At 55.8% G+C, this 57,671-nt stretch carries 40 protein-coding genes (2 of these 40 cut by a window edge); 19 read left to right on the forward strand and 21 right to left on the reverse strand.

Annotated elements, in window-relative coordinates; genetic code table 11:
* The 7 genes from CGZ80_RS14975 to CGZ80_RS15010 all read right to left on the reverse strand — a co-directional run.
* Positions 1-1,486, reverse strand: the 5' end (the start) of a protein-coding gene (locus tag CGZ80_RS14975) for a hypothetical protein (protein ID WP_094415807.1). Its footprint begins 1,748 nt before the window's first position; 1,486 of the gene's 3,234 nt are visible here — the first part of the coding sequence; it begins with the start codon at positions 1,484-1,486; the stop codon falls past the left edge of the window.
* Complete coding sequence (locus CGZ80_RS14980) at positions 1,479-3,593, reverse strand: BatA domain-containing protein (protein WP_094415809.1); 2,115 nt, start codon at positions 3,591-3,593, stop codon at positions 1,479-1,481. The genes CGZ80_RS14975 and CGZ80_RS14980 overlap by 8 nt, the downstream gene beginning before the upstream one ends.
* Positions 3,590-4,558 carry a DUF58 domain-containing protein gene (locus tag CGZ80_RS14985; RefSeq protein WP_094415811.1) on the reverse strand — a complete coding sequence of 323 codons (969 nt, stop codon included), beginning with the start codon at positions 4,556-4,558 and terminating at the stop codon, positions 3,590-3,592. The genes CGZ80_RS14980 and CGZ80_RS14985 overlap by 4 nt, the downstream gene beginning before the upstream one ends.
* Positions 4,555-5,544: an AAA family ATPase gene (locus CGZ80_RS14990; protein WP_094415813.1), complete on the reverse strand. Its 990-nt coding sequence runs from the start codon at positions 5,542-5,544 to the stop codon at positions 4,555-4,557. Before CGZ80_RS14990 ends, CGZ80_RS14985 begins: the two co-directional genes overlap by 4 nt.
* A 57-nt stretch (positions 5,545-5,601) precedes the next feature.
* Positions 5,602-6,435 (reverse strand): DUF4159 domain-containing protein, encoded by an 834-nt coding sequence (locus CGZ80_RS14995; RefSeq protein ID WP_094415815.1) that lies wholly within the window; start codon positions 6,433-6,435, stop codon positions 5,602-5,604.
* Positions 6,432-9,167: a peptidase MA family metallohydrolase gene (locus CGZ80_RS15000; protein WP_233148432.1), complete on the reverse strand. Its 2,736-nt coding sequence runs from the start codon at positions 9,165-9,167 to the stop codon at positions 6,432-6,434. Before CGZ80_RS15000 ends, CGZ80_RS14995 begins: the two co-directional genes overlap by 4 nt.
* Before the next feature lie 359 nt (positions 9,168-9,526).
* Positions 9,527-11,176, reverse strand: coding sequence for a S41 family peptidase (locus tag CGZ80_RS15010; protein WP_233148433.1), 1,650 nt, complete (start codon positions 11,174-11,176; stop codon positions 9,527-9,529).
* Positions 11,177-12,226: 1,050 nt separating this feature from the next.
* On the opposite strand from CGZ80_RS15010, the gene CGZ80_RS15025 reads away from it, so the two are divergent.
* Positions 12,227-14,023: a hypothetical protein gene (locus CGZ80_RS15025; RefSeq protein ID WP_094415824.1), complete on the forward strand. Its 1,797-nt coding sequence runs from the start codon at positions 12,227-12,229 to the stop codon at positions 14,021-14,023.
* A gap of 378 nt (positions 14,024-14,401) precedes the next feature.
* Here the strand turns inward: CGZ80_RS15025 and CGZ80_RS15035 are convergent, their stop codons facing one another.
* On the reverse strand, positions 14,402-14,764 hold the full coding sequence (locus tag CGZ80_RS15035) for a hypothetical protein (RefSeq protein ID WP_094415828.1): 363 nt from the start codon (positions 14,762-14,764) through the stop codon (positions 14,402-14,404).
* 260 nt (positions 14,765-15,024) lie between these two features.
* Here CGZ80_RS15035 and CGZ80_RS15040 point away from each other — a divergent pair, with 260 nt between their 5' ends.
* Entirely contained in the window at positions 15,025-16,416 is a 1,392-nt protein-coding gene (locus CGZ80_RS15040) for a PQQ-binding-like beta-propeller repeat protein (RefSeq protein ID WP_315851420.1), read from the forward strand.
* Between the two features lie 93 nt (positions 16,417-16,509).
* Here CGZ80_RS15040 and CGZ80_RS15045 read toward each other — a convergent pair whose 3' ends face one another.
* Positions 16,510-17,967 carry a BBP7 family outer membrane beta-barrel protein gene (locus tag CGZ80_RS15045; RefSeq protein ID WP_094415830.1) on the reverse strand — a complete coding sequence of 486 codons (1,458 nt, stop codon included), beginning with the start codon at positions 17,965-17,967 and terminating at the stop codon, positions 16,510-16,512.
* Positions 17,968-18,508: 541 nt separating this feature from the next.
* On the opposite strand from CGZ80_RS15045, the gene CGZ80_RS15050 reads away from it, so the two are divergent.
* Entirely contained in the window at positions 18,509-20,728 is a 2,220-nt protein-coding gene (locus CGZ80_RS15050; protein ID WP_094415832.1) for a hypothetical protein, read from the forward strand.
* Positions 20,729-20,957: 229 nt separating this feature from the next.
* Positions 20,958-21,194 (forward strand): hypothetical protein, encoded by a 237-nt coding sequence (locus tag CGZ80_RS15055; protein ID WP_094415834.1) that lies wholly within the window; start codon positions 20,958-20,960, stop codon positions 21,192-21,194.
* Positions 21,195-21,388: 194 nt separating this feature from the next.
* On the opposite strand, the gene CGZ80_RS15060 is transcribed toward CGZ80_RS15055, so the two are convergent.
* A complete protein-coding gene (locus CGZ80_RS15060; protein ID WP_094415836.1) occupies positions 21,389-21,643 on the reverse strand; it encodes a hypothetical protein in 255 nt (84 codons plus the stop codon).
* A gap of 181 nt (positions 21,644-21,824) precedes the next feature.
* Here CGZ80_RS15060 and aroH point away from each other — a divergent pair, with 181 nt between their 5' ends.
* Positions 21,825-22,262, forward strand: coding sequence for a chorismate mutase (gene aroH, locus CGZ80_RS15065; RefSeq protein WP_094415838.1), 438 nt, complete (start codon positions 21,825-21,827; stop codon positions 22,260-22,262).
* A 15-nt stretch (positions 22,263-22,277) separates the two neighbouring features.
* Complete coding sequence (locus CGZ80_RS15070) at positions 22,278-23,252, forward strand: hypothetical protein (protein ID WP_094415841.1); 975 nt, start codon at positions 22,278-22,280, stop codon at positions 23,250-23,252.
* 45 nt (positions 23,253-23,297) lie between these two features.
* Here the strand turns inward: CGZ80_RS15070 and CGZ80_RS15075 are convergent, their stop codons facing one another.
* Positions 23,298-24,083 (reverse strand): hypothetical protein, encoded by a 786-nt coding sequence (locus CGZ80_RS15075; RefSeq protein WP_198953703.1) that lies wholly within the window; start codon positions 24,081-24,083, stop codon positions 23,298-23,300.
* A gap of 256 nt (positions 24,084-24,339) precedes the next feature.
* Here CGZ80_RS15075 and ndk point away from each other — a divergent pair, with 256 nt between their 5' ends.
* Positions 24,340-24,798 carry a nucleoside-diphosphate kinase gene (ndk, locus tag CGZ80_RS15080; RefSeq protein WP_094416022.1) on the forward strand — a complete coding sequence of 153 codons (459 nt, stop codon included), beginning with the start codon at positions 24,340-24,342 and terminating at the stop codon, positions 24,796-24,798.
* 161 nt (positions 24,799-24,959) lie between these two features.
* On the opposite strand, the gene lexA is transcribed toward ndk, so the two are convergent.
* Positions 24,960-25,559, reverse strand: coding sequence for a transcriptional repressor LexA (lexA, locus tag CGZ80_RS15085; RefSeq protein ID WP_094415843.1), 600 nt, complete (start codon positions 25,557-25,559; stop codon positions 24,960-24,962).
* A 619-nt stretch (positions 25,560-26,178) separates the two neighbouring features.
* Between lexA and CGZ80_RS15095 the strand changes: the two genes are divergently transcribed.
* Together CGZ80_RS15095 and dnaB are read left to right on the forward strand one after the other, a co-directional pair.
* A complete protein-coding gene (locus tag CGZ80_RS15095) occupies positions 26,179-28,068 on the forward strand; it encodes a DnaA ATPase domain-containing protein (RefSeq protein ID WP_158222706.1) in 1,890 nt (629 codons plus the stop codon).
* A gap of 236 nt (positions 28,069-28,304) precedes the next feature.
* Positions 28,305-29,645 (forward strand): replicative DNA helicase, encoded by a 1,341-nt coding sequence (dnaB, locus tag CGZ80_RS15100; protein ID WP_094415850.1) that lies wholly within the window; start codon positions 28,305-28,307, stop codon positions 29,643-29,645.
* Between the two features lie 82 nt (positions 29,646-29,727).
* Here dnaB and CGZ80_RS15105 read toward each other — a convergent pair whose 3' ends face one another.
* Complete coding sequence (locus CGZ80_RS15105; RefSeq protein WP_143543944.1) at positions 29,728-31,656, reverse strand: DUF3352 domain-containing protein; 1,929 nt, start codon at positions 31,654-31,656, stop codon at positions 29,728-29,730.
* A 405-nt stretch (positions 31,657-32,061) separates the two neighbouring features.
* Here CGZ80_RS15105 and CGZ80_RS15110 point away from each other — a divergent pair, with 405 nt between their 5' ends.
* Positions 32,062-32,544: a BON domain-containing protein gene (locus tag CGZ80_RS15110; RefSeq protein WP_143543945.1), complete on the forward strand. Its 483-nt coding sequence runs from the start codon at positions 32,062-32,064 to the stop codon at positions 32,542-32,544.
* A gap of 75 nt (positions 32,545-32,619) precedes the next feature.
* Here the strand turns inward: CGZ80_RS15110 and CGZ80_RS15115 are convergent, their stop codons facing one another.
* On the reverse strand, positions 32,620-33,927 hold the full coding sequence (locus CGZ80_RS15115) for a CCA tRNA nucleotidyltransferase (protein WP_233148434.1): 1,308 nt from the start codon (positions 33,925-33,927) through the stop codon (positions 32,620-32,622).
* 85 nt (positions 33,928-34,012) lie between these two features.
* Between CGZ80_RS15115 and CGZ80_RS15120 the strand changes: the two genes are divergently transcribed.
* Positions 34,013-34,456 carry an NUDIX hydrolase gene (locus CGZ80_RS15120; RefSeq protein WP_094415856.1) on the forward strand — a complete coding sequence of 148 codons (444 nt, stop codon included), beginning with the start codon at positions 34,013-34,015 and terminating at the stop codon, positions 34,454-34,456.
* Between the two features lie 6 nt (positions 34,457-34,462).
* Here the strand turns inward: CGZ80_RS15120 and CGZ80_RS15125 are convergent, their stop codons facing one another.
* The 3 genes from CGZ80_RS15125 to ubiE are packed head-to-tail and all read right to left on the reverse strand — an operon-like array spanning position 34,463 to position 36,860.
* Positions 34,463-35,404, reverse strand: coding sequence for a 4-hydroxybenzoate octaprenyltransferase (locus tag CGZ80_RS15125; RefSeq protein WP_094415858.1), 942 nt, complete (start codon positions 35,402-35,404; stop codon positions 34,463-34,465).
* A complete protein-coding gene (locus CGZ80_RS15130; protein ID WP_094415860.1) occupies positions 35,401-36,069 on the reverse strand; it encodes a UbiX family flavin prenyltransferase in 669 nt (222 codons plus the stop codon). The genes CGZ80_RS15125 and CGZ80_RS15130 overlap by 4 nt, the downstream gene beginning before the upstream one ends.
* Complete coding sequence (ubiE, locus tag CGZ80_RS15135) at positions 36,066-36,860, reverse strand: bifunctional demethylmenaquinone methyltransferase/2-methoxy-6-polyprenyl-1,4-benzoquinol methylase UbiE (protein WP_094416026.1); 795 nt, start codon at positions 36,858-36,860, stop codon at positions 36,066-36,068. Before ubiE ends, CGZ80_RS15130 begins: the two co-directional genes overlap by 4 nt.
* 414 nt (positions 36,861-37,274) lie before the next feature.
* On the opposite strand from ubiE, the gene CGZ80_RS15140 reads away from it, so the two are divergent.
* The 8 genes from CGZ80_RS15140 (at position 37,275) to CGZ80_RS15175 (ending at position 50,899) form a co-directional block, all read left to right on the forward strand.
* A complete protein-coding gene (locus CGZ80_RS15140; protein ID WP_094415862.1) occupies positions 37,275-38,603 on the forward strand; it encodes a hypothetical protein in 1,329 nt (442 codons plus the stop codon).
* Between the two features lie 68 nt (positions 38,604-38,671).
* Positions 38,672-40,768: a hypothetical protein gene (locus CGZ80_RS15145; protein WP_094415864.1), complete on the forward strand. Its 2,097-nt coding sequence runs from the start codon at positions 38,672-38,674 to the stop codon at positions 40,766-40,768.
* Positions 40,769-40,775: 7 nt separating this feature from the next.
* Entirely contained in the window at positions 40,776-43,649 is a 2,874-nt protein-coding gene (locus CGZ80_RS15150) for a hypothetical protein (RefSeq protein WP_094415866.1), read from the forward strand.
* A gap of 5 nt (positions 43,650-43,654) precedes the next feature.
* On the forward strand, positions 43,655-44,566 hold the full coding sequence (locus tag CGZ80_RS15155) for a DUF4339 domain-containing protein (RefSeq protein ID WP_094415868.1): 912 nt from the start codon (positions 43,655-43,657) through the stop codon (positions 44,564-44,566).
* A gap of 149 nt (positions 44,567-44,715) precedes the next feature.
* A complete protein-coding gene (locus tag CGZ80_RS15160; RefSeq protein ID WP_094415870.1) occupies positions 44,716-47,370 on the forward strand; it encodes a hypothetical protein in 2,655 nt (884 codons plus the stop codon).
* Positions 47,367-48,545, forward strand: a complete 1,179-nt coding sequence (locus tag CGZ80_RS15165) for a YbhN family protein (protein ID WP_158222707.1) — start codon at positions 47,367-47,369, stop codon at positions 48,543-48,545. The genes CGZ80_RS15160 and CGZ80_RS15165 overlap by 4 nt, the downstream gene beginning before the upstream one ends.
* A 172-nt stretch (positions 48,546-48,717) precedes the next feature.
* Positions 48,718-49,380, forward strand: a complete 663-nt coding sequence (locus CGZ80_RS15170) for an RNA polymerase sigma factor (RefSeq protein WP_409994550.1) — start codon at positions 48,718-48,720, stop codon at positions 49,378-49,380.
* Entirely contained in the window at positions 49,370-50,899 is a 1,530-nt protein-coding gene (locus CGZ80_RS15175) for an anti-sigma factor family protein (RefSeq protein WP_143543946.1), read from the forward strand. The genes CGZ80_RS15170 and CGZ80_RS15175 overlap by 11 nt, the downstream gene beginning before the upstream one ends.
* A gap of 30 nt (positions 50,900-50,929) precedes the next feature.
* Here CGZ80_RS15175 and CGZ80_RS15180 read toward each other — a convergent pair whose 3' ends face one another.
* From CGZ80_RS15180 to CGZ80_RS15195, 4 genes are all read right to left on the reverse strand, one after another.
* On the reverse strand, positions 50,930-51,937 hold the full coding sequence (locus tag CGZ80_RS15180; RefSeq protein WP_094415874.1) for a PIN/TRAM domain-containing protein: 1,008 nt from the start codon (positions 51,935-51,937) through the stop codon (positions 50,930-50,932).
* A 277-nt stretch (positions 51,938-52,214) separates the two neighbouring features.
* Positions 52,215-54,212, reverse strand: coding sequence for a c-type cytochrome domain-containing protein (locus tag CGZ80_RS15185; RefSeq protein WP_094416032.1), 1,998 nt, complete (start codon positions 54,210-54,212; stop codon positions 52,215-52,217).
* Positions 54,213-54,250: 38 nt separating this feature from the next.
* A complete protein-coding gene (locus tag CGZ80_RS15190) occupies positions 54,251-56,731 on the reverse strand; it encodes a DUF1549 and DUF1553 domain-containing protein (RefSeq protein WP_094416035.1) in 2,481 nt (826 codons plus the stop codon).
* A 43-nt stretch (positions 56,732-56,774) separates the two neighbouring features.
* Positions 56,775-57,671 carry the final stretch of a pre-peptidase C-terminal domain-containing protein gene (locus CGZ80_RS15195; RefSeq protein WP_094416037.1) on the reverse strand. It continues 1,551 nt past the right edge of the window, so only the last 897 of its 2,448 coding nucleotides appear in the window; its start codon lies off the right edge, out of view; its stop codon occupies positions 56,775-56,777.

A 57,671-nucleotide genomic window follows, 5' to 3' on the forward strand; every position in this document is an offset into this window, starting at 1 on the left:
GCATCGCTTCGAAGTCCAACAGATGCTGGACCTTTTGTTTCGTATTGCGTGCAACCTCGCTTGCGAGCACGACTTCAACTTCGTCATCGGATTCACGCAAGTAAGAAAGGCCGGTGCGTGTGACGCCGAAATCGTCACGCACACTTGCCGACAGTTCCAACTCCTGGAGCGCCGACACGGTGACGTCGCGAGCCTGGTCCAAATCCATCGATGGCGGTTTATTGGGTTGGACTTTGACAGAGATCTTCGGCGGGAATTTGTTTTGACGTCCTTCGCTGTCGGTCAGGTTCAAAACAAAGTCAGCAGATTCGGTTGCGTGCAGTTTTGCTTCATAGATCACATAGTCGCCCATCAGCGAGACCGACGATTCGGCAGGCTGGTCGGCAAGGTTGCATTCGATTGATGCTCCCGCCTTGGCCGCGTCTAACCTGCAGCTCGCGACAGGCTTATTCAGAATCAGTCGCCAAGTGACATTGGTGCCTTCGACCACGGTGACTTTCAAGGTGTCTTCCACGTCGCGGTCAGGCAATTCCGTATAGGCTGGATAGCGGAGGAGGGCATCGCTACGTCGAAGCTGGGGAAATTCGAACACGTCGATCGAATACGTCTCGCTTGTCCAGCCATCGCTCTCGATTCGGTAGAGCATCTTTTGTTCGACCGATGGCAGAAACGCCGCAACGATCGGGTCGCTCATCGTTTGCTTCATCGGAAGACGAGAGATCTGAGTATCCGGCGAGACTTCTTGGCCGGGCTCATACATCACCCAGTAGGTCTGTTCCGGCAGGTTCCTGCTGAATTCGGCACTGACGACCAAGCTGGTCCCCCGCTCGACTTCGGTATTGCCCGGAACAACGATGACTTGCTGTTTTGCGAGAGCTTCTTTTTCAGCAGATAAAATCATGGTCGCCCGATCGTCGACGCGATTTCGAAATGCCGAAAACGACAAGACACCAGCGAATGCGGCGAGTCCGATCAGCCTTGCGGTCCACAACGACCCTGAGGACACAACACTTTGCCAGTCGTGAGACCGGAAGTGGTCGTGTGTTTGATCGATCAACAACTGAGCAAGCGGTCGATCCACGGTGTTGTCTTCGAGTTCAGACGTCGTGATCAGACGCTCGCCGAGTGAAGGAAACTTAGATTCAATCTTTGAAGCAATCCCCGCGGTATCTTTGGTCATCCGGCTGGCATACGCCCAAGCGACCACAACCGACATGACGCTGCCGATCACCATGACGATCCACAGTGATTGTGAGGGAACTTGACCGGCGCGTTCGACCTGCACGGTCATCCATAGCAAGCACAAGCAGACGATCAGAAACACGGTCAAAAACGACCAAAAGCTTCGCGACCAAAGCCGCGTTGTGACGTGTCTGACCTCGCGCCGGATTCGGGCGAGTTGACGTTCCGCGATCCCGGCCCGATTGTCAAACCGCGTCGAGTCGTTGATCTCGAATCGCCCTTCGTTCATCGATCCTTCACTCATGGCTCGTCGTTCCCTTTGCGGAAAGGAGTGTTTCGATAGCGACCAGCCCCATCGTCGCCACAATCAACCACTGCCACCAACCCTGCCTTGCTTCCAGTTCGACGTCACGCAATGCACGCTCGGCTTGCCGATCCTGTTCCAGCAATTCGGGTGACGAAACGGTCACGCCCAGACTGCTGAACCGATTCAAATCGATCGGTGTCAGTTCGCTTTCTGCCGCGTCCAAATTCACTGCGAACGGAACGCCATCGGCGGAAGACACGAATCCAGGTTTGGTTGTGAGAACGGGGGCACCATCGGAATCGGTTTCGTCGCCAAGTTGGCTTCCAACCAACAAGGATTGTGGGACCAACGTTCGGTTGGGGGCGATCATGCCGAGGATCATCGGAACGAACTTGGTCGATAAAGCAAATTGACTTTGCGAAGGCTGCCAACCTGATGTCAGCAACCATAGTTGTCCGGACGCGGTGTCTTGAGAGACGAAATCACGGTGGATGAGCCAGGGTGATTGGTCATCCAAACGCAATGTGACATTCGTGCTGTCGCTCAGTCCGCCTATGACTTGGTGTTGCCAAACCTTGATCGATGAAAAATCGTTGACACCAGGATCAGCGAGCGGTCGGATCAGCGGGGCATCGAAATCAACCGACGCTATTAGTCGGAAGCCGTCTTTCTCGGATGATTCTAAGGTCATCTCGGGGCTTTCAAACAGTGCTGCGAGCGACTTCACGGCGACCTCGCTGACCGGGCGATCGAGGACCACGAGCAGATGCCCACCGGATTTCAGATAGCCCGAAACCGCCACGCTATCCAATTCGTCAAGACTCGCTGCAGGAACAACGGCAAAGGGGATCGCATCAGCATTCAGCCTGTCACGGAATTCCGCCGCATCAACGACATCAAACGTTATCTCACGCGAGGTATCGCTGAACGGCAATTGGCTGAGATAAAACGACAGACGTTCTCGTTGGTCCGGATTTGAATCCGTGCCCGCGAGGAAAAGCACACGCTGTGTCGCTTTTTGAGGACGAATAAAGTAATGGGTATTGTCAAAGGGATCGTTGTCGCCGACCAATTTCAAAACAGCGGTACCGTTAGCGTTGCCCTGTCCGGCATTGCTCTGTCCGGCAGGGGGAAGTGGAACGTTAAAGTAACGCGTTTGACCGGGACCGACTTGAACGACCGCGGCATCCGCGTCTTGACCTTCGTAACGAAGGCGGAAAGTCGATGATTGACTTGGCCCGTCATCATGCCGAACCTCGACACGGACGGTGTTGCCTGAGTCGTCATTGGATTCTGTGATTCCACGTTCCAGGCTCCGTGGAATCATCCGGAGTGATGCATTTCCCGAAGTGGACAGATTGATTGATTTCGATTCTAGCCAAACGTCCTCTGGCCAATCGTAGCCTTGCAATGAATCAATGTTCGCGCCGCTTTGCATGTCACTGATTAAAACGACGCGGGTACGAATCGCTGCGCGTCCACCCGATACGATGTTGTCGCTTTCGGAACCCGACGGAGCTGTTTTATCATCCATGTCCAACAGCGCTGCCGAATCGGCGCAGTAACGCAATGCTTGTCCGATATCGGTTGTTAACCAAGTCGGTTCGATTCGACGAACCGCATCCTTGGCTGCGTTTTTTCGCATCGCCGATTGTAGGCCCGCCGATTCCTGTAGCGACAAGATTGCATCGGTTTGCCGATCAAATGCGATGACGGCAATCAGCGTGTCATCGTCGCATTGATCGATGATTTCGTCTGCGGTTTGACGTACCGCGTCAGCGATACCTTCACGCCGCATACTGGCGCTGCGATCGACCAAAACGACCGTCGCCTCTTGAACGCCATCAAGCGTTTCCGATTCGGTCGACGGAAGGAACGGGCGCGCGAACGCGAACGCCAGCATTCCGATCGCCAGACAGCGGATCAGCAGCAGCGGCAGATTCTCCAGGCGACTTCGCCGTGTCAGTCGCGGCGGGCTGGACTCCAAAAACATCAAGGAGCTGAACTGGATCTCGCCTTTGGGTTGGCGGCGGATCAAGTGAAACAAGATCGGCCCGACAACCGCGAGGGCGCCAAGAAAATACAGAGGGGTCAGGAAGCTCATCGGCGCCGTCCCCCGTTCATCGCCCGGTTCCCACCACCGCCCAATCGATTTCTGGCATCGATCAAACTTGACAATGCTCGATCGAGTGGCTGGTCGGTCGACATTTCGTAATATCCGACACCGGTGTTGCTGCAGATCGTTTGCACCTGCTGACGGTGTTGCTCAAATTGTTCCTGGTACCGTTTTTTTGCCGACTCCGGATCGACGTAGATCTGTTTGCCCGTTTCGATATCCTGGACCATCGACGGCGATTGAAGTTGCAGGTCCAGTTCCGATGGGTCTAGTACACGCAGCAGCACCACCTCGTGTCCACGTGCACGCAGGGACGCCAGTTGTGTTTGCAGCGTATCAGGATGCGCCAATAAATCGCTGATCAGGATCACGAGTCCCCGGCGTGGGACCAAGGAAGCGACTTGACGCAGCGGCGCATCAATATCGGTCCCGCGTCCTTCCGCTGGCCGCGAAAGTTCGACAAGGATTTGATGGAAATGCTTTGCGCCAATCTTGGCCGGAACGAAGTCGCCGATTTCGACATCAAACGTCAACACACCGACGGCGTCATGTTGGGTCGTCAGGAAATAGGCCAGCGTCGCGGCAACGGTTCGCGCATAGTCAATTTTGCTGTACTCGAGCGAACCGAAGCTCATTGAGCGACTTTGATCGACGATCAGGTAACATCGCCGATTGGTTTCGTCTTCGAATTTCTTCACGAAGTAACGGTCACTGCGTGCATACAGTTTCCAATCCAAGCTCCGCAAATCGTCGCCTGGTACATACGCGCGGTATTCACTGAATTCGATCGAACTGCCATGTGTCGGACTGCGGTGTAGTCCCGAAAAGAACCCTTCGACGACGGTCTTCGCGCGCAGCTTCAGACTCTTGATTCGCATCAAGGTATCGGGGTCGACGCCCGCGCTCGGACGCCCTGGCGAAGTGTTACCAGAAGCGGCTGGATCAGATGTCATGGTTTAGAAACCGTCTCGAGCAGCTTGTCGATGATTTGTTCGATCGTGACACCTTCGGCTTCGGCCTTGTAGGTTGGCAGTACACGGTGCCGAAGGGTTGGGTGTGCGAGCGCGACGATGTCTTCGGTTTGAACGTGTGCTCGCCCAAGCAGCAGTGCGCGTGCTTTCGCGCCGAGCACCAACGTTTGGCTCGCTCGGGTACCCGCACCCCAGCCCACCCATTCGTTGACAAATTCAGGCGTTCCGGTTCGACCAGGGCGAGTTGCCTGGACCAGACGCACCGCGTATTCGGCGATCGCTGTTGCGATTGGTACATCGCGGACGATCGACTGAAATCGCAAAACGTCTTCGCCGCTAAAGAGCGGTTGAATCGGTTCGGGCTTTGTTGAGGTCGTTCGCATGACCACCGACAGTTCGTCTTCGGCGGGCAGGTAATCGATCCGGACGTTGAACAAGAATCGATCAAGCTGTGCTTCCGGCAGCGGGTAAGTGCCTTCCATTTCGATCGGGTTTTGTGTCGCCAGCACAAAGAACGGTTGCGGAAGCTCGTAGCGCGTGCCAGCCGCGGTGACCTGATGTTCCTGCATCGCCTCCAACATCGCGGCTTGCGTTTTCGGCGGTGTACGGTTGATTTCGTCGGCCAGAATGACGTTGGCAAAGACCGGCCCTTTGACAAACGACAAGGCCCGATGTCCATGGTCGGTTTCTTCCAAGATTTCAGTGCCGACGATGTCGACAGGCATCAGGTCCGGTGTGAACTGAATCCGGCTGAAATCCAAGTGAAAGATCTGTGCGACACTGCGGACGAGCAACGTTTTCGCCAAGCCGGGCGGCCCGGTGATCAAGCAGTGGCCACCGGCAAACAGGCTGATCAAAAGCTGTTCGATGACTTCTTGTTGGCCAACGATCGCTTTCGATAATTCGCCGACAATCCGGTCGCGTGCGTCTTGGATTTGTGAAGCTAGATTCGGTTCGGTTAAAGTCATCGGCAACGACTCGAAGGCGTGGGACTGAAAGACGCAAAACGGAAAGGGTGCGATTCGCTAGTGGGACATCGCATAGGTGACGATGTTGATGCCCATCGGATAGGCTTTTTTGACCGAGTACTCGGTGAAGTAGTCGCGGTTTTCACCTTCACGTTCCCACCCATCGCCGAGGTCGGTGTTGTGGCAAATGAAAACCATGATGCGATCTTTGTCGTCGTAGATCGCCTTGTAGTGTGGGACAGAGGTGTCGCTGCCATCACGAGAGCTTTCCCAGGAAACGCCGTAGCGTGCCGAGTGAATCGATGGCACTTGCGGTTTTTCTTTCATGTCATACACATTGTGAAAAATTTGGTGCGACAAAGGGACCTCTTGAGGCCGGCGATCAGGAAAGACTCGGCCGAGTTCCCATTCCAAGTTTTCGTACTGGGTGTCACCCCAAAAGTCATCCACCATCAAGAAACCACCGCTATAGCAATAGTCACGCAGGGCGACGACTTCCGCTTCACTGAATGACAGTCCGCCTGGTTCGATCATGTACAGAAAGGGGTAATCACGAAGATTGTCATCGGTCAAGTTAACGATAACCGGATTCGGATTCACCTTGATCGTTGTCAGCTGTTGCAAACGTAGCGAGAAATTCAAATCGCTATCGGGATAGTCGGTTGCCCAACCGCCCCCGCCGCCGCGGCCTGAGTACGAGTCATAACGCACGCGTGCGAACGTAAATAAATCGCCGGGAAAGTTCTTGTCTACTTCCCAGACCGGGACACCATTGCGGTTGTACTGGATATCGCGAAACCCGCCACGACGAAAACGCTGGGCGACAACAATCGCGGGCAACACGACGACTGCCAGTGCGATACTGGTGATGAGAAAGCGTCGACGGCTCATGGGCTCGATTCCTCCTCGCTGGATTGATTTTCTGTGTCTGATTCGCCGGTCGCTTGGGTTTCCTCGGGCGAGTCCTCAAGGTCAGGCTCGGGGGGCAAGTCAGTCTCTGGCGAAGAATCGGTTTCTTCCGATGAGACTTGATCTTCCGCCGTCGCATTGTCGGCTTCAGAGTTCACTGGCGATTGAAGTTCGGCGAGCAGTTTGAGGGCGTCGCGATAGCGTGGGGCTAAAAGCAGTGCGTCGACCACGTGAGTAACCGCGGCGTCGCGGTCGCCTTGACTTTGATAGGCAACCGCAAGTTGATAGTTCAGCCCCGCCACATCCACCGGATCGAGCTCTTGGAGTGCTTTCAGCGATGGGATCGATTCTTCGGGACGTTCCGCTTGCTGACTCGCTTTGATAATTCCTCGGTGGACCGCAGCTAAAAACGGCTGCACTTCTAGGGCTTGGTCACCTGCTTTCAAGACCGCGTCCCAGTCACGCTGTTCGGCGGAGTAATCCATCTTTCTTATCAAAGCGGGCAACGCATCGGCGGACTGCTCCAACCAGTTTGCGATCGCTTGTTGTTCTTGGTCGGCATCGTCAAGTTCGCGGTAGCACTCCGCAAGCAGTTCCAACACGCCGTCGCGCTCGCCGGTCGCGGCACCGTGATCCGCCAGGAATTTCAAGTGTTCTATTGCCGCCTCAAATTGTCGTTGACCAATCTCGCGACGCGCCAATGACATTCGGGCCCAGTAGTTATCGAGGTGGTCCTCGGCCCACTGATTCATTTCTTCGCGAGGCGTTGCCCCGGTAAATTCGGGACGATCAAATTCCAAACCCTCACCGAACGCAGTCGCTTTGTTTTGTGCGAATTCGGCAAAGGCCAATTCAAGGCGCTCGATCGGATCGGTGTGCTTGGCCAACGCGGTGTTGATCGGAACGCCTTCGCCCAGCGTGTCCAGGATTGCGTTCAGCGCGTCTGCGCCGTAACGGCCGACAATAAACTCGACCGCCAAGCAAGATTCGAAATACGCGAATTGCAGGTGTTCACCCGACGGCGGCGACAGAAAAGCACTGCTGAGTTCTGAAATTGGAGTGAAGTCATCGCCCATGATCATTTCGCGATAGCGAGCTGTCATCGATTGACCCCAGCGAGAGTCACGTTGCAATTCTTCGTAGACGGAAATGCCTTCGCTTAGCCAACGCGGCATTCGGTTGTTGGTTTTGGTCAGTGTGACCACGTGACAGAATTCGTGCCACAGCACCGATTTCCAGTTCGATGGACGCTCACCACCGGACGCCGGGCTGTTGGCCGTGATCACGTGGCCAAAGCAAACGCCTAGAAAGCCTTCGCCCCCTGGCAAGCCGAAGGTGCGAATTGCGAAGTCGCTTTGCTTGGGGAAAATCTCGACGATCACGGGCCGTCGAAGCTCCATCGAGTACTTCTCGCACAGTACCCGTTTGGCTTCGGCCAATATTTCGGCTGCGGCATCGCCATAGACCCTTCGCTCTTCGGGATCCATTCGCAACAGGATTTCGCCGGGCTCGGAAAAGTCCCGCGTCACTTGTTTGGCAGAACTTGCCGCGATTGTTTCGAATCCATCCGTGCGATCTTTTAACGTCATCAAGTTGTACGCGACGACGTTGTACGGATCTTGTTTGTTGACTTCGTTGGCTAGTTGCCAGCCGATGTCATCGTCGCCAAGACGCAGCAAATCCTGGGCAAGTTGAAACGTTGCCGGGATAAAATCTGGGTCAAACGTCAGTGCATTGCGCTGATACTCGGCGCCTTCTTTGAAGCGATATTTATCGGAGAGTTTTCGTCCGATCAGGTAGTCCACATTGGGGTTGGTCGTCCAATGAGCAAGTGCCTTGTCACGCAGCTTTTGCTCTTTCTCGTAGTCGCCATCGACGTGGGCGATCACGGCAGATAGGGCAAAAGCGTTTTCATCGTGACGATTCAATCGAAACAAAGCGTCGATCGTTTTCCTCGCATCGTCATAAAGCTCGCGATCGATCTCTTTCTCCGCTTTCAGCGTCAATGCTGGAGCGTAGCTGGGATTCAGTTCGAGAGCTTGCGCGAGCGCCAATGCCGATGCCGTTGAGTCGGTCGGCGCGAGTGCGAGTGCGAGCAGGTATTCCAGACGGGCGTCGCTGATTTCCAGCCGCTTGGCTTTCATCACCGAATCGGCTGCGACTTTGAAGTCACCTTTGTCGATCGCAAGCTCGGCGGTTGCGATGTGCGCGTCCAAGTTGTCGTGATCGGATTCCAGCACACGATCGTAAAACGATTTTAAGATGATCCGGGCATCGATGCCGTTGCGGGAGAAAAAACGACCGGCGGCGATCAGGGTGTCGGCGGTCGCATACCGCAGTTGACCTGTTTCGAGATACCGTTCAATGAACGCTTTTTCGATTGCCACCTGATCTGGCAGGTCGTTGTACTGGGCGACACGAATACCCAGGGTTCGCAATGGCAAGCTGGTGGGGTACCGCTTGATCGCATCTTGATAGGTGGTCAACGCGTCGGCGTATTCACCCTTGCCCAATTGGCACTCGATCAGCAATTCACTCCAGCGTCGATTCCAAACGCCTCTTTCAACTTCGGCGGCAGCAAGTTCCTGGGCTTCATCGATTTTGCCGGTTCGAAAGAGCGTTTCAACTTCCGAAAAATTTGCGGCCTTTAGCGTGGCAATCGACATCGATGGCGGCAACGCAGACAAACCGACAAAAACGGCGGCCCCGATCATCCAAGTCAAATGGCGTGATGGTGCGCATCGAGATCGCCTTGCCGAATGGTGTTTCGATGAACTAATCAATCCAACCTCATCTCGATATCATCAGACCGTTTCTAGACGTTCTAACCCCGGCATCACGCGAATGACTCGCGAAATTTGCTTGGTATCGATTGTAGCGAATCGGCGAACGGCTCGTTGCAATCGGGGGCAACGGATCGATTAGAGATGGTGGGGTTGGTCCCCGGCCGGAAGAATGTTGAAGCTAGGCGAGCTTACAACGGAAGACAGTCCGCCAAAGATGCGAACCAGGCCAAGAGATCGCGGCGGCAAAGCTTCCCTGACAGAAGCCGCACGCGAAGGGCCGAGAAGGTTTATCGAGTTCGCTGACTGATCAGCTGTTTTTGGTTGGCGAGGTGACCGATCGCTTCTTGCAAGACTAGGTCGTCCAGATCGCTGACGATTTCGCCGTTGTCGTTCGGGCGAGCGGCAATGTAGTTCGAGTCGACCACCAAATCTGGGAACACGCCGCGTTGGCTGATTGCGGTTCCGCTGGGCGAATAGAACTTCGCCGTTGTCAGGCACAGGCCGAACTTGGCTGCCTGCATGCGGAAGATTCCTTGCACGCTTCCTTTGCCGTAGCTTCGCTGGCCAACGATGACACCCCGGTCGGAGTCGGACATCGCACCGGCGAAAATTTCGCTGGCACTTGCGCTGTCGCCATCAATCAAGACAGCCAGAGGAAAACTGAGTGTCTTGGTACGGTGGGCGACATAGTCAAAGTTTTCGCGTGAGTTGCGGCCGCGAGTGGTCACAATCCGGCCTTGGCTCAAGAAGCGGTCGGCAATGTCGACTGCGGCTGACAAAAGCCCGCCTGGGTTGCCGCGAAGATCCATGACCAGCGAACGCATACCTTGTTGCTGCAGATCCCAGATTGCCCGTTCGACATCACGTGGGGTCGTTTTCTGAAAGTTGGTCAGACGCAGGTAACCGACGCCGTTGATCGGATCACAAATGTGGGCGTTTTCAACACAAGGCACTTCAACGCGGCGGCGAGCAATCCGATGGTCGTTTTGTAGCCCGTCGACGGATTCGACCGAGATCGAAACGAACGTGTTTTCAGGGCCACGCAACAGGTCTGCGGCGATTTCGGGCTTGCCGGTGCGTGTATCGGCTTGTTCGACGCGAACGATTCGGTCGCCTGCTTTCAAGCCAGCTTCTTCGGCCGGGCCGTTGGGGATGACGGAAAGGATTTCGAGGGCATCGGTGCTAGGACGTAGCTCGACGCCAAGTCCGACAAAGTTGCCTTCGATGTTCGAGAACATGTCATCGAGTTGGTCGCCGGACAGCAAGCGTGTGTAGGGGTCAAGCGTCGAGACTGCGCCACTGACGTATTCCAACACCACAGCGGTTGGGTTCAATCCGATTTCGTTGCGTGCCAGTTCGGCGACGGTCGCAACCGAAGCTCGCAGGTCGTGACGCCCGTCGGTTGGACGGTTGGAAATGCGTCGGTGGATGGTCTGTTGAAACTGATGAACCGCTTCCATGTTGGCGCTCGGCAGCACGTCACCGAGGTAACGATTTTCGGTGAGCGCGATCTCGAGTGCTGCCGTACCATGCAGGAACACACGAGACCAATCGACTTGTTCGACGTAGTGTGTTTCTAGGTTGGCAAGGATTTCGCTATACAGATCCAATGCCTGCGCCGCGGTCATCTGATGGACTGAATCGACAAAACTGCGATCTCGATAGCGGCGGTTCACGTCCGCGTGCAATCGGCAGATGATCAGTCGCTGATAGACTTGACGCGAGTTGGGGAAGTCACGAAACGCTTTTTCGTAGTGGCGAATCGCTTCGGCCCAGCGGCGTCCGATCTCAAGCGACGCGCCTTCTTCGAGCACGATATTCAACGGGTCCGCTTCGATGTCGGTTGCCGATTCGACGGCCGCCGGTAGTGGCTGCATCGAAGGTTCTTGAGCATCAACGGTGGTTGCGATGCCGCCGAACAAGACAGCACCGGTCAAGAACAACTTCGTTCGAAGGGACGTTCTGGCCGAGGCTGCGCGATGTTCGTCTTCAGATGATACGAATGGTTTACAAGCCAAACGTGACAAACCGACCCGTGCGAATAGTGGCATGCTGAAGGGGCTCGTGCTGGTGTCTGGAGGGAGGGAACATACGATCGAAAGCAAAGCAAAACCGCTTCCGAAAGTGGACCGCGCTCGACACCCAGAACGAGCGGTCAAGCGAATATAGGTCACAAAAGATGCCCGGTCAAAAAACCGTCCGACGGGAAATCACATTAAATGCTGTGATCGCTATGTCTTGATGCATGCCATTACGGTTGCATCAGTCGATTGCGTCTTGCGGAACAAACACCCTCATGGATGGGTGCGATCCCGCTGGCCCGTCTTGCGCTCCTTACGCAGAAAGCAACAACGTTGCTGCCATGGCCTCAGAATCCTTTAGCCGCACTGTTGGCGGCACACTCATTAATAGGCACTGTCCAGCTCGCGATCAACCGAGCGCTCGGAAACAACTTGGGTGTCACCGATTCGAGCTCTCCTTTAACGATTCACTTGAACACTGATGTTTATTCACAGTGACAACGGGTCCAGATGATTCGACACGGACGGTCGGCGCAACCGTATGCCATTTCGCACAATGTCATTTTTTTACTGACCGGACCGGAGAGCCTAGCCGTCAAAGTTTCCGATACCTGCTTCTGTCCCGCAATCAGGCGTCTTGCCAAACGCCAGCGTGAGCCGTCTTTTTATTTCACGTTGTTGCGAGACCACATACTGGTCCCCTAGAGATTCTTTCCTAGTGGACCGCCCCGCCAACTCGCCAACCACACGTTTACAAAGGAAAGGACTCCGCAAACGCGATCATTAGCGTCTGCAATCTCGGTAACGGAAATCGACTCAGAGTGATGGAACTCGGCTGCGGCCGTGTCTCTGAATCGGCCGCCCCGTTCGCCATTGATTGCCATCCCTCCGACGCCAATCTTCAAAGACAAAGAAGTCTTTGCAGGAGTATCGCTGCGGTTTAGTCCTGGAAGGAGTAACGTCACGATGACCATAAAAAACAGTATCCGCAAAAAGCTGCGCCGTTTCGCACTCTTCTGTTTAGTCGCAGCGTCGACTTCCGCCGTCTATCGGCCGAGCCAATTACAGGCCGAAGACACTCACGACAGTATCGCGATGCAAGTGAATGACACACTGCATGATGACAGCGAACTGTGTGGCTGGGTCGACGACCTTACTAAGACAGTCGAAGCCAATCCCGTTCAACCTCCCTCTTCGATCACCAAAAGTTCCAAAGCACTCGTCCCACACTTCTTGACCATCACGGTCGGAAAGGAACTGATTATCGATACCTGTAACTATGAGAAATGGCTGCAGGGTACGCTCAAAGACCTCCCCTCAATCGCAGCCGCAAAGGTTGCTCCACAATCGGCCGATTTCACGCCGGCTCCCACCAAGAGCACTCAAAGCTCCCGCACGGCAAGTGACTTCAACGCCGCTGTCGCAGCGATTGTCGCGGCGGCGTCTTCCGGAACACCGGTGCCGTTCACGCACTGGACTGAACCCTTCGCGATGGTCGGCCCAACCTACAGCACCTGTGAAGTTGAACCGGCTTGCGGTGATGTCACCACCGACTTCGCAGTTGTCGAAGCATCAGATGTCGCAACTCCAACGGCTGAAGTGCTGGCGTTCAAACAATGGCTGACACAAACACAGTCCTTCATCGGACAACTCGACCTGGATGACTTTGCGGCGTTCGTTGCCGAGCAGCAGGCAAGCCTTGCTGTCGCAGCCGAAGAAAACGTCCTCGCGAGCGAAGGCGTGTTGGCGATTGTTGAAACAACGCCCATTCAAGAAGAGCCAAACGCAGCGGTCGTGGCGCATCTCGGCACCGCGCCATTGATCTTCACGATCGAAGAGGCCTTCGCTTCCTACGATATGGCGGAAGAAGATTTGGTCGCCGAGGTGTTTGTCGCACCGATCGATGAGCACCCGGAATTGATCGTCGCTTCGCTGGCCGATACGTCACAGGCCGACGTGTTGCCGAAAAACGAACAAGCGGATAAGGCCGAACAAGCTGAGCACGTCGTTACCAACGAAGCAGACATCGAAATCGATGTGGTGACCGACGCGCCCAAGTTGGTTTGGATGGACACGATGCTGTCTCCGAACCGGCAACCCTTATGCTTCAGATCATTTGCGGAACAGTGTGAAGCCGGCTGGAGTCCGAAAGCCGATCAAGCCGTCCCATCGTGGCAACGTCGACTTTTGCCTGCCCCGGTCGAAGACACCCTGACGCAAATCGTCAAATCGGAAACGATGACGGCACCTATCGAAGCCGTCGCTGAAAGCACCACCGTTCCGACCACCGAACCCGTCGCATTGATCGGGTCGCCAGAATGCTGGTTGGACGAATTGATTGGCAAAGCTGACCAGGCTGCCCGATTGCAGCAACGCGTCAGCCAAAGTCTTCGCCCCCATCGCATGGGAAGTCATCTCGCATCGCTCGTGGTGAGCGGTGACGAAGCGGCTTCTGAGTTTGCCGTGCAGTTGGCACAAGTTTGGCCAGCGGCACCTGCACCGGTGAACCCAATTGTGGGCAGCGGAGTGAAATTGTTGGCACGGGCTGAGGCCGCCGAGCAGATTCCCGGCGTTGCCGAGGTAGCCCAAACCGAAGGGAATGCGGAGCCCTTCGACGAGGCACAGCTCGCCCAAGCACGTGCCACTTTGTTGCAGTGGGTCGACGTGGCCCAAAGTGTGATCGATGACCTAAACCATCGTGTCGATGACGTGATTGAGATTGCCCGAATTCGTGGAACTCAAGACGAATCGCAGGTGCGATAGGTAAGGCTTCGAAGACGCTTTCAGCCAACACGACGAATCAAGCCGGTCTCGTCCATCCTGCCGGCGCGCACTTTGATTCGAACACACTGCCAGATCCGCTCGTTCTCAAACGGGTTGCCCTCCCTCGCGTGCGAGAACGAGCGGATCTTTTTCCCTCCCCGTTGGATCGCTACCGCCAATCAATAGGATCAGCGATGATCGCCATTCTGCTCGCTTGCACCGTCAAAACGATTCTTTCAAAAAAGAAAAAAGGGATCGCCGCGGTGGACCAAACCAAACCGCAACGTCCCAAATAGATCTGTGACATCTGTTCAATGTCACGCCGCTGACAAGATCGCTGCTGCCGGAGTGAATCCGCAGCAATCGGTTCCGCAGCAATCAATACTGTGTGGTGGTACCGCCGGGGGGCAATTCCCACGGCGGGATCGGACGGGTCGCTTGCTGGTCGCCAATCTGTGGATACGGCGACTCGGTGGGGAATGACGTTCCCGGGTAGGCGTTGTTGGGGAAGGACTCTTGGGGGTATTCGCCAGCCGGGTTTTCCAGCCCGCCTTCGGCATTCATCTGGCGATGGTTTTCCAGGAATTCCTTACCCTTTTCGATTGCCTTGGCAGTGTCAGACCGGATCTCGTCGCGATCGAAACGGATCGTTGTTTCTTTTTCGTTGCGGTCGATGGTGAACCATCCGGCCAGGAACGCGCAAAACGCGAGTGCTCCCAAGATCACTAAGCTACGAACCATCACTCATCCTTGTGGTGTGTTGTTTCCGTAAAAATTTCCGCCGACGGGAATCGTCCATAGCTGCGGCAAACGCGATTCTAGAAACGCCCCCCAGCGGATTAAAGGTCAATTTCGAAGGTGGCCCGCCAGCTTTTCCCGTCCGGCGATCCACCCGTGGCTGAAAGGCGACTTGGCTTGGCGGGTATCATCTTTTGATATCACGACCCCGCAGGGTCACCTATGCTGGTGAAACGGCATCAATCATCCCCCCACAATCCAAAATGCGTCTGATGAGATTGAATCGCAATCGAAATGGAATCACCGCGAAAAGCGCTCGCTTGAAACGCAGTTGTGCTCGCCTGTTGTTGGGCGCCGCAGTGCTGTCGGTCGCCAACACCGCTTCGGCTGATGACTGGCCAGGTTGGATGGGGGCGCAGCGAGACGACGTTTATCGCGAATCGGGTGTCGTCACCGAGATCCCCAGTGAGGGCCTGCCCGTGAAATGGCGACATCCTGTTGGGGCCGGGTACTCCGGACCGGCGGTCGCTGGTGGCAAAGTATTTGTGACGGACTATTTGACCAGCAGCGGTCAGTTGTTCAACGATCCGGGGCAGCGTGCGAAACTCAAAGGCCGCGAACGATTGCTGGCACTCGATGAACAGACCGGTGAAGTGATCTGGGAGTACGCATATGATCGGCCCTACGACATCAGCTATCCCTCCGGCCCAAGAGCAACCCCAACGATTGATGGTGATCGCGTCTATTTCCTCGGTGCCGAAGGCGACTTCGCATGCTTGGATACCAGCGACGGCAGCGTGATCTGGAAACGTAACTTGGTTGCTGACTTCGCTGCCGATGTTCCGATCTGGGGCTTCTCCGGTCATCCGCTCGTGCATGGCGAATTGGTCTACACGATGGTTGGTGGCGAAGGGCAAGGACTTGTCGCGTTTGACAAGAAAACGGGCGAGGTTCGTTGGAAAGCCCTAGATACTCCCGCGGGATACTGTGCGCCAACTTTGGTACAGGCGGGCGGTACGACTCAGTTGATCTCGTTTCATCCAGAAGGCGTGACCAGTTTTGATCCTGAAACGGGGAAGCCGTTTTGGGAGATCGCGGTGAGTCCGTCGTATGAAATGGCTGTAGCAGTGCCCGCCTTCGATGGCAATCTAATGTATGTGAGCTCGATTCATACAGAAGCGGTCATGATCGAATTGGACTCGTCGACACCAACGGCAAAGGAACTTTGGCGTGGCGAAGCAAAAAACGCCGTGCATTGCAGCAACGCCCCCGCGGCATTTGACGACGGCGTGGTTTATGGCACCGATTGCAACCAAGGTGACTTGATTGCGGTGGATGCTAAAAACGGCGATCGACTGTGGTCAACCTTTCAAGCGACCAAGCCGGATGAAAAACGGTTCATCAAACATGGAACAGCGTTTATCACCCAAATCGGTGATTCCGATCGCTACTACTTGATGAGCGAAACGGGGGATTTGTTGGTCGCGAAACTGACTGCCAAAGGCTACGAAGAACTCGGTCGCATGAAGGTGGTTGAGCCCACCGGCGAAGCGTTCGGACGTCCTGTCGTTTGGAGTCATCCGGCTTATGCGAACCACGCCGCGTTTATCCGAAATGATAAAGAGATCGTTGCGGTTGACCTGACTGCGAAATAACAATCGCCGGAATAAACGACGCCATCAAAACGAAAAAACCCCGGCCGAGACTCGACCGGGGTTTTTAGTTGTTCGCGATGCGTTGCGAAGTGCCTACCAGGTGTATTCGGCACCGACGGTGAAACCTTGCAGGACAAGGTCGTCGTACATGAATGGCCGGTCGACGGTGGTCGTCGTGAAGATGTTCGTGACCGATTCACGATCAAGTCCGCCGTAGACCATGTCGTCTATCGCGAGGACATAGTACGAACCGCGGACGGTCAAGCCGTAGGTCAGTCGGTAGATCATCTTCAGTTCGAAGTCTGCCATGACGGTGGTGTCTTGGTCGAAGTCCGACAGCGTTCCCGATCCGCCGTTGATGCCAAGCGAATTGGCGGTGATGTTCGTGTGACGGTCGATGTCATTTTGAACCCAAGCCGCTTTTGATCCGACGCCCAGCGAAACTCCGGGAACAACGTTCCACCAGAAGTCGAAACCGGCTTGAGGACCGAACAAGTGGTTTTTGGCACTCGTTTCACTGTAGAAGTATCGGTTGGCGTCGTTGGCATTGGTCGCCGAATAAAGCAGCGAGTCGTCGTAGCGAACGTATCGCAGACCGACCAGCCAAGAGCTTTGGAAGCGGCAGTAGGGGAACATCGTGCGACGACGATAGTTCAGTTCCGCCGAGTGAAAAGTACTCTTGCTGACCAAGCTTTGGGTGGTCGATTCGTCGGTGTCATCGAAGCCGCCGGACGGGGCGGTACCGAACTCGCTGATGAAAGAGTATAGCGATCCGCCGGCGTCGTTCACCGATGCGGTGCCGCTCCACTCATTGCCGCCCATGTAGGTTCCTTCGAAGTTGCCACCGGGGCCCCACAGGATTGCGACTGAAGCGCGGACGCCAGCTTCCAGATCGTCTTCACCGACATCGTCAAGAGTCAGGACCGATGGGCCGTCGATGCCTTGCGAGGTGATTTGGTTCGGTACACCACCATCGATGGTGCGGGTCAGGAACAATCCTTCCAGACTCATGTCGTACCAGCGTTGGTTACAAAGTCCTGCCTCTTGGTAAGGACGAAGCATCGACACGGCACCAGCAAGTACCGATCCGGCATAGCCGAAGGGCAACTCGCGGCAAGCGGTGCATCCGGCACCACGGCAGAACAAGCAAGCCGGGCCACCGCCAGCACGCAGTTTGCCGAGCAAGCCACCGCCGCCGAGGACGCTGTTGCAATCGCATCCGCCGCCACCGCCACATGCGCCGCAGACCATTCGGTCCATCGCGGGCATCATTCCTGTCGATTCGCAACCCATGTCGCAATAGCCGACTTGGGCGATTCCGCCTGGGCCGACAGGCATGCCGAGTGGTGGCATCCCTGCTGGGACAACGTAGCCGCTACCTTCAAAGTCGTAGCCGGCTTGGGAGACTCCTTGGGCACTCGCGGTCATCACGGACGCCAACGCCAGCATGACTGCACATGCAGTTCCGCAGACTTGCGACGTCGTCCCGACACGGGGCGAAAGAAGTTTTGAAGATGGTCTGTAAAGCATGTTTCGAATCATTCGGTGCATCGCAAACGTCTCCGCGGTCGCAGCCGCCTCTTTAATTGGGCTCGTTTGCCCGAGCCACATTTAACGCAACTTGCGTCAGTTTCTCCCGAGCCACGATAAATTGGTGGGAGGGCGAGCTTGGTGTGTGATGACACCCCGCGCGAATACACCGGACGCCTCGACATCGAGTTTTCGATCACTCGGCGCTGACAGTCCCGGTTTCCCCCCCTGGACATTGTTTTTGAAGTGACCTGTACGATGACAAGCGTTTGAACGCGTCCCTGCGTTCGTCACGTCCGGCATCATGCAGACAATCGCTTCAGCTGGAGTTATCGGCACGACCGGGCCCAGGGGTTTGGCAAATTCCACTAGAACGAGCTAGGAAATCTGTAGTGATCACGAGATTTTCCTTGATCATCCGCTTTTTTTGCGATCCGTTGGGGGACCCGAGGCCTGTAGGGTTTGATTACCCGACACACAGCACTGACAATGGCGCACAATTGAGCAGGCCTTGAAATGCACTGAAATTTGGTCCCGATTAAGCGATCCCTGTTGAGTTGCGATGGATACCCGTTCGACGAATTCGTCCCCCGAGCTTGGCGACGCCAAGGTGGTGACGTCTCGCTTGACAACGGGTGACGATTTCGCGCCGCAAGACCGCGAACTCCTGGAGTCACTTCAGTCGCTTCGCAACCGACTGGGCGTTCCGCCCGATGATCTCGCCGAGCTGATCAGCACGCGATTCGATGAAGCCTGCCGAACGCTGCAATCGAATGGCAATCGCTTGCCTCGGCTGGACCTTTCCAGCTGGTTTCTTACCAAGCACGGCGAATTGGTGTATCTGGAAGGGCGTGAATCGTCCGGCACGGAAATGCCGCTTGGCGATCCAGGCGACCTGACTGCCGGTGATCGGTCCGCACTTGTCACCGCGTTTCGAGCTGAACTCGTTACGCCACGGGCGCTCGAATCCAATCGACGCCCAGTCGCGTCGTCTGCCGGCACCTTGCAAAAACGCTTGGTCAGCCATGAGGTGGAAGAAACCGAAACGTCTTTGATGACGGCCGATGAAAAGGACCGGCGAAAAGTCATCTCGGATCAATTCACCCAAGCCTTGGTGCAGCGTTTCGGACCCGAAAAAGTCCAAGTCGTTGATTCAAAGCCACACTCTTCCAAGACCATCAAGCTGCAGCCGATTGAACGAGACCGACGTTTCAACTGGAACCTTGTTCTTGGTGTCGGATCGACCGTCGTGATCCTCGCTATGATTTTCGCAGGGTATCAAATCGTGGCTCAGCGTCACGAACGTCTCGCCAACGCCCCGCGTCGCACGTTGAACAACGTTGCGGAGCGACAACCACAGCCTGAAGTAGTCCAGTCCGCAGTGGCTCAGTCAACTCCGGTCCGCCAAACGGAAGCCCGACCGGCACCAAACCTCGGCAACAATGCTGCCGCACAAACCAAGCAAACGCTGGACCGGTCAAGCGGCACACCGCAAGCGGCAGTTCAGGTCGACGATCGTCAACGTCACAACACTCGCAGCTCCGAGAGCCGCGTCTTTGCCAATCACGCGCCAGCGAAAACGACGCGAAATACGACGCGAAATACGACCGACGACGAAATCTTGGGATTGGCTCAGACCGTTGAAGAGCAACTTATCGACGTCAAGTCAATCATACCCAGTGGCATCTCTCTCGATGAACTGCGGATCAAACCGGGGGACATTTCGCTCGATCCGGCAGCTGCGTCGGATCGGTCTGCTGCAGGCGAGGAAACGCTGGAGGCGATGATGTCCGATCGCGATTCCGCCGCGATCGATTCCCAGCAACAGCCGACGGTCGCGGGCAAAGAGAGCTTCCTCGATCTACCGAAGGTGACAGATCTCTCGCCCATCTCTTTCGAATCCAGTGCGGCACCCTATCAAACGATCGAATTCATCCAGCCTTTGCCGTTGGAACTGCTTCCGTATTCAAACAACGAACAGGTGCGGATGATCGTTGATTCCGAGTCTGGGAAAGCGATTGCCTGGATCAAACACGATGCGAAGAACTACTTCGTCTGGGACGAGAAGGCGTCCGCTGATCCCAATTCACGCCAAATGCTCCACGGACGTCTGATCGATTCCGAAGGCACCTCGACGTACTTCAGACCGTCAATCCAGACGCCACCCTTCGCACTTTCACTTGATCCTCTTGAGTGGAAATCGAGTTGGGATTTGGGCGGACCGACGCAGAAATCCAACACCCAGCTCGACCTGCGGATTAGTGCGCCGGACACGATTCAGTGGTCGTGGGACCAGCCGTTTGATCCAACCAACGGCACGGACCAATTGGCAATCGCGACCTTTGCGGCGAAAGAAGAAGAAGCCGAAGGCGTGGCAATCAAAATGATGATTAAGGTCGACTGTGACAACGAATTGAAATTGCAATTTGTGTTCGGAGGCCGGCTTGATCGTGAATATGAGTTCCAGGGCCTGACCAGGGCGGGATTGCTGCAAGTGATGACCTCCACCCATCATGCGATGCGAACCGCCGAATCCGCGAAAATGAACCTTGAGTACAACCTCCAGCACAAGAACTCGAGTGAGCAGCGGCGGGCTCGTGCAAAAATCGATGAGCTTGACGACCAGTTCAAGCGATTGGAAGCCAACCTTAATCGTCTACGCGTTTTGAATGCATTGGCGAACACCATCGAATCGAAAGTGAAACTCGAATTCGACCTCTTTGTTCAATGGCCGGATTCGTCTCGCCAAATCATTCTGCAAACGACGACAACGCTTGAATAAAAGAGCAGTCGCAAGGCGCAAGAGCGGGTTTCACGGACGCGGTTCCACGCGATTGAGGAACCCGATTGGCCTTCGGTGCCTTGCAAAACGGGCCGATTACAAGGCCTTTTCGGGAAAATCGACCGCGCCGGTTAAGCTTTGCGGGTTATTCATCCGATACCGGTTCTGACGGGATTCGAAGCCGCACCGCGGACCCGACATGAATAGATCCATCTTAGGCACGGAAGCCATGAGCCGAAAACAGACTTCTGGACGCATCACTCGAGTCGCCGCAATCGCAATCGTCACCGGCACCTGCTTGGTTGGCGCCACTGGTTGCCAAGTCACGATGAACGGTCAAACACTACCTAGCCCGTATTACTTGCAAGACGACGTGCAATACTTCCCGGCCGGACCGGAGTTCAAATTGCCGCGTGAAGCAGCAGCATTGAAAGCCGCCACTGCCCAAGAAAAGCAGTCTCGCTGATCAGCTGATAACAACGTGAGTGGACGAGGCGATGGATCCTGAAGAAGGATTTGTCGCCTTGTCCACTACGCTGGGCGTTTGTTCAGAACGCACGGCGTATGCCATCGCGTGCGCGGACATACACGATGTCCCGCTGTCGATGCAGGATGCCCGTCGCTTCACTGCGACGGTTGATCCGCTACGTTTCGCTGCCGCTACGCCATCTTTGAGAGCGCTTCTGCGACCAACGCTGGGTCGTCTTTTTCACGCAAGTGCTCGATCTGTTCGGGCGTCATGCCAGCCTTTTCCAGGTGGCTACACAGGCGTTTCCAAACGGTCACACGTTTCGTGCCCTCGCTCAAATACAGCTCCGTGACCGCTTCTTGGGCTTTCTGAATCCCAATCGCGTCGCGATTGCGGTAGTAATTCTTGATAATCCGTTCTTGGTGGGGCGTACGATTTGCGTTCATAACTGCTAGAAACGATTCAGGTTCGGGAATCACGCGGAGAAACAATCCATTCGTGTCTCCACGGTTATCGGCTGGGGCCTAATTGCGCTATAGTAGGCAATTCGGGCAACGCTTTGTACGGCTAAAGCGAATAACGATCGCCAACTATGTGCATTCTTCTTGAGAGTGAAAGGAAAACCAAATGACGACCGCATGCCGAGGCGTTCGCGGGGCGACCACAGTTGATGTCGACGACCGAGACGAAATCCTGCTCAAAACACGGCAATTGCTGGCTCTGATGATTCGGCAAAACGAGATCGAGACCGCTGATCTCGCCAGTGCCATCTTCACTGTCACCAAAGACCTCAAGGCCGAATTTCCTGCTCTCGCTGCTCGGCAACTTGGCTGGGATGGCGTCCCACTGTTGTGCGGATACGAGATCTCGGTCGAACGGTCCCTGCCACGCTGCATTCGCGTGTTGCTGCACTGGAACACGGCGAAACCGCAGGCTGACATCCGCCACGTCTATTTGCACGGTGCTGTCAAATTGCGCCCCGATTTGTCAGATTTACCCCCCGTCGACTTTGACGAGCTGGAACAATGGATCCAGTCGCAAATCTCGTCCAACACCGCGAGCTAAGTCCTAGGGTTTGTTTTGGCGAAAAAGTCCAACCTGCTGTTTCAAACGGCCGTCGAGCTAAGCGTCATCCACGCGTCCTATGTGGTTGGCACCGGAGCGCCATGCACGGACAAAGCGACTGAAGAAAAGCTCGCCGCTCCGACCAGCCAAATCAATACGCGTTTGGCATCATCGATGGGCGATGTGTCGCGATTTTGGTCAGCCTTGTTCGCCGAAGTCGCCGCAGGTGAAAGCTTGCGAGAGGCCTGTGAAGCGGCTCTGGCAACGTCCGGCTGCAGCGAACTTCAAATCGAAGCGACCGCTGCGGCACTTCGAAGCCAACTAGAAGACAGCCGGATCGCGCTCGGCCAGCGCTTTCCGAAGCTTCAAGAGCAACTGAAACTTCGCGCCGGTCCATTACGTGACCGTTGGCAAACCTATGGACCAGGATTGCTGATCGAAACCGCCAAATTGATTTGGCATTCGGCGCCGCCAGACGGATGGTGGCCCGAATCGATCGACTGTTTGTTGGTCCAGCCGTTTCGTGGTGGCGACGGCGGGTTTGATTCCGGCAGCCGACGGATCTGGATCGAAGCGATGTTGACCGACCCCGACCCGATCGTCACCGAAGTGGTGCGACTTGCATACTTGGCGACTCAGGTCGCCATTGGCCGACACTTAGAACAAACACTCGGACCGCGTCCCGCAATTGATTTGCCAGAGGGATTCGGCTCGGGGACAAGTCGACATTCGCTGCTGCCCTGGGATTTAGGCACCGTTCCAATCGTGCTGCGAGCGGCACGTAATTTGGGACTTTTCTCACAGCAAACGCTGCCGGTCGCAAAAGCGATCAAGCTATGGCGACTAGGCGATGACGAGAGCGCGGCAGCTGTCGAGCGATGGTGGGAGCAATGGGGCGATCGTGACGTCGCAATGCCCGTTTCGCTGAAAGCTCTGGCCGAATCGATGCAGCCGCTTGCAGAACGTCGGAAAGCAAGTCGGCTGCAGTAAATTTGCTGGGCTTATGCCGCAGCAGATTCTGTTTAAGCAGCTCGCCTAACTGTTGCTATCGTTGCCGATTTGAACTTTGATCGAGCCGAGCATCTTGGTCATCTCAGCTTCTTTGGTTCCCACGAACAAAATGTTGTCCAGCACGATCGCCCGTTTTTCCGTGGCCGGGTGCAGGATCAAGCGACCGGCACCAAGTAAGGCGTACTCAAAGACGTCATTGATTTCTTTGTCAACGCGCAGATTCGGCGCCGGGTACCGCTTCAGGTCGCTGAGCATTCCGTGGTGGTGCAGCAGTTCGTTATTGGACAGTTCCCAATAATTGAATCGGGTGCTGACAAACACCGCGGCGTACATCAGTCCCATTCCGATCGTCATGCACATAAAGAACGTGGCGTTCGCAACCGGCCGGATGCCTCGGACCCAGCCTTCGATCGCAGGCAGCAATCCGGGGCGTGATAGGAACAGCAGCCACAATCCCATCGCGATCGATGTCACAACAAACATCAACGTCAGTGACGTGGCCCGCGGGAAGTCGAACACAATGACGAACATGTTCGCCATTAAAACGGCCAGGAACATCCCGGTCACCATGACTGCGGTTTGATCTTCGGCGGGATTGATCGTTGTGTCGCCGGTGAACCACAGCACCAACGACGCGATGAACGAGACGATCAATGTGGGGTACATGAAAACGAATTTAGGATAGGGCACCAACAGGATTCGCTTTTTCGAATGGCCTCCGGAAGTGCGTGTCTTCTCGGCGCCACCTGAAGCCGCCGTGGCGGTGGATCCGTTGGCGGTTTCACTTGTCGGCTGCTCACCTGCACTCATGGTTGCTCGTTCCTGGTTCCTGACCTGATCGTTTCCTAAACAGCAATCCTGACTCTCGTCGGACTTCCAATCGGCCCAAAGTCTATCCTGCGTCATCCTTCGTGGCACCATCAGCTCCGCTCGCGGGCGCCAAATCGCCTGAATCCGGGCTGTTCGCTCCATTCGCCCCGCTTCGCGCCGATTGATGCAAAACCAATAATCTCGGGCCAACCAACAGAATTTAACTTTCTCGGAGCCGTTTTTGATGAGTGATTTGATGCAACGTACCCTCGTCCTGCTGAAGCCCGACGCCGTCCAGCGCCGCCTAATGGGTCAACTGATCGCACGTTTTGAAGCCAAAGGGCTGAACATCATCGCGATGAAAATGTTGCAAGTGACCCCCGAATTGTCCAAGCAGCATTACGCCGAACACGTTGAAAAGCCGTTCTACCCCAGCCTGGAATCTTTCATCACCTCGGCACCCATCGTCGCCCTGGCAATCGAAGGATTGGATGTGATCAAAGTCGTTCGTGACATGCTTGGCGCGACCAACGGTTTGAGTGCCGCTGCCGGAACGATCCGCGGCGATTTCAGCAGCAGCCGTCAAATGAACTTGGTTCACGCCAGCGACGGACCCGAAGCGGCTCAGCGTGAATTGACGCTGTACTTCGAAGATTCAGAAATCTGTCACTACGAACCCGTTTTGACTCCGTTCTTGCGAGCGGCAGACGAGTAATTCACCGCCCAGAGTTACTGACAGGTTTAAGCGACGCCACCCCGATTTTTGGGCCGTGACGCCCGGGGGATACGTCGCAGGTCAGTGCTGCGAGCGCATCAAAAAACGCGGCTTTCGCGATGAAAGCCGCGTGAAATTGATCGGTAACGAGACGGAAATGATTAAATGCCGTTTCGTACGACGCCGACAGCAACGCCGACGATTCGGGCGTCGCTGACGTAGAGCGGCGCCATTTCGCGGTTGGCTGGTTGCAGCCGAATGCGACCTTCTTCGGGGAACCAAAACTTCAATGTCGAATCGCCCGTTGCCAGTTCAGCAACGACCATCTGGCCGGGTTCAGCCGATTCCTGTTTCTGGATGACGACAAAGTCGCCGTCTTGGATATGGGCATCGATCATTGAGTCGCCCGACACCTGCAGGATGAAACGATCGTTCTTGCAGAACATTCCGCTGAAATCGACACGGTCACTTTGCTCGAAAGCCAACGCGGTCGTTCCTGCTGCCACCATTCCCGCCATCGGTAAGCTGTGACCACGATCGACCGTCTCGGTCAATTCGATCGCACGTGACTTATTTGGGCTACGGCGGATGAGCCCTTTTCGTTCCAACGCGCGAAGGTGACACATGACACCATTCGGGCTTTTGATGCCAAAGGCTTCGCCGATTTCGCGAACCGTTGGCCCGTACCCGCGATTGACAATCAAATCACGGATCAACTCATACACGCGGCGCTGCCGTTCTGTGAGTTGCTTCGTTGCCATTTGTTTACTCGCTGAAAGGAGAGACGTCGCCGAGCCGACAACCTAAAGGTAGTATACCCAATCCACCACTACAAATCCATTACCGCCTGGCATTTCGTGACATGGATCACATCTGTCCAATATCGAAGTGTTAATCGGCAACAGTCCCGGGGGACCGACGCGGTGTCGGATCAAAACATTTCATTGTCACCCCGAGAGGCCATGCAGATTTCATGAAGGCAAATGGTTGGCAGTTGCGTGGCGTTGCCGTAACGTGTTTGGGGGTAAAGCTTTACGTTTGTGTTCTGTCCTGGCGCAGGGCGGATTTCCTGCAGCGTCGACACTTTTTCCACCCCCCCGAATTTCTTCACAGCACGACGATTCGGGGCATCTCCCGTGAGCCGGAAGACGTCTCTAACCGTGAATTCTTGCCTCATGCGAACGAAGTTCAGCCCGCCGTTTGAATCCGAGGCGGCCGCTCGACAATTCGATTTGACTTCAAAGCTAGCAAACTTAGAATCTCGCCCACTCACCGAACGCCAACGAGATTGCTAGCAACTCTTAGTCGTCTCTTCACGGGACGTTCGGTTGAGTCGGATGATTGATTCGGGAGGCTGAAATGCCACCCAGCGGAGCTAGGTTGGCTGCTTTTCTTGCCAACGCTTTGGCTGCTTTCCTGAATCAGCTCGTCAAGCCGATTTACACCAGGTTGTTCGGTCTCGATTCCCCACGTGGCCGTGACGGCGCGATCGACGATCTGGAATTGAACGTTTCGCATAGATCCATGATGGAGGACTGCGCTCCCGGTATGTCCACAACGCAAGGCTGCAACGATGACTCGGATGTCATCGTCACATTCAAGGAGGCTTTGAAACAGCGTGTGGGCGCGGAGCGTTATCAGATTTGGTTCTCTGGTATCGAGTTCGACATCGAGACCCCAGCGGCTGACGAAGGCAACAAACAAGGCTGCATCATCGCCACCGCCCGCGGCCAATTCGCCGCCGACCGGTTGAGCAAGAACTTTATGTCGTCGCTGCGTGCGGCAGCCTCGGCAGCATGCGGTTCGTTGACCAACGTCCGAATCGATGTCGCCAGCACACCGGTCCAGCAAGTCGGGCTGCCGTTTGACGACGCGGCGGATACCAATTCCGTACATCCAAATGACTCGGCGACCGCTGACGGGGTGATTCAACCTGCGGCACAGGACACCGTTGCACGCGACGCGTCGGCGCAAGCGTCTGCAAAATCGTCGGGTTTGACGAACACGGGTTCGGCAAACAAACGCAAACCCGCCAATCGCCGTCCCCAAACACAATCGATCGCAGCGATCTTGGCCGACGGAATCGATAGCCGCAAAACGGCTGCCCAACCGTCGCCAACGGTTCCGGCACCTCGCCGCCGCGAAACGCAATCCGCTGCCGCACCGGCACCGACGGCTGCTCCTGCTACAGCCCCGGGGATGCCAGCTTCGACGCGTCAAAACATGCGTCAAGCGATGGACCACCGCTGGGACAACTTCGTCACCGGAGCTTGCAACAAGCTGGCCGTGACAGCATGCGAGATGACAATCGAGTCGCCACGCACCGCATCGCCTTTGGTTTTGTGGGGACCGCCGGGTTCTGGTAAGTCGCACTTGCTGGGCGCCGTTGCAAAGAAGCTCCGTGCGGTGCACCGTCTTCGCCAAGTGATCATCATGTCGGCCGAAGACTTTACCAACGATTTCATCAAAGCCCTGCACGGCAACAGCCTTCCCGCATTCCGTTCGCGATTCCGCGACGCGAGTGCTTTGTTGATCGATGACATTCAGTTCTTTGTTGACAAAAAAGCGACGATCCGCGAGCTGCAACACACGATCGAGATGTTTGCCGAAGCGGGCAAGCCACTGGTGTTCGCCGGGACGAAAGCACCGACAGAGATCAAAGGACTGGGCGGTGAATTGAGCGGTCGCCTGGCATCCGGGCTGGTCTGCCAGGTCAACAGTTTGGATTTCGAAACACGCGTTGAGCTGTTGAAACGATACGCCGATACCAGTTCCCCCGATCCTTGGCCACAAGCCGTACTCGAAGAGATCGCCGAATCGGTCGATGGGGACGGGCGATTGTTAATCGGTGTCGCCAATCTGGTTTCGCTGTTGCATCGAATGTACGGTGCGATGCCGACGATGGAGCAGATCCGCCAGCACGGTTCACACCTGCTGCGAAGTTCGGGCGTACCGATCACCTTGCAAACGATCGAACAAGCCGTCGAGAAAGTATTCCAGCTCGAAGGTCGTTCGCTGCAGTCGGGTTCGCAAGCCAAGAGTCTGACCGGCCCGCGGATGCTGGCCATGTATCTGTCCCGCGAAATGACTGGCAGCCCATTTTCCGAAATCGGCGGCCACTACGGCGGTCGAAGCCACAGCACCGCGATCCTGGCGTCACAGCGAGTTCGCCAGTGGATCGACGGCAACAAGAAGATCGGCCGGGGACAGACGGCGATTGCCACCGACGAAGCCATTCGCCGCATCGAAGCGATGTTGAAAACTGGCTAGTGCCCCGCCCGTCTGGTTGGTTCCCCCCGCATTTCAGTTCGACTTGATCGACGCCCGGGGAAACGGGAAACTGCTGTTCTCCAATCACACTGCAATTCTGTCTGACAACCACGGATCGGATCCTTGAGCAACGGCGACTTTGATCGTTCAGGCGACAAGAAAAACGGCAAGAAGAAACGCCCCCAATCGGCCGCGGAGATCTCCAGCGCCAGCCCCCCTTCGACCTCGAAGCCGAGATGGGGGTCTTGGGCAGTATTCTGATTTTGCCAGAGGTCTGCGACGACTTGGCGTCCCTCCGCGCCGAGGATTTCTATGACGATGCAAATCAAGCGATCTATCACCAGCTTCGCGAGATGTACGACAATGGTGAAAAGATCGACGTCACGCTGTTGGTCGCGCGACTAAAGAAGGCTGACGAGTTCGAAAAGATCGGTGGTGCGGCGTACCTGGGGCGGTTGTCTTCGTCCGTTCCCAATGCGGCACACGCCGTTTACTACGCCGAGATCGTTTCCGAAAAAGCGGTTTACCGAAAACTGATTCACGCCGGTACCGATATCCTGCGCGACGCCTACGAGCAATCGAGTGAAGCTCGCGAGCTGTGTGCTCAGGCGGAATCGAAAGTGTTCTCGATCATGGACGGTCGCTCGGCGAACTCGTTGCACTCGATGAACGACGTGTTGCATGCCGCGATGGACCGGATGGAAGCGAGGCTCCGTGGTGAAGTCACCGAGGGCACCGTCGAAACCGGGTTGCTGGACTATGACACGATGACCGGTGGTTTGCACCAAGGCGAATTGATCATTCTGGCCGCCCGTCCTTCGATGGGTAAAACCGCTTTGGCGATGAACATTGCCGAACACTGCGCGATCGAATTGCGGCAACCGTCGCTGTTCATCAGTTTGGAAATGTCGGGGATCGAATTGGCCGACCGGATGTTGTGCAGCTTGGCCCGCGTCAATGGTCACAAGCTGCGTAACGGAACAATCAGTGCGGATGACCAGACCCGCCTGATCAACAAAGCGAACGAGATCAGTACGGCGCCGTTTTACGTGGACGATTCGCCCAGTCGAACCGTCAGTGAAATTGCGGCTGCGGCACGTCGAATTAAACGACGCGAAAACGGACTCGGTCTGGTCGTGATCGACTACTTGCAGCTGATCGAACCCGACAACTCTCGTGACCCACGTCAGGAACAGGTCGCAAAGATCGCGCGTCGTTTGAAAGGGATGGCGCGGGAATTGGGCGTGCCGTTGTTGTGTCTGTCGCAGCTAAACCGGCAAGCGGAAGACAGCAAAGACCACAAACCGAAGCTCAGTCACCTTCGAGAATCAGGTGCGATCGAGCAGGATGCCGACGTGGTGATGTTTGTGCACCGTGAGGAGTACTATCACCGCGGCGAAGAACGCGCCCAGTACGCCGGGCAAGCCGAAATCATCATCGCGAAGCAGCGGAACGGCCCGGTCGGAGATGTCCAGTTGACTTGGGAATCCGACTTCACGCGATTCGGTAACCGAGCCCCCGAGCACCACGACGAATTCAGCGACTATGCCGAATTCACCACCCCGGGCGGCTTCTAAAAAGCCCACGTCCTCGTCGCTCTGCGAGAGTTTTTGTTCTCGCAGAGCATTGGAAACTGCATCGGTGAAATGGCCGCCAGCGCTACTCGTTGGTATCCGCTCGGAGGGTAAAGAAACCGAAGTGGATTCCGTCGGGTTCGTTGTAACCGAAGCTTCCTGTCGGGGCGAAGTACTGCTCGAATTCCGAGAACGCTGGCAATTGATTGCGATCCATTAACTCGGAGATCTTTCGCAGACCAGGATTGTTCTCACCCGCGTTGCGTAGGAAGTTTCGCGAGTTTGGCGCCTTGGCCAAGTCATAGATCATTCGCATGCTTTCGGCGCCATCGATAAAGGACAGCAAGAAAGGAGCTTCACCGTCCAGCTTTCCGCCCAATTCGCTGGAGACCAGTTGATAGTCGGGAAGATCGATCAAACGTGGCAATTTGCCCGCATGGGTCAGCACTGCTTTTTCCAAGAACTGAGTGCTATCGCAATAGAGCAACCATTTGTCGAGGACCATGAAACTAGGTTCTGGCTTACGCAAGTTGTTTGGAAAGCGGTCACCGGGGCCGGGCAACCGATAGGTCGTTTGGCCGGCGATGGTTTCGACTTTCATGCGTTGTTGAAGTCGGTCGCGAACTTCTGCCAAAGTCGACTTGGCTTTGGTCGGATCGATCAGTTCAAAAGCAAACACGTTTACACCGCTATTGATGCGCGCTGGCGGTTCGACCCATGACGCACGCACAAAACGGCCGGTCAGGTTGGATAGCAAGTCTTCTTGCAAGTCCAGTCCTAGACGCGTTTTGAGCGGAGTCTCGGCCAAGCGTTTGAGCGAGTCTTCGCCTTGGAAGCGGTCCAAGACTTTGCCGAAGTTTTCGTAGGCTTTGGCGAAATCCCAATTCAGCGACGAGTATTGCAGGACCTGTTCGGGAACCCAATCGGGAGGTGCGGTTTCGCCGGTCTCTGGACGCAGGACGCCGAGTACGCCATCGCGTGGCGGATCAATTTTGATGTGATAATGCGCGATGCCTTCGAAGACTTCGCCGCCTCGGAAAGAACTGCCACCGATACCGGCAATGCGTGCGACGCCCATCTGTTCGATCGAAGGCCACATCAACGCGATCGCGATCGAATCGGATCGCTTGATGATGCGATCGGCAATTGCGTGTGGATCCAAGTAGAACGTCAGTTGAGGACGGGTTTCTTCGGCGCCCAAGCAACGAGAAATGATCGTCCCAAAGTTCGCGTTGTCGGCAAGCGTCGGTTCGTCGCTTTCACCCAGCCAATGCTTGAGGACGTCTTGGGCGGCGGAGTTTCCGACGCCGATGACGAAGGTGCCGTCGCGTTCAAAGAATTCGACTGGTAACCGGCCAGCACGATTGGGCAGCAGACGTGTGACTTCGGTGCCATCGATTTTGACGACACGACGCACGCGCTGTTTTTTCATCTCGGTCTCGAACCGGTCGACGATTTTCATCACGCTGTCGATGTTGTCACCGGCATCGACGATGAACGTCAGACCAAACGCATATTGTTCGCGCAATTCCTGGCGTTTTTTTCGCCGTTCGATTTCGTCGTCGCTGGCGTCGTCATCGAATTTCAACTCGGGTTTCTCGTCCGTTTCCATCGGTTTAGCCGGATGGACGGCGAAGGCAACTTGACCTTGGGGAATCGCGAGCAATTCGTCTAATTCGAGACCGATCTCTTTGCTGATCTCCTGAAACAGTTCTTCGAGCGTGGCGTACAGGTCGTCCGCGAACGGGCGGAACTTTGGATCGTTGATCATTTTGCCCAAGGAAGACGACTTGAGGTCCTTGCGGACGTCGTTGACGTTGTCCAACCGGACATAGGCCAGCGTGTCATTGGGTAACAGACGCGGCGCGCCTGGTAGATCGCTAGCTTTTTTGGGATCGGCCGCACGCAGCGGGCCGGCCAGCGAGCAAACCGTGAGCGGCGCGATCAATGCAGCCGCAAAAAGGTGTTTTATTGCACCCAACGGTCGCGACGGACCGCCGGGGGGAGAAAGCATGCGCATGGGTCTTCCATTCGGTAAAGAAGCTGGAGGAGGCGTTCGGAACTTGCCGCTTGATTCGGTTTTGCCACCCCGATCTTGGGACTTTGGTTCGAACTAGGCAGGCAAAAACCGAAACGTTTGGAGGCGCCAAACGTTAAAGTAGGGTAACAAATTCAAACGATTCGTTTTCATTGAGGATGGCCGCTTTCCATGTTGAGTTTGCTGAAACACCGTAGTCTTCGTTTCGCCTTCATCGTGATGGCGGCCAATCTGACAATCGCCTGTGTCGCTAGCGCGCAGTTCTCGTCCGGTGGCACGGGATCCACATCGGGTTCTGATACGGGGGGAAGCTCGTTCGGCAGTGGAACCACTAGTTCAGGGACCAGTGGAACAGGCACCAGTAGTGGGACTGGTTCGTCGATGTCGTCGTCCAGCGGCGATTTCGGTGGTGTCGAACGCGGGGCATCGATTGGCAGCACAAACGTTCAGGGTTTTGGAGCGGCCGCCGAAAGTACCGGTGGTTCAGGCCTCGGTGGCGCCACCGGCGGTCGTGCCGGTGGTGCAGGAGGACTGGGTGGCCTGGGCGGATTGTTTGGTGCCTTGGGGAATGCTTTCGGAGCGCAAAGTGGATCCGCTACCAAGCCCACTATTCGCGTCCGTTTGCGGTCCGCTGTCGAGGTCGCACCGATGAGCAGCGATCGCGTCCAAGCTGCGGCAACCAGTGTGTTCAACCGCGTGCCAGTCACCAGCGGCGTCCGAAACGTCAATGTGACGATGGACGGGCGAACCGCAATTTTGACGGGCACGGTCGGATCGGAAAAAGACCGCCGGATGAGCGAATTGCTGATCCGTTTGGAACCGGGAGTCAGTCAAATCGACAACCGAGTCTCTGTCGTCGAATAAACGCGACACACAGACCAATTAAACGCCACCGATGTGATGCCGATGTCTTCGTCTGACAAATCGGCATCGCATTTTTTACTTCCGCGAAGCCAACTCGCGAACGAATTCGATCGCGGCGTCTGTATCGGCAAGTTCCCCGTCAAGTTGCATTGATCGCACTTGCGCCAACCAACTTCGAAAAGTCGGTCCCGGTTGCATGCCAAGCTGAATCAATTGATTTCCAGTGACCAATGGCACTGGATCGAGGCGTTCCTGGGGCCACTGCAAAGCTTCTTTACAGCGTTCGATCCCGGCTCCGTCATCACCATCGGCTTGAGCAATTGCCTGTGCAACACGAATGGTGACTTCGATATCGCGATCGATCAGCAAGGGTTGCAAACGTGACCACGCGAATGAGTCGGCGTCGATGATTGATCGATAGTGTTTCATCGCTGCGGTGACTTGGCGGATTTCTTCACCGGAAAGTTTCCAGCGATCGGCCAAGTTGCGAACCGCTTTGGCAGGGGCGGGCTGGTCGTTTCCGAGTGACAGCAGGACCAAAGCGAGCGACGAAACGAAGTCCTGTGAAACCCGTCGGTCAAGGCGTTGGCGAAGTTGCTGCGTGTTGGCCGCGGCGAGTTCCGGGAATACTTTGCGAGACAGCCCCGTCCCCAGTATCATTTGCAATCCGTCTGCCGCGGTGGAACAGGAGACGACGCGTCGCATCTCTGCGCCAATCCGTTCACCACTTACGATTTCGATTTCGTCGGCACGTCGAATCAGTTCGTCCTTGGTTGCTTCTTCGAGGTCGAATTCGAGAGTGGTTGCAAACCGGACCGCGCGGAGCATGCGAAGTTTGTCTTCTTCAAAACGATCTTGAGGTGCGCCGATTGTGCGCAAGCGTCGAATGGACAAGTCCGCCTGGCCATTTACGAAATCGATCACCCGCTCGCTGTCGGGATCATAGAAGAGCCCGTTGACGGTAAAGTCTCGGCGAAGCGCATCGTTTTCGGGGTCGCCGAAGCGAACGGAATCGGGGCGTCTGCCGTCTGAATACTCGCCATCACTGCGAAACGTCGCGACTTCGGTTGGTTGCAGCGATCCGCGTTTTTTGCGTGTGGCTTTGGGTGGCAAGACGCCGATGACGCCAAACGAAGCGCCGAATGCTAGCGTATTTCCGCGGCCAAAGATTTCGCGAACACGGTCTGGGGTTGCGTCGGTGGCGACGTCAAAGTCTTTTGGCGGGCGTCCGAGCAAGGCGTCACGCACACAGCCGCCGGCGAAATAAGCAAGGTGCCCCGACGCGTGTAACACCCGGCAGATACGAACCGCCTCGGTCAGGGAATCCCGGACTTGCGGCGAGAGGATCTTTCCGGCGTCGAATAGTGGACCAATGTTTGTCAACGGAGTCTTAACTTTGGAGTTCTATCGGGAAGAGTGTGTTTGATCGCGATTGTCGATCGGCATGATTTCCGCTACAAGCTGACTTATGGATTGTCCCCCCGTCAAACCCAGCACTCGACGCAAACGCGGTGTGGTGGCCGTGATCTTTCGCGACGCCAAGCTGTTGGTGATTCGTCGTGCGCTGAGGGTGACTGCCCCGGGCAAGCTGTGCCTCCCCGGTGGCGGGATCGAAAAAGGTGAGACCGAAGAACAAGCGTTGGTTCGCGAAATGGACGAAGAGCTCGCCATCGACGTGACGCCGATGCAATTGTGTTATCGCAGTGTCACGAGCTGGGGGACGAATCTCGCTTGGTGGCACGCTGATTTGAGCGATGCGCAATTTCCGACCGCGAATCCGGCCGAAGTCGCAGACGTCTTTTGGATGAGTCGCGACGAAGTTCGTCATGCGAGCGATTTGCTGCCCAGTTTGCCGCCGTTCTTGATCGCTTGGGAACGTGGCGAAATTGGGCTCGATTGCGATTGGTGCTAGGCCTCGCTAGATCCACAGGCAATCGATCGAACCGGCAACCATCAGCAGGACGCTGATCGCAACGTTGGTGTGAAAGAACGCTTGCCCGACGCGCCCGAGGTCGTCCGCGCTGACCAAGGTGTGTTGGCGAATCACCAACGCGAAGATGACCACCAACGCCGCCCAGTACAGCCAACCAAATCCGACTCCGGGTGCCAATAGCGGCAGCGTGACAAGAAAGCCGAGCATCAATACGTGGGTCGCCGCGGCGATCCGCAGTGCCCCGGCGATTCCGAAGCGAGCGGGGACGCTATGCAATTTCACACTGCGATCGTAGTCCGCATCTTGGCATGCATAGATGATGTCGAATCCCGTAACCCACGCCGCGACGGCGGCTGCCAAAAGTAATGGTGCGATCAAGTCACTCGGGTGAAGCACCGATTGTGGTCCGCGGATCGCCACCCACGCGCACATTGGTGACAGGCTCAGTGCGATTCCCAGCCAGAGGTGCGCGGCGCTGGTGAACCGTTTGGCCAGGCTATATCCCATCACCACCGCCAGCACAGGAAGCGCTGCGGCGAGTGGGACCCAGTTCGGCAAGAATGCCGCCGTCGCGCCCACAAAGACAATGCTGTTGATCCAAACGAATGCGTGGACAGCAGGTGCTGATAGTCGCCCCGCCGGAAGGTGGCGGTTTTCCGTGCGTGGATTGGCGGCATCAATCTTGCGATCCACCAACCGATTGAAAGCCATCGCGGCACTTCGGGCGGTGACCATGCAAACCAAGATCGCAACAAGGTCGGTCCAGCGCAGCGTCGGCGTTTGCCCATCGGGAAGCGGCGCGGCGAACGCCATCACTGTTGCCAGCGTCGCAAAGGGCAACGCGAACAACGTGTGTGAAAATCGAATCAATCCCAGCCAATCCGCGATGCTCGGGCGGTGCTGGGGATGCTCCGCCGACTGGCTCATGTTGTGTCCTTCCATCGATGAATCATCTGATTGTCGATCTGTAGTTGATCCAGAATTCTTCCGACGACGAAATCGACGAGCGAGTCGATTGAGTCAACACCGTGATACCATCCAGGCATTGCCGGCAAGATTGTCGCGCCGGCTGCTGCGGCACGCTGCATGTTTTCCAGCTGCAGCACGCTGAGCGGCGTCTCCCGTGGGACGAGGACCAATTTCCGCTGTTCTTTCAAGTGAACTTCGGCGGCCCGCGAAATCAAGTTGTTGGATGCGGCATGCGCGATACTGCTCAGCGTGCTGCCACTGCACGGGCAGACGACCATCGCCGAGGTTTGAAATGATCCACTCGCGATCGGCGTGAAATAGTCTTCGTAGTGATGGTAGTGCAGTTTCTGATCGATCGCCGTTCCCCAATCAACAGCCAATGTTGCCGCGCGGCGATCATCGCTTGTCCAGTCAGGCACATAGCTGATTAGCGCCGACAAATCGGGATGCTTTAAATCGACTTTCAATCCCGTTTCCTGCGCGATAACGGCAGCACCACTTGGGCTGATTGTCAGGTGGACGCTCTGATCGGATTGACAAAGCGACTGCAGTAATCGAATCGCATAGATCGCTCCGCTAGCACCGGTGATTGCGATCACGACAGGAAATCGCGTGGAGCTCATGCGTTTGCGGGGCGATCGGTAGTAGGCTGAACGTGCGTGTGTTGGACTTTCGTATGCAGCTCGCCCGGCTTGGTGCCTTCATAAATCGTGCAGACACCAAATGTCAGAGGAGTGAATTTGACGTCTTGCAGTCCCGCATGTCGCATGCGGCTGGCCAGAGCTTCACCGTCGGGGAAGCGGCTGACCGAATCAGGCAGGTAGCTATAGGCTGACTTGTCGTTCTTGGCAAACCACTGGCCGACTTTGGGCAAAATGTACTTGAAGTAACTGTTGTAGATCTGTCGCAGTCCGAATGCGGTTGGTCGCGAAAATTCCAGCACCATGACTTTACCGCCGGGCCGACAAACACGCGTGAGCTCGCATAACCCTCGATCGGTATCGGCAACGTTGCGCAGTCCGAAGGCAACCGTTACGGCTTGAAACATGTCCGACCCGAATGGCAATTGTTGGGAATCGGCTTCGACGTAGTCGATCGATTCGGTCGGTGTACCGACGACGCGTTTGGTCCGGGCGATGTCCAGCATTGCGCCACAGAAATCGCTGCCAATCACCTCGACATCTGCGGGGGCCGACTGGGCGATAGCCATTGCCAAGTCCCCGGTGCCAGTGCAGGTATCCAGGACAGGGATGCCGGAGACTAACTCCAGGCGTTTGACCGCGCACCGCCGCCAGTACTTATCGATGTTCATCGACAGTAGATGGTTCATCAAATCGTACTTGGGAGCGATTTGCCGAAACATCTCGCGAACACGTTCGTTGCTCTTATCGAACGTCGGGTCAGGTGAATTCATCGGTGATTTTGGGCCGCTGGGGAGGCCATGCGTGCGTGCGTCGTGTTGCGCGTCAGCGATCTCGGAAGTCATAAACACCATCTTTGAAACTGAAAACAGGTCCTGCGACGGTCAAATTCCGACACAGTGGCGTCGTCAGGTCGATAAAGGAGCGATTCAAAACGCCACCGGTGGGGGCAAGTGCTCAATCGCGTGCTAAATCGTCTTGGATCGTGAAAGGTACGGTAAGCGAAGCTGCCCGAAAAGCATACCCATCCCCCACCGCCTGAATCGGCACTCAATGGTGAGTTTTAGTGGACTGAAACCCCGCCTACGGATAGACTGAACACCCTTTCAGAACTTTTGCCTGTTATTACGCTACTCAAGAGCCGGCAGACTGATTCCCGCATTCAACGAACGTGATTAACTGAGTCTATGGCGAGTCTTGTACATTCCCGTGCCGCGACGTTACTCACCAAAGTGACGTGCCCGCATTGTTGGAGCCACTATGCCCCGGAGGAATCACTTTGGATTTCGGAGCACCCGGATCTGCTCGGGGACGCGAAGCTTGGATTTCAGCATCCCAAGCGTTTTTTGCCGAGTCGTTTCACGCCTCAAGGTGACGCGATCGACGAGATGGGCCAGTACGCGACACGAATGGCTTGTCCCAAGTGTCACCTGCACGTGCCACGTTCGATGTATCAAGTGCCAAGTTTGTTCTTCAGCATCTTCGGGGCACCCGCATGCGGCAAAAGTTATTTCCTGACCTCGTTGTCTTGGAAGCTGCGGCAGACACTGCCCAAACGCTTTGCCGTTTCGCTAAGCGACGTGGACGCCGAAACGAATTCGCGGATTCATGAATACGAAGAACAGCAGTTCATGAACCCCGATTTGGACACCCCCGTCGCACTTGCAAAAACGGAAGAGCAAGGCGACATGTATGACACGGTCAACATGGGCGATCACACGGTAACGTTCCCGCGTCCGTTCATGTTCAATCTGCAACCGCTTTCCAGCCATCCGCGGTACCAACGCAATCGTGAGATTTCGAAGCTGGTGTGTTTGTACGATAACGCGGGCGAAAGTTTCTTTCCTGGTGCTGACAAAACGATCAGCCCAGTGACTCGTCACCTCGCGCGGTCGAAGTGTTTGTTTTTCTGTTTCGATCCGACGCAAGACACGCGTTTTCGTCGGGCCTGTGAAGGGAAGTCGAACGACCCGCAGATGGCTTCGCGAACGACGCGATTGGCGCGCGAGACAACGATCCGCCAGGACACGATTTTGCTGGAAGCGATCCAACGGGTGCGTCGGCATGCCGGCTTGCGCGACGACGAACTGCACCAGCGTCCTTTGGTGATTATCGTGACCAAGTGGGATGCATGGCGCAATCTGCTTCCCGATGTGTCGACCGACGAACCCTATTTGCCGATCGCCGGTTCAAAGCTCTGTTCGCTCGATAGCCAGCGGATCAAATCGACAAGCGAGCGAGTTGGCGAACTGATGAGTGAAATCTGCCCCGAGATCGTCGCGGCGGCAGAAGGATTTTCAACCAGTTTGACGTTCATTCCTGTCAGTGCCAGCGGCACGCATCCGACGCTCGATCCGGCCACCGGTGCGCTCGGCATTCGACCTCGCGATATGAATCCTTTCTGGGTCGAAGTCCCGATGTTGATGGCGCTGCACAACTGGGCGGGAGGGCTGGTTGGTGCATCGGCGCCCGGATCAGGCATGGAAGACGGACGCTGGATGCAAGAGAAACTCTAGGCATCGCCTTTTCTACCTTAGTGATTTCAGACGAAGTGAATTTGGACGACGCGACGCGGTCCTGATGAATGAGTAATGAGCTGCTTTACACGTCCGCGCCCCAGGGGCTTCGACACGGTGCGAAAGGTTTCTGCACAGTGTTGTCGACGTCTGGAATGCCGATCAACCTGATCAGCAAACTGGAATCGATCTCTGGGTATCGTCAGTTCTTTATGGCTGACCATCCACGATACGCCGAAAACCCCATCGCGTACTCGCACCAGATCTTTCATCTAGGTGGCCGACCAACTTCGATCTTGTCGCGAATCGGACCTTATGGGATCGACTACACCGGCCGCGCGAGCAACAAGATTGCACATCATTTGGTTGTCGAACCGCACGAGATGTCACCTGCCGGACCGGCTTGGCTGCTGCAACAATCCGTCATCCGGTCGGAATGGCACGGCCATTGTGAAACGCCTTCGACTGGCCCAAGTATTCCGATGCGGAACCAGGACGAACGTATCTGCACCGAGTGGAAAAACGTCGCCGGAGACGCCGGCTGGGCGGGAGTCGTTGCCGAGACGATCACGCAATCCGACGAAACGCCACTTTGGATTGTGTATTCTCTCGCCCAGCGAGATCGATTGCTGGCGATGATGGATGAAGTCATCGCGTTGTTACCCGTCGCACAACGCTGGCAAGCAACGTTCAATACATTCGCCGTCAAAATTCCTCCGGACGGGAATTGTCGAATTCGTTTCGTGCCCGAAGGCACCGACGAGGCCAAGCAGGCGCTCTCGGGGAAACGTTGCATCAATTTGACAAAACCTGCCCCCGTCGCCCGGACGACGCGCTGGATCGAGAGGGCACGAGGAATGCAAAGGCCAGTTGCGAGCGTCATTCCGACACGTTCAATCGAGACCTCCTCCGAAGCTGTCGCTGACACGCAAAGCGATTTGGCGTCCTATTGGGATGAGGGCAGCAGTGTTGAGGAAGCCGAAAACTCGCCTCCGCCAACCGGACCGCCAGATTTGCCGGGTGGACTGAATCGCAAAAAACGCAAGTCACCGGCTTGGTGGACGACAACCGGGATCTTCCTGTTCGCCGCGCTCGCAGCGATCGTTTGGTTTGCCGCTTCGCAGTTTTCAGATCCACCAATCCCCCAGCGAATCAAGACGCCGGTGGCGGAGGAGCCTTCCGAGGCGCCAGAGACAATTGCCGATTCGTCGGAACCTTCCGAAACGCAAACGCCATCAAGTCCGGCAACAGAGACAATCGAATTTCGACTTCGCTATGACAAAAAGCAATTGATGGGTTGGGTGCTTGGTCGAAACGCGGGCGAAGGGCTAAGTGAGAAGACGCCGTTCCCTCGAGAGATCGAAGTGCGTGGAGGATTGAAGCTTGCGGACCTGTCGACTGCCCAATTGGCTCCGAAATCTGATTCGGAAAACGAAACACCCGCTCAAGAGTCCTTTCAAAAGCCCACCGAAGAACGCCAAGTCGTCTTCGCGGCTTGGGGTGCGGATCCGTTTAGCTTGGCAGACCCAAAAAACTATGATGTCGTTCCAACTGAATTGGTCGATGGCAAACGCTCGTTGGCTGTGCGTCAACTGCGTCAGGTTCCGATGACGCTGCCTCGTGCACAGTTCTTTTGGCATCCCGAGACGGGTTATCTAATCGGTGATGTTAAACTGGACTTCAATGCGGCCGACTCGACTTGGTCTGGTCAATCTGGTGCCTACCGCGAATTCGCGATGTCGCTGACAAAACTGTTGGACTCGGTCAAGGCAATCAAAGAACAGAGCGAGACATTGCCGCCGTTGCTACAGAACTTGGTCGCGCCGTTCCTGGTACGTCTGGGACGATCGCAAGAGTCGCTTGCGAGTTATCTGTTTCGAACGATCCCCTTCAGCGAAGACTTCGAAGATGACGCTGGCGAACTGCGTCAACGTCTGCAAAACAAAGTCTTGCAATTGCCTCAGCCCCTTTCCCGCATCGAGCAGTCGGCGGTGTTGAATATTGTCGCGATTTGTGGCGAAATTCCGCTGTTGGCCAACGACATGCGAAAGGCACAGGAAGTCTTGAAAACGGGGCATGAAGTCGAGGTTCCTGAATTAATCTTTTTCGATGCCGACCGCGCCGTCATTCGGCGTGTTCCGCTTAGCATTTATTTTTCTTGGTAGTAGATTCATGCCGACGACCGTTGACAAAATTCGACGCGCCCTGGAAAAGCGGGACGGAATCGCCGAGGGAGAAATGCGTCCGCTCGCCGAGGCTTACAAGGTCGAAGTTCAAGCCGTCAATCAGCGTCTCGACGAAGCCGTGATGCTGCTGCGCAAAGGCCTGCGCAGCGAGGCGATCCAGCGGATTGAGATGACCCCCAACACGCTCGATTTGGCGGCCGAGTTGGAATTCCCCGAGTGGGACGAATGGAACGAGATTCTGCAGTTCCTGGGGATTCCGTTGCCACCGAAATTGAACGTCGACTACGTGGCGCAGGTCAACGAAGCGATCATCGAAAGTTTGCCGCTCGAAGCGTTGTTGCGCCGTCACCGACGATTGGCGATCGCCAAGGCGCCACTTTCGATTCGTTTGCGAACGCTGCGGCAAATCGCTCACGTCGATTCGGGCAATCCGGTTTGGGGCGACGACGTCGAAACATGGGAAAAGATTCGCCTTGGCCAAATCGAAACCGAGCTTCAGCAATCACTTGAACGCGAAGATTCACGCCAACTGTTTCTGATCAACGAAGAACTGACGTCGAATCAATGGCGAGTCAAACCGAGTCCGCGGCTGATCGAGCAAAGTCAATTCGCCGCCGAAGCTCATGTACGTGAAAACATGGACCGCGAACTAGGGCAGTTCGTGCCTGCACTCGAGCGTGCGTTTGCCGATCGTGACGAGTCCAGTGCCCGGTCGCTTCGCTCGCAATGGCAAGCCAGTCGAGCGCACTACAAAATTGAAGTGTCACCGAAGTTGCAATCACGGGTCTCGCCGACGCTCCGGTGGTTGGAAGATCTCGATCGCCAAGCGGTCATGGAAAGCGAGCGACAGATCGCGATCTCAAGACTCGAAGAATGCCTGGACGGGACCCATTCGGCAGACGAGATCCAAGCGGCACAAGAACAGGCAACCAAGTTCGGAGAGCCGCTGCCACAAGAGGTCGCCGAACGTATCGACGAACTGGCCGCCGAGCCTGCCAAACAAGCCAAACGCAAATGGATGGCGATTGGTATCGCCGCCGGGGCCGTTTTTATCACCGGTTCGATCGCGGCGTTCATGGTTTATTCGGCATCGCGTCGCGCACAGCAACGTGAAGACTATCTTCGCCAAATGGAGACCTTCGTCAGCGAAGAACGCAACGACGAAGCCCTCGCCTTTTTCGGGACAATCCAGTCAAGTGCCCCCGACGTAGCGGCCCTTCCACGAATGGTCGCGATGCAGTCTCAAGCCGTCAAAGCAGTTGAAAAGGATCAACAGCGGAGTGATCGTTTTGAGGAGCTTCTCCGTCAAGCCAATAGCGATAATCCGGAATTGATCGATGGGGCACTGATTCCGCAGCTTGAAGAGCTCGCCACCAGCGAAGGCGAACGGGCACGAATCGATGACCTGCGTCAGCGCAAGGATGCGTACAACCAGAAGGTCATGACGAAACAGAGCGATGACATGATCGCGCAAGTCGGCGAGTACTGGACGACATTCGGCGAATTGCAATCTCGCGGCAACTCTGCCACCAACCTGACCGCTTTGGAACAGTTGCGAACATTGGTCGTTCGTTTGTCGGCGCTGTATCCCCGGCGATCCGATGTGGCAACGAATAAACAGGAACAGCTTCGCAGCGCGATCTCGTCCACCATCGACCAGATGAAACGCAAAATGCAGTCGGACGCACAACGCAGCGAAGCGATCGATATGTTGGTTAACGCAGGTTCGCTGGAAGTCTATGGGAAACGTCTACGTGAATTGTCTCGACGTTCGATTGCCAACACTGGTTTCATTGATTTCGCCAGGGTGATCGACGAACAAGATTATTGGTTGGACGTTGACCGGACCAATGACTGGTTGAAGCGGTTTGCCGAGCGGTTGAACAACGGTGTCACCAGCGGCGAAGCGACTGAATTGATGGAATCGGCACAGTTGCTTGGCGAAGACGTTTCGCCAAATCCAGTTTTTGATGCGATGCCGAATTTTACCGAGTCGATGCAAGAGATTCGTCGCCGCAATCAGATCCTAGACGACACGTTCAACAGCATCAGCAACCATCCGCTTTCGCAATTGGTGACCTTGACAGTGGACGGTCAGCAATACTTGCTCACCAAGACCTTCGTCGAAGACAACACGGCCCGGATGAAAAACGCGGGCAATCAAGGTGTGATGGTCGTCGTCAGCCCGACCGGCGCGGTACGTAACCGTGGCTTTGATGGGCCGCTGACCGATTTGAAGAACGAGCCAATGGAGACATTTGCTTGGCTGCGCCGTGAGCAGGCTTCACGAAAAATTGATTTCGCGTCGCTGTGGGAACAAACTTATATCCGGCTGGTCAGCGAATTGATGACCAAGCGACCAGAACTTGATGCGAGAATCAAAGAGTGGTTGATCTTTCAGCTCTTGAGCGGTGCGACGCGCGGAAGTGATCGCTTGGCAAAGGCCATTCCTCAGTCCATGGCCACGCTACAACGGCGGACAAGCACGTTTGAACGTTGGTATGAGCCACACGCGTTTAGTAGCGAGCTTCCTGAAGACGTCGATACGATCATCAAGTCAGAACTGCGAACCGTCTATCCCCGCTTCGCGGATCCGTTGAGTGACATGACCAAGATCGCGACTTCTAAATTGGAGTGGATCGGTTTTCTCACCAGAAACGACAACAACCAAATCGAGTATCATCTACGCTCTCGTTTGCCAGAAAACGATGGCGCACTTTATGTTGCGATTCCGTCTCGCGAAGGCGACGCGGAAACCTCGTTGGTCAAAATTGGCACTCTTACGCAAGGTCATATTCAACTGACCTCTAATCCGGTCGACCTCATTGCCGGACGTCCTCTGTTCTTGTTCCCGAACTGACACGCATGACACAAATCGATCGCGTCTTCATTCGATTTCGTGGCCGCACGATCGGTCCACTGACACCCGACAAAGTCAAAGAGATGGTCCGTCGGGGACAGGTAACGCGCATGCATGAACTGTCTGCGGACGGGTTGAGTTGGACGAAGGCTGAAGAGTTTGGTGGATTCTTTCCACGAGTCGCCCCCGCGGGATCCGCTGCGGGCGATTTGGCCTCTGACGGAAACACGGTCCCGCCGGGCAGTAGCGGTCAAGCAGTGATCGCTCCCAACGAAAACGCCGCGGCACAATGGTACGCGCACGTCCAAAACGAAAAGCAAGGTCCTGTTTCGCTGGACCAAATGCGTCTGTACGTCGAAGCGAAGATCTTGAAAAAGGATTCGCTCGTTTGGAAGAACGGAATGCAGGGATGGGAACCGGCTAGCGAAGCGATCCCGGAACTTTTCGGTGGCAAGCCGGCATCCGGAAGTGGTGCCTCAGGTGATTCCGCCGAGGACTCCGATGATGTTGGCGGAACCGTCAACGGCACTTTGGCAAACGAACTTTGTCAAAATCACGCTTGGGTGCTCGCCTTCGGAATTGGTCTGGTTTTGGGGTGCCTGGTTTTCTTCGTCGTGCACGTTTTGAAACTCAGCGAAGGCGGACAGAAACCTAAATCCGACACGTTTTCGACGGTCGTCCATTTAATCTCAGCTGCGGTTGGCATTCTGGTTGGTGGTTTAGCGATTCAATTGGCAACGAAGTTAAAGGCGGCGGATCAGGCGTCATCCCCCATCGCCGCGATCGTAGCGGCCAAGTCGCTGACCCAGTTTTGGCAGATCGGTTCGATCGCCGCGATCGCATGGACGGTGATCGTGACACTGGTCATCATCGCTGCCGTTGCCATGAAAATCCCCGTGACCAGCATCTTGGGCTGATCCCCCTTGATTCCAGAGGGCCACTTGGGGCACCAAATGTGTCGCCCTCGGACTAATTCATTGATTTTTCGAATTCGTTGCACGGATCCGCGCCTTCGCGCCCACTAACCACTAGCAGGGCATTTCTCCGTACGAACTCGAGCTGAATCATGAGACTGACGCTTCGCACACTACTCGCATATCTCGATGACACCTTGGAGCCAAGGGATCGAGAAGACTTGCGTGAAAAGCTGGAACGTAGTGGGCAGGCAAGCCAATTGGTGCAGGCGATCCGTGCAAGCATCACGAAACCAGATCTGTCCGCACCCGCTCCTGATTCGGTTCATCCGACAGAAGACGCGAACATGATGAGCGACTATCTGGACAGCACGTTGTCTCCAGAGCAGACAGCGGAAATCGAGAAAGCGTGCATGGATTCGCTTTCCAGTTTGGCCGAAGCGGGCGCCTGCCATCAGATCTTGACGATGGTTCTCGGTCGCCCCGCAAAAACGACTGACCAGCTTCGCAATCGAATTTTTTCGATGGTCGATGTCGACGGAAACGTCCGGGCGACGGAGAGTCAATTGTTTGCCGATGGTGGGGCAGGTCGTGCGATCATCGCGGGCGAGATCGGTCCTGGTTATTCAAGCATCGAGATGGGCGAAACCGAAGGTTCGACCGGAACCGATGCTGAAATCGAAGATGTCCCACCTGCATCGTTTGAAGACACCAACCTGCCACTTCCCAACTCGGTGACGCAGGTCAGCGGTTCGCCCGTAAGCCCGCCTCCTGCCATCTTGCCAAACCAGACAACGATGCTGCCGGAGGTAAAGCCGGTCGGAGTCGACGACAGTGGCGTATTCAAGGCAGGGACAAAGCTGCGTGAACAGTCGGCCCAATTCGCCGAGATTGGCAACTACCTCGATGACGGCATTCCGCTCGCCGGTGCACGCCCGCTTCGCGAACTGGAGCGTTCTGATTTTTACGAGGGTGATGTGCGACCATCCCGCATTACACCTTGGTTGGTCTCACTCGGACTTGCCGCAGTCTTGTTGTTCGCGATCAGCCAAGTGTTCGCGCCATTGATTGGGCCCCAGGCTTCCAAACAAGATACCGACGCAAAAATGTCGGATCTGCTGGATGACGACCAGACTGTGCCATCTGCGGACGACACGGCAGTTGTCGCTGACGATCCTGAATCGACAAACCCATCCGACGAGAGTCAGCCTGTTAAAACTCCCGATTCAGAGGCTGAAAACGAAACGAGTGAACTACCCGCCGAACCCGTCGGGGATGCCACGGTCGTCGATGACGTGGCCGAGTCGACGCCTGAAATGGAAGTGATTGAATCCGAGGTCGAAGTCGATTTTTCGGCTCCACCCGTTCCTCCGAGTGACCCTATCGCCGATGCCGCAACGGAGGAGATGGACGTTGCCGAAACCGCCGACCCCGTGATGTCTACGCCGGCTGTACCTGCGACGGCACCAGACGCTGTCATCGCAGATGCGAGTATGGCAACTGAGGCGGAGCCAGACATGGCCGATGTCGCAAGCGTCGATCCGGCAACGCTGCCAACAGAAAGCGACCTGGTCCCGGCTGAAGCTCCCGACGCAGGTGCCATCGGTGATGGCGAGGCGATCGCGACGTTCAAATCGGACAACGCACTGGTGGGCATTCGAGTTCAAGACGACTGGAAGTTGCTTGCACCCAATGATCAAATTTTGCAAGGACAAACGGTTGCCTGTGGACCCGAGTTCCGTGCCACGTTCCAAATCGGTGAACGCGAAGAAAAATCGTTGGTCATGATCGGGGCATCGCAAGTTGCCCTGCAAAGGGACGGGGAGCAAACCGTGTTGGAGACAAGCTTTGGCAAAGGCGTCGTGCAACTTGCCGATGCCGGCGACAGTGTGGTCCTCCGAACACGCGATATTGCGATTGTGGCAACCGCAGAATCTGGGGCGACCTCGTTTGCGTATTCGTTGCAGCACCGACGTGGAATGGGAGCAGATCCGATGCTTCCCGAAAACCATCAAGCCGAATTGCAGTTGGTCGGACTCGAAGGAGACACGTCTTTCGTGGGCGAAATCGTCGTCGCACCGTCACGCGATGATTTGCGAGCCCCGGGAGATTTTACTTTGTCGAGCAACCAGTCAATCGAGTTGCTGCTTGGTGAGGAAAGTTCCGCGATCCCAACGGTTCAAGACATCGGGATGCTACCGCCATGGGTGAACGCGGAAATCGATACCGGATCGCTCGAAGCCCAAGCGGCGTCAGACTTGTTGGAACTGGTTCGTAGCGACAAAGCGGATTCATTGACATTGGCACTGCGCGTCGCACTGGGGTTCCGTCGCAACGAAGTTGCGGCGCTTGCTGGGAAGTCGATGTTGGCCTTGGGAGATGCCTCGGCCTACTTTGGCGTCGACGGGCTGTTCAGTGTTGGTAAGCAGCGGCTGTATTGGTCATCGCACCTTGACGCGGTGCGTGAAATGCTTGACCGTAGTGTCGCCGATGCCAGGGCCGTGCGGACAGCGATCGCAGGTGAAAATGCGGCAATCGACAATGCTGATGGTGACACCCTGTTTAAATTGTTAGTCGGGTACTCCCAGGAACAATTGAAACAGGGCGGTGATGAAGAACTTGTCAACGATCTTGAATCCGCTTCGATTCCGGTTCGCGTGTTGGCATCGGAAAATCTTCGCGACATCAGCGGTACCACCTTGTTTTTCCGACCTGAGGAAGAAGTCGAATCACGTCGCGAAGATGTCGTCAAAAAATGGAAGGTCCGGCTGAAGAAAGAATCCATTCGCTACGGGGAGGGCGAATGAGTCCAAACGCCAAGACGATCGCAAAGATTGTGATCGCGTTGGTGGTGCTTATCGGACTCGGCCTCACGGTCAAAAAGTCATTCGACGCGCTCGCACAGCAGCGAGACGCGACCCTGCAAACGATCAGTCAACTCGACCAGCAGATCCAGTCGGCAACGTCCCAGGTGGCGCGTGAAGGTTTGCGGCGCGAACGCGAGCTGGCTGCGGCAAGTTTGCCTGAGTTGTCGAATGTCTCTTGGGCGTGGTTGGCGATCGCGGCATTGACTTATAGCGTCGGCATGATCCCCGGCGGGATGGTCTTGTTGGAAGCTGTCGGGACGTTTGGTTTGGTGATTGGCGTGAAAGACGCGATCATCAGTCAAACGATTGGGCACGTCGGCAAATACGTGCCCGGTAAAGCGATGGTGGTCGTGATTCGAGCCGGTCGTTTAAAAGAGTTAGGCATCCCGTGGCTGGCCGGTTCTACCGCGGTCTTCATGGAAACGATCATGATGATGGCGGTCGGTGCCGCTTTGTCAGGGGCGATGCTATTGTGGTTGCCGGTTCCACGCTGGATGGGTGCGTGTGCGTTGTTTGCCGGATTGGCCGCGACCACGTTAAGCCTGCCTCCGATTCTGTATCGAATCATCGATCGGTTGGGGATTCGACGGGTGGCACAGGAACCCAGTTCGAGTCAACGTTCCGTCGCCCCACCAGGCGGTTGGCGATTTTTTACCGCCGCATGGCTATGGCATTTGTTGGGATGGATCTTGATCGGGGGCTCATTCGGAATGGTGCTGATCAGTTTGCCCGGTCTGCCAGAGGACGCCTCGCGGGTGACTTTAGTGGTCGCATCGATTGCCGCGATGGCGCTCGCAATGGTGGTTGGGTTCGCTTCCCTATTGCCGGGTGGCGCCGGGGCCAGAGAGTTGGCGTTGACAGTCGTTTTATCACCGGTGGTTGGGACGTCCGTGGCGTTATTTGCCGCGATTGTCGCTCGAATCCTTTTTATTGTCGTTGATGTGGGTTTGGCGATCGGTTTGGGGGCATGCCCCGGCTACGTGCCGCGTCCAAGCGTCAGCCCAACGTGTCCGAATCGGTGGGGGCCTGAATCAGCCGGGCCTGAATCAGCAGGGGCACAGCAAAATCCATCGCTAAATCAAAACTGCGAAACCTGGCTCATTGTTCGGGTTTGAACCTGATAGATTAGAATTCAGGTACTGGGCCGCAAACGCGCCCAATAATGATTGTGAACCCCTATGCAGTGTCACCGTTTCCTTGTGCTTTTGAGCCGCCTTTGTGTGGCTCATGCTGTCGAAACGGCGATCACACGGTCACTACGATTTTCCTCTAGCTTGTGCGCCTCGGTTGTCTGTCAGCGAATCCACCGCGCTGCGTTATCGCCAATCGGACCCCGATGTCCGACTGATGTTGCGTGTCAAAAACGACGACGCGGCAGCGTATGAAGAGTTACTCCGCAAGTATCACCCACGCTTGGTCCGCTTGCTACGTGCAATGGGGCCTCGAGCCGATATGGCAGAAGACCTCGCCCAAGAGACCTTCATGCGGGTCTGGCGAGCGAGAACACGCTACGAACCGGGGGCAAAGTTTTCGACTTGGCTGTTCACGATTGCTGCCAACGTCGCACGCAATGCCACGAGGAGCCAAGGACGACGTCAAGAAGTCAACGAGGTTGACGCACCTGGCGGTGGCGACGGTTCGCAGGCGGTGGGAATCGTGACAGCAACTGCACTTGAAGCCAGTAGCCTGATGCCTAGTCGAGTGGTCGAAGGCGTCGAGCGAGGCGACATCGTCTTGCACGCGGTTAAGACCCTGGGCGAACGTCAACGGACAGCGCTGATGCTGTCGCGTTTTGAAAATCTGAGTTACGCCGAAATCGCCGAAACGATGGGGTTGACCACGAAAGCGGTCAAGTCGTTGCTCAGCCGCGCCCGCGTCAACCTTAAAGAACTGCTCCAGCCTTACATCGAAGCAGGGCTGGTTCCGAAGACTGGGGGCGATGATGAGTGAAAGTGTGTTGCTGACGGACGACCATCCTGTCGATCCGGATGACGAATTGTTGGTCGCCTACTTGGACAACGAACTTGAAGACAACGAGCGTCAATCGGTTGAACGCCGCTTGGTTGCCGAGCCCGAGTTTCGCCACCGATTGCAAATGTTGCAAACCGGTTGGGATTGGCTCGATGAAATCCCCGGCGAAGCGATCGACGAAAAGCTGGTCGAGTCGACGATCGAAATGGTCGTCTCCGATATCGCGCCCGCAAAGCCCGAAAAGGCCAGTTGGTTGTTTGAGAACCGTCGCGCGGTATTCACCATTGCCGCGATCGGATTTGCGTTCGGTGTCGGTGTCATTAGCACCACCTACGCTCGCCGCTTGTCGCTGCAAAAACAATTCGATGATTTGGCGGTTGCCGAGGAGATCGATGCGTACAGCTTGGGGCCAGACTTCAAATTCTTCAATGAATTGGCAACCAATCCGCGTTGGCAAGCGATGGCTTTCGCAATGCAACAGATCAACGAACGGTCCATGGAACCGCAGCGTTTGGTTGAGTCTTTGCCAGCGGACGACATCGCAACCGCGGTGAAATCGTTGCCAAGCGATCAACGCGATAAGCTGCTCGTCAAATGGAACCGATTCGAGTCATTCGACGATTCCACCAAAGCGAGTTTGCGAGACACGGCTGCCAAAGTTAACGAGCGAGAAGAACGCGATTCGTTGCTGACGACGATGAAGGTCGCATCGATATGGATCGAAGACCTGCCCGATGAAATGCGAGACGCGATCCGAAGTGACAACGCGAATGTACGGGCTGATGCCATCGAAGAAGCGATTCAATACAAGATGGCCGACCTGTCGTTTGATTCAGGCAAATTGATCAGCGAATCGACTTCCGAACGAATCTTCGCCTGGCTCGATGCAATTTTGTGGGACCGCATTGATGAGCTGCCACCGGAGATGGCGGAGCGTTTCCGATCGGGAGTAAAGCAGCCCAACGGCAACACCGAGATCTTTAAGCTGGTGATGATGTACCAAATGTTGGACGATCCAGATCAGCATGGCCGTCGCCGTTTTGGGTTCAACCGCTTTCCGTTTTCAGGGGGGCGTCCCGAGCCTCCACAAGACGGGCCTCCACCGCCTGATGGCGATGCGGATGCGAACCGAGATGGCCCCTCAGGACGTCCACCCGGCCCTGTACGACTGCGGCGTGTCACCGAAGATGAATACAGCGTACTACGCAGCATGCTGGACAAAGACGCTTTGATGACGCTCGATGCGTTGACCAGCTACTCTACCCAGTTTGCCGGTGAAACGGCTGTGAATGCAACGCTTCGAACCTGGGCTCAGGAGTCGGTGCGTCGCCACATCGCGGAACTTCGAAACCACGACGATTCGACGGTGCTCGAACGCTACCTCGACTACGACAAAGACAGCCGATTTGGCGAAGATCGGGATACGTTGGATCTGCAATCGCCGTCACGGATCAAGAAAGAAATCTTTGATCGACGACGATTCGACTTTCGCCGCTAGGGCTGCCTTTCGAACTCGACCGCAAACGAGTTAGGCGGTTTCGTATTTAGCGAAAATCATCTTGCCCGCATTCGTTTGCAGCGTGCTGGTTACCCGCACGTCAAGTTCCTGGCCGATACGGTTGCGTCCGCCTTCGACGACCACCATGGTGCCGTCATCGAGGTATCCGACGCCTTGTTCGGCACCTTCGCCCGGTTTGATGATTTTGACGATGAAGGTTTCGTCCGGCAGATAAACCGGACGCAGCGAGTTGCTGATCTCGTTCAGGTTGATCACAGGGACATTGTGCAGCTTGGCAACCTTGTTGAGGTTGTAGTCGCCGGTGACGACTTTGCCTTCGAGGTGTTTGGCCAGCAGTACCAGTTTCAGGTCGACCGTTTGTCCAGCCAGCTCAGGGAGGTCGCGATCAAAGATCATCAGGTCGACATTGTCGTCCGCACGCATACGGTTCAAAACGTCCAAACCGCGGCGGCCACGTACACGGCGCAATTTGTCACTGCTGTCGGCAATCGCCTGTAGCTCGCTGAGTGCGAAACGCGGCATGATCAACTGGTTGTCAAATACGCCTGTGTTGACCAAGTCTGCGATCCGGCCGTCAATCACCACACTGGTATCCAAGATCAACGGTTTGAAACCTTTGACTTCACGGACAAATTCCACATAGGGAATCAGGAATCTGAAATCGTCTTTCGTTTGGATCAAAACACTGGTGCAGATATAGCACAACAGCATCCCCATGATCAGCTTCACCGCATTGCCAAGCAGCAACGACTGAGCAAACAACGGGGCGAGGGCGATCCACAACACATAGGTCAACAAGAACCCGATCAGGACTCCGAAGTAGACGGCGGAGATCGAGTCGATCCGTTTGCTGGAGATAAAGATATCTCCCATGATCGCCGCAACAGCGATTCCCATGATGCCAACGAACACCAGATACGGATTGATGTCCGCATCGCTCGGCAACGCCGTGTTAATAATCCAGGAGACCCCGCCGGCGCACAGCAAGAATACGCAACGGAGAATGATCAGTTCCATCAGAAATTCGACGAATCGAGAGTTGGGAGACCTGGTGCCGGAAGCCCAGATAAAGCCCTAGTTTAGATGAGACGTCTCGTTTATCCCAAGGGGCCCATCGCACTCAAAGCACCACAGAGGGGTAAAAATGCGGTTAAGGTCCACAGAGCTGGCATAATCGGAACGCAATGCAGTATAGAAAAATATGACCGCATGTGTGCGTCCGACGCCCCCAATTGATGCACGCATCGAGAACTGTCGGACGGACGCCGAATGAACATGTTGTTTTGGAAAAACTCTAATTGAGATTCGCCATTAGCCGTTCGATTTTCGATTCAACCTTGGCAGCTTCGCTGGCGATTTCATCGTGTGACTGTTTCGCGGCATCGACGACTTGTTGTGCCTTTTGAATTTGTTCCTGCAAAGGCGCTCGCGTGGTCGCGAGTTGATCTGCTTCCGCTTTCTGTTTCGCAGCTTGATCACGATGTGCCGCGATGGAATCAAATTCTGTCGTTCGTTGGCGACGGAGCTTGGCCAGCTCCAACAATTTGCCCGCGAAGCGTTCTTCCGATTCAGCCAACGGAACCATCTTCGTTGCGTCTGACGCCAAGCTCACGCGGAGTGCTGTCACCTGGTCTTGCATGTCACGCGTTTCGCCTGAGAGCGCCGGCAGCTGTTGATCAATCTTTGCAACGGACTGTTCGGCAGTCGTTGCCGCCGTTTCGCTTTCGGCAGATTGACGCTGTAACTCTGCGATCTTTTGGTCCAGTTCCGCGAGGGGTTTCTTTGCGGCTTCGAGCCCCGCGAGTGCTTGGTCCAACTGTGCCTTGACGGGTTCCAGACGTTGCTGGACGGAGACCAAACTCGTCTTCGCATTTTCCAGTCGAGACGCTGTTGCCGGCGGATTGGCGGCGAGTTTCGACGTGGCGTTCGCGTCGTCAATCGGCGTGTTGAACACCTCTCCGTTCCAGTTGCCATAGATCAGGCGTTTTCCGTCATGGCTGATTGCGACTTCCAGCATCGCTTCGCCGCCTTGGGGAAAGTTCTTGATCTCGTTTCCGTCACCACCCCAAAGCTTTGCGCGAGCGTCGGCGCCAGACGTTGCGATTTGACCCTGATGATCAAACTTGACACTTGTTACGCCACCGCCATGGGCATTGATGGTTCTCAAGTTTTTCCCGCCTTCCATTTCCCATAGTTTGACCGTTCCATCGGCACTCGCACTGGCAAGCACGTTTGAATCGTCACGCCATGCGAGCGAATGAATTGCACCTTTATGCCCGGTCAAGTCTAAGTACAAACGTCCTGTTTCGGCTTCCCAAACACAAAGACCGCCAGACCGATCGCCCGAGGCGACGAGGATTCCATCGGGGCTGTACGCAACGGCATAGATCCAGTCCGTGTGTTTTTTGATGTCGAACAGTTTCTCGCCGTCGGTCGCGTCAAAGATCCGCAACATCTTTTGCGGACCACCGAGGGCGACCCGGTTCATTGCGTCATTCGCGTCGGCACCGAACACGGTGTCCAATTCATCACCGACGGTCGCGACACGTTCTCCGGTGGTGACATTGAAGATCGCGACGATCCCTTGGACCGAATGCTCTCCACCGCCAGCGATCAAGAACGCCCCATCACGACTGAATTTTAAATCTTGGGCGATGCCTTCCTCAAATGGCAGGATTCCCAACAATTCGCCGGTGTCGCTGTGATAGAGCACAATTTGTTGTTGCCCAGCGATCGCCACCAATGGCGCCCAAGGGCTGCTCGCGATTGCGGTGATGGCGCTTGCCCGTTCGGTCACCAGTGGCGTTGCCAAGGGCGTGGTTTCGGGCATCGCCGCCGGGCCATCTGGTTTTCCGCCGGTCGACGCGACGAAGGCGAGCGCGTTCGCCTTTTTCTTTTTGACTTTCGACCCGGAGTTTTCAAGGATGCCGCCTTCGATCCAAGCCTTGATGATCGCCAACTGCGGTTCAGGAAGCTTGTCCTGATTCGGTGGCATCACCGGGGTGTCTTGGTGGCTGACCAGTTGCCACAAACGACTTCCGCCCAAATCACCATCGTCGTACACCACCTCGCCGCTACCGCCGCCTTCGACGACCGAGCCGAAGGTGTCGAGCGCCAACCCACCTTTCTTGTCACCCTGGTGGTGGCAGTTCAAGCAGTGTTGCCGAAAGATCGGCTTGACGTGTTCTTCGAAAGTGACTTTTTCAGGGACGTCCTTGGCGTCAGCCGCCATCACGCTTGGAGAAGCTGATGAAGCGAGGCCGGCCGCGATGAGTGCGAATCGTTTTAACATCGGTTGATTAACTTTGGAAAACATCTCGAAGGTCAGCCTCAGTGATTGAACACAAATTCGCGACTATTCAGAACTGCCCAGTAGACGTCTTCGAGTGCAGCGACTTTGTTGTCGGTTTGTTCCAGCATCCCCGTGAGCTGCGCCGATTCTTCCGCGGTCGGCCTACGTGTCAGACAACGTACATAGATCCGCTCGAGGACTTGTTCGTTGGTCAATTTCTCTTCGTCAAGCCATTTTCGCACCTTGCCTTCACGAGCGACCTTTTGGCTGACGCTGCTGCCGTTAAGCAAATGCAACGCTTGCGAGAGCGACGGATCCGTCGATGCCTCGCAATCGCAGACGGTTGCACGAGGCGATCGTCCGAATGTTGTCAGAAAGTAATTCGACGTTTGGCCGTCGGCGATTTGAACTGCTCGAGCACCCAGCGGCAAACCGCGGAATTTATCGGGCGAATCAGTTGCTTGGCAGATGCAATCCAACAAGCTTTCCGATGGGATACGTCGGGTTAGCGCGTAGGCGTAGTTCCGGGTGTCATGGGCGTTGGTCGGATTCGTTTCACTGCTGCGCTGGTACGCTTGGCTGTTGCAAATGTCACGGACAAGTTGACGGAAGTCGAATTTGTACTCGACTAACTTGTCGCCGAGCGTGTCAAACAGTTCAGGGTTGCTGGCCGGGTTGCTGACGCGAATGTCGTCCACTTGGTCGACCAATCCGACGCCCATGTAGTGTGCCCACACACGGTTGGCAATCGATGTTGCAAAGAACGGATTCGTTGGCTCGGTCAGCCAGTTGGCCAAAACCTCTCGGCGATCTTTGCCACGAGTGTCAGGCGATTCGCCCCCAAGGAACTTTGGCGGGACCGGTTGGTTGGTGACCAGGTGGTTGACCTCACCGCCGCCACGGTTAAATACGATTCGCTCGCGGTAATCTTCCGCACCTTTTCGTCCGATCTGTGAAAAGAACGAGGCGAAGCCGTAGTAGTCGTTCATCGTCCAGCGATCGAACGGGTGGTTGTGGCACTGGGCGCACTGCGTGCGAATCCCCATGAAAACTTGCGCGACGTTCTCGGCAGTTTTTAGCGTGTCGCGTTCGATTTCATAGAAGTTCGTGGCCGGTGACGAAAACGTTCCGCCCGTGCTGGTCAACAACTCGCGAACCATTTGGTCGATTGGAACGTTGCGAGCAAACTTGTCGGTCAACCAATTGGCGTAAAGGTAAGCTGATTTGTAGCTGACATCATTCGTGCTTTTGACCATCAGCAGTTGTGCGAATTTCATCGCCCAGATTTCGCTGAACTCTTTGCGTTCGAGCAATTGATCGATCAAACGTGCGCGTTTGTCGTCGGCAGTGTCACTGATAAAACGACCGTATTCTTCTTCGGTCGGCAGCAAGCCAGTGATGTCGATCGTCACCCGGCGTAGAAACTCCTCGTCTGAGCACAATCCGCTTGGCAAGATCCGCAGTTGTTGCAGCTTTTTGCCTACCAATTGGTCGATGTAGTTGCCCGTGACCTGAGGTGGCTCGTATTGCAGGCCGACGGGCAATGCCAACACTTGGCTGCCAACGGTGTGCGTATCAAAACGTGCCATGACGAATGCTTCGCCACGACGGCCTGCCGTGACCATGCCGAGGTTGTCGATGTCAGCGGTGCCGGAATTGTTTGATGTAAACGCGGCTAAGGTGGTGACATCACGTGTCGTGCCGTCACTATAGGTGGCGACCGCGACGAATCGTTGTTTGGCACCTTCGCCTTCGATCACCGCTTGTGGTGGATAGATGGCAACGGCATCGACCGTCGGCGGTTGGTTGTCTTGGGGATCGTTGTGCGCGCCCGCGGCCAGCCATTCCAGAATCGTGGCGTAGTATTCCGAATCGGTGCCGAACAGTTTGCCGCCGGTGTGTGGAACAGTGCCGATCGCTTTTTTGACGAACAGGCTTTCGGCCGGGATCGCCAAATTGATTCGGCGAAAACCGATCTCGCGTGTGATTCGTGTGTAATCGCCGACAGGGTCAAACCCAAACAGGCTCAAGCGAAAACCGTCTTTGCCTCGCGCCGCACCGTGGCACGATCCGGTGTTGCAACCGGCTCGCGTGAGGACCGGCATCACGTCATTGGTAAAACTGATCGGTGGTGTGGCGGTCGCGTTGGAGACCGTCACCGGAATTTTAATCGTGGTCCCGAGGTATTCGCCAACCAGTTCAGTTTGCCCGTCGGCGACTGGGAACAATTTGAAACCGTCACGCCGAACTTTGGATTCGTCAGCGATGTTCCAGATCACTCGATCACTGGCGTCTTCGGTGATCCCGTCGTCACGGCGAATGACGGCGACAAAGGATTGGAAATCACGGGTCGAGTTCAATTTGATTTCAGGAGGATAGATCGCCAAGTCGACTTGGCGGGCAGTGCCGCTCGGCTGACTCGAAGCCTCTTCTGCGGGCGTCTCTTCAGCCGGTGTGACGGCCAATGAGATGCCAGCGAGCAACGCAGCAATCAGCAATGGGCTTACCGTTCGGATCATCATGAGGACTTGCGCTCGGTTAGATTGAATTTCGTTGTGAATGCTACTGGTTTTTTTCTTGTCGCAACTGCTCAAGACGACTGAGCGGTTTGGGGGCGGCAGGCTTGGGCGCTTCCGCTTTTGGTGGCTCTGGCTTCGCAGGTTCGTCAACCTTTGGCGGCAATGGCTGGTCGATCCGCAGTTCACCGGTCCCATTGGTTTGCACGATGACTTCGCCGTTGACCGTTACCCGGCTTTGAGCGTTCAACGTTTTGTGCAAACCGACTTTCGCTTCGTTGGTGATCTTAAGTTGGAACGTGACCGATTCGGCACCAGCCGGGATGGGCTGGGTCGGTGCTTCGCAGGTTACACCCGCGGGCAGGCCGACCAGTTGGACTTCTGCCTCACCTTCAAATTCACGAAGCGTCTCGACGGGCAACGCATAGGCGACATCGGCACCAAGTTCCCCAGCCGATTTAGGAAAGTCGTACTTAAACAGTTGGCTTTCGACGACCAAGTTGATCGGTGGTGTCGCGGTTACGGCTTGGCCGTTAGGCGTGTTGTAATAAGCCATGAAAATGATCGGCCATTCGCCAACACCCGCACCGCCGTTTGCCGTAATCGGAATCTCGACTTCGGATTGTCCTTTTGGAATCGAGCGTCCGTTGTTGATTCCAATCCCGGGCGGGTTGTAGAGCGTGCGAAGGGCAACGTTTTCTTCGAAGCCTTCGTTACGCTTGATGCGAACGAGCAGATTCTTGCTGCCGTCACGAACGATTGGAGTTTGTGGCTGGACCAACTCGATTTCGAAGGGGACTGGATCGGTTACCGCCATCGCGGCGCGTGTCGTATCGTAAGTCCACATCGGGCGACGGTTCTGCCCAAGCACCATGTTGTGCGTCTGGGAAAGTTTGCCGCCGACGAGCGGATTGTTCTCGTCGCCTTTACCGAAAACGGTGTA

It is taken from the genome of Rhodopirellula sp. MGV (genome assembly GCF_002251265.1).
Lineage (GTDB): Bacteria > Planctomycetota > Planctomycetia > Pirellulales > Pirellulaceae > Stieleria > Stieleria baltica_A.

Bases quoted from the DNA above. Each gene is read 5' to 3' on its own strand.
- CGZ80_RS14980 (WP_094415809.1), bottom strand. From the start codon at position 3,593: ATGAGCTTCCTGACCCCTCTGTATTTTCTTGGCGCCCTCGCGGTTGTC.
- CGZ80_RS14985 (WP_094415811.1), bottom strand. From the start codon at position 4,558: ATGACATCTGATCCAGCCGCTTCTGGTAACACTTCGCCAGGGCGTCCG.
- CGZ80_RS14990 (WP_094415813.1), bottom strand. From the start codon at position 5,544: ATGACTTTAACCGAACCGAATCTAGCTTCACAAATCCAAGACGCACGC.
- CGZ80_RS14995 (WP_094415815.1), bottom strand. From the start codon at position 6,435: ATGAGCCGTCGACGCTTTCTCATCACCAGTATCGCACTGGCAGTCGTC.
- CGZ80_RS15000 (WP_233148432.1), bottom strand. From the start codon at position 9,167: ATGATCGGGGCCGCCGTTTTTGTCGGTTTGTCTGCGTTGCCGCCATCG.
- CGZ80_RS15025 (WP_094415824.1), top strand. From the start codon at position 12,227: ATGACCATAAAAAACAGTATCCGCAAAAAGCTGCGCCGTTTCGCACTC.
- CGZ80_RS15035 (WP_094415828.1), bottom strand. From the start codon at position 14,764: ATGGTTCGTAGCTTAGTGATCTTGGGAGCACTCGCGTTTTGCGCGTTC.
- CGZ80_RS15040 (WP_315851420.1), top strand. From the start codon at position 15,025: ATGCGTCTGATGAGATTGAATCGCAATCGAAATGGAATCACCGCGAAA.
- CGZ80_RS15045 (WP_094415830.1), bottom strand. From the start codon at position 17,967: ATGCACCGAATGATTCGAAACATGCTTTACAGACCATCTTCAAAACTT.
- CGZ80_RS15050 (WP_094415832.1), top strand. From the start codon at position 18,509: ATGGATACCCGTTCGACGAATTCGTCCCCCGAGCTTGGCGACGCCAAG.
- CGZ80_RS15055 (WP_094415834.1), top strand. From the start codon at position 20,958: ATGAGCCGAAAACAGACTTCTGGACGCATCACTCGAGTCGCCGCAATC.
- CGZ80_RS15060 (WP_094415836.1), bottom strand. From the start codon at position 21,643: ATGAACGCAAATCGTACGCCCCACCAAGAACGGATTATCAAGAATTAC.
- aroH (WP_094415838.1), top strand. From the start codon at position 21,825: ATGACGACCGCATGCCGAGGCGTTCGCGGGGCGACCACAGTTGATGTC.
- CGZ80_RS15075 (WP_198953703.1), bottom strand. From the start codon at position 24,083: ATGAGTGCAGGTGAGCAGCCGACAAGTGAAACCGCCAACGGATCCACC.
- ndk (WP_094416022.1), top strand. From the start codon at position 24,340: ATGCAACGTACCCTCGTCCTGCTGAAGCCCGACGCCGTCCAGCGCCGC.
- lexA (WP_094415843.1), bottom strand. From the start codon at position 25,559: ATGGCAACGAAGCAACTCACAGAACGGCAGCGCCGCGTGTATGAGTTG.
- dnaB (WP_094415850.1), top strand. From the start codon at position 28,305: ATGGGGGTCTTGGGCAGTATTCTGATTTTGCCAGAGGTCTGCGACGAC.
- CGZ80_RS15105 (WP_143543944.1), bottom strand. From the start codon at position 31,656: ATGCTTTCTCCCCCCGGCGGTCCGTCGCGACCGTTGGGTGCAATAAAA.
- CGZ80_RS15110 (WP_143543945.1), top strand. From the start codon at position 32,062: ATGTCGTCGTCCAGCGGCGATTTCGGTGGTGTCGAACGCGGGGCATCG.
- CGZ80_RS15120 (WP_094415856.1), top strand. From the start codon at position 34,013: ATGGATTGTCCCCCCGTCAAACCCAGCACTCGACGCAAACGCGGTGTG.
- CGZ80_RS15125 (WP_094415858.1), bottom strand. From the start codon at position 35,404: ATGAGCCAGTCGGCGGAGCATCCCCAGCACCGCCCGAGCATCGCGGAT.
- CGZ80_RS15130 (WP_094415860.1), bottom strand. From the start codon at position 36,069: ATGAGCTCCACGCGATTTCCTGTCGTGATCGCAATCACCGGTGCTAGC.
- ubiE (WP_094416026.1), bottom strand. From the start codon at position 36,860: ATGAATTCACCTGACCCGACGTTCGATAAGAGCAACGAACGTGTTCGC.
- CGZ80_RS15140 (WP_094415862.1), top strand. From the start codon at position 37,275: ATGGCGAGTCTTGTACATTCCCGTGCCGCGACGTTACTCACCAAAGTG.
- CGZ80_RS15145 (WP_094415864.1), top strand. From the start codon at position 38,672: ATGAGTAATGAGCTGCTTTACACGTCCGCGCCCCAGGGGCTTCGACAC.
- CGZ80_RS15150 (WP_094415866.1), top strand. From the start codon at position 40,776: ATGCCGACGACCGTTGACAAAATTCGACGCGCCCTGGAAAAGCGGGAC.
- CGZ80_RS15155 (WP_094415868.1), top strand. From the start codon at position 43,655: ATGACACAAATCGATCGCGTCTTCATTCGATTTCGTGGCCGCACGATC.
- CGZ80_RS15160 (WP_094415870.1), top strand. From the start codon at position 44,716: ATGAGACTGACGCTTCGCACACTACTCGCATATCTCGATGACACCTTG.
- CGZ80_RS15165 (WP_158222707.1), top strand. From the start codon at position 47,367: ATGAGTCCAAACGCCAAGACGATCGCAAAGATTGTGATCGCGTTGGTG.
- CGZ80_RS15175 (WP_143543946.1), top strand. From the start codon at position 49,370: ATGATGAGTGAAAGTGTGTTGCTGACGGACGACCATCCTGTCGATCCG.
- CGZ80_RS15180 (WP_094415874.1), bottom strand. From the start codon at position 51,937: ATGGAACTGATCATTCTCCGTTGCGTATTCTTGCTGTGCGCCGGCGGG.
- CGZ80_RS15185 (WP_094416032.1), bottom strand. From the start codon at position 54,212: ATGTTAAAACGATTCGCACTCATCGCGGCCGGCCTCGCTTCATCAGCT.
- CGZ80_RS15190 (WP_094416035.1), bottom strand. From the start codon at position 56,731: ATGATCCGAACGGTAAGCCCATTGCTGATTGCTGCGTTGCTCGCTGGC.